At 34.2% G+C, this 52,376-nt stretch carries 45 protein-coding genes and 1 pseudogene (1 of these 46 only partly in view); 38 read left to right on the top strand and 8 right to left on the bottom strand.

The annotated features are described in order from the left end of the window. The first annotated feature begins 62 nt into the window (after positions 1-62). Entirely contained in the window at positions 63-296 is a 234-nt protein-coding gene (locus tag A9G38_RS04425) for a hypothetical protein (RefSeq protein ID WP_034913771.1), read from the top strand. Between the two features lie 168 nt (positions 297-464). Here the strand turns inward: A9G38_RS04425 and mukB are convergent, their stop codons facing one another. Genes mukB through mukF form a run of 3 tightly spaced genes read right to left on the bottom strand, consistent with a single transcriptional unit; the run spans position 465 to position 6,980 of the window. Continuing rightward, the gene (gene mukB / locus A9G38_RS04420; RefSeq protein ID WP_034913808.1) at positions 465-4,883 is read right to left on the bottom strand and encodes a chromosome partition protein MukB; all 4,419 of its coding nucleotides are present in this window, start codon (positions 4,881-4,883) and stop codon (positions 465-467) included. A gap of 2 nt (positions 4,884-4,885) precedes the next feature. Then, positions 4,886-5,614, bottom strand: coding sequence for a chromosome partition protein MukE (gene mukE / locus A9G38_RS04415; RefSeq protein ID WP_080702356.1), 729 nt, complete (start codon positions 5,612-5,614; stop codon positions 4,886-4,888). Positions 5,615-5,657: 43 nt separating this feature from the next. After that, entirely contained in the window at positions 5,658-6,980 is a 1,323-nt protein-coding gene (gene mukF / locus A9G38_RS04410) for a chromosome partition protein MukF (protein ID WP_034913776.1), read from the bottom strand. A 317-nt stretch (positions 6,981-7,297) separates the two neighbouring features. On the opposite strand from mukF, the gene pntA reads away from it, so the two are divergent. Further along, entirely contained in the window at positions 7,298-8,830 is a 1,533-nt protein-coding gene (gene pntA, locus A9G38_RS04405; RefSeq protein WP_034913778.1) for a Re/Si-specific NAD(P)(+) transhydrogenase subunit alpha, read from the top strand. A 15-nt stretch (positions 8,831-8,845) separates the two neighbouring features. After that, positions 8,846-10,237 (top strand): Re/Si-specific NAD(P)(+) transhydrogenase subunit beta, encoded by a 1,392-nt coding sequence (gene pntB / locus A9G38_RS04400; RefSeq protein WP_034913780.1) that lies wholly within the window; start codon positions 8,846-8,848, stop codon positions 10,235-10,237. 55 nt (positions 10,238-10,292) lie between these two features. Here pntB and A9G38_RS11645 read toward each other — a convergent pair whose 3' ends face one another. From A9G38_RS11645 to oxyR, 4 genes are all read right to left on the bottom strand, one after another. Beyond that, entirely contained in the window at positions 10,293-10,928 is a 636-nt protein-coding gene (locus A9G38_RS11645; protein WP_051634264.1) for an alpha/beta hydrolase family protein, read from the bottom strand. Between the two features lie 9 nt (positions 10,929-10,937). Then, positions 10,938-11,321: an alpha/beta hydrolase family protein gene (locus A9G38_RS11640; RefSeq protein ID WP_051634265.1), complete on the bottom strand. Its 384-nt coding sequence runs from the start codon at positions 11,319-11,321 to the stop codon at positions 10,938-10,940. A 198-nt stretch (positions 11,322-11,519) separates the two neighbouring features. Further along, on the bottom strand, positions 11,520-12,164 hold the full coding sequence (gene fabR, locus A9G38_RS04390) for an HTH-type transcriptional repressor FabR (protein ID WP_034913785.1): 645 nt from the start codon (positions 12,162-12,164) through the stop codon (positions 11,520-11,522). Between the two features lie 41 nt (positions 12,165-12,205). Next, entirely contained in the window at positions 12,206-13,132 is a 927-nt protein-coding gene (gene oxyR / locus A9G38_RS04385; protein WP_034913789.1) for a DNA-binding transcriptional regulator OxyR, read from the bottom strand. A 404-nt stretch (positions 13,133-13,536) separates the two neighbouring features. Here oxyR and pcnB point away from each other — a divergent pair, with 404 nt between their 5' ends. From pcnB to yciH, 16 genes and pseudogenes are all read left to right on the top strand, one after another. Then, a complete protein-coding gene (gene pcnB / locus A9G38_RS04380; RefSeq protein ID WP_051634266.1) occupies positions 13,537-14,901 on the top strand; it encodes a polynucleotide adenylyltransferase PcnB in 1,365 nt (454 codons plus the stop codon). A 76-nt stretch (positions 14,902-14,977) separates the two neighbouring features. Further along, the gene (gene lptD, locus A9G38_RS04375) at positions 14,978-17,344 is read left to right on the top strand and encodes an LPS assembly protein LptD (RefSeq protein WP_034913793.1); all 2,367 of its coding nucleotides are present in this window, start codon (positions 14,978-14,980) and stop codon (positions 17,342-17,344) included. A gap of 79 nt (positions 17,345-17,423) precedes the next feature. Then, positions 17,424-18,737 carry a peptidylprolyl isomerase SurA gene (gene surA / locus A9G38_RS04370; RefSeq protein WP_034913796.1) on the top strand — a complete coding sequence of 438 codons (1,314 nt, stop codon included), beginning with the start codon at positions 17,424-17,426 and terminating at the stop codon, positions 18,735-18,737. After that, on the top strand, positions 18,730-19,527 hold the full coding sequence (gene rsmA, locus A9G38_RS04365) for a 16S rRNA (adenine(1518)-N(6)/adenine(1519)-N(6))-dimethyltransferase RsmA (protein WP_034913799.1): 798 nt from the start codon (positions 18,730-18,732) through the stop codon (positions 19,525-19,527). The genes surA and rsmA overlap by 8 nt, the downstream gene beginning before the upstream one ends. A 4-nt stretch (positions 19,528-19,531) precedes the next feature. Further along, complete coding sequence (apaH, locus tag A9G38_RS04360; protein WP_034913803.1) at positions 19,532-20,350, top strand: bis(5'-nucleosyl)-tetraphosphatase (symmetrical) ApaH; 819 nt, start codon at positions 19,532-19,534, stop codon at positions 20,348-20,350. A gap of 11 nt (positions 20,351-20,361) precedes the next feature. Beyond that, positions 20,362-22,212, top strand: coding sequence for a signal peptide peptidase SppA (gene sppA / locus A9G38_RS04355; protein WP_034913805.1), 1,851 nt, complete (start codon positions 20,362-20,364; stop codon positions 22,210-22,212). Between the two features lie 594 nt (positions 22,213-22,806). Further along, the gene (locus tag A9G38_RS04350; protein ID WP_065574542.1) at positions 22,807-22,995 is read left to right on the top strand and encodes a hypothetical protein; all 189 of its coding nucleotides are present in this window, start codon (positions 22,807-22,809) and stop codon (positions 22,993-22,995) included. Further along, positions 22,976-23,575 (top strand): IS30 family transposase, encoded by a 600-nt coding sequence (locus A9G38_RS04345; RefSeq protein ID WP_081297948.1) that lies wholly within the window; start codon positions 22,976-22,978, stop codon positions 23,573-23,575. The genes A9G38_RS04350 and A9G38_RS04345 overlap by 20 nt, the downstream gene beginning before the upstream one ends. 10 nt (positions 23,576-23,585) lie before the next feature. Next, a pseudogene (locus A9G38_RS12775) lies at positions 23,586-23,864 on the top strand (IS30 family transposase); the annotation flags it as partial. 229 nt (positions 23,865-24,093) lie between these two features. After that, entirely contained in the window at positions 24,094-24,735 is a 642-nt protein-coding gene (gene tmk / locus A9G38_RS04340; RefSeq protein WP_034910296.1) for a dTMP kinase, read from the top strand. Then, complete coding sequence (holB, locus tag A9G38_RS04335; RefSeq protein ID WP_034910293.1) at positions 24,732-25,715, top strand: DNA polymerase III subunit delta'; 984 nt, start codon at positions 24,732-24,734, stop codon at positions 25,713-25,715. The genes tmk and holB overlap by 4 nt, the downstream gene beginning before the upstream one ends. Positions 25,716-25,791: 76 nt before the next feature. Further along, on the top strand, positions 25,792-27,192 hold the full coding sequence (locus A9G38_RS04330) for an MBOAT family O-acyltransferase (RefSeq protein ID WP_034910291.1): 1,401 nt from the start codon (positions 25,792-25,794) through the stop codon (positions 27,190-27,192). A 70-nt stretch (positions 27,193-27,262) separates the two neighbouring features. Continuing rightward, entirely contained in the window at positions 27,263-28,507 is a 1,245-nt protein-coding gene (locus tag A9G38_RS04325; RefSeq protein WP_162162638.1) for an SGNH/GDSL hydrolase family protein, read from the top strand. Beyond that, a complete protein-coding gene (locus A9G38_RS04320; protein WP_051634147.1) occupies positions 28,500-29,675 on the top strand; it encodes a GDSL-type esterase/lipase family protein in 1,176 nt (391 codons plus the stop codon). Before A9G38_RS04325 ends, A9G38_RS04320 begins: the two co-directional genes overlap by 8 nt. Before the next feature lie 29 nt (positions 29,676-29,704). Then, positions 29,705-30,409 (top strand): orotidine-5'-phosphate decarboxylase, encoded by a 705-nt coding sequence (pyrF, locus tag A9G38_RS04315; RefSeq protein ID WP_034910287.1) that lies wholly within the window; start codon positions 29,705-29,707, stop codon positions 30,407-30,409. A 10-nt stretch (positions 30,410-30,419) separates the two neighbouring features. Continuing rightward, positions 30,420-30,740 carry a stress response translation initiation inhibitor YciH gene (yciH, locus tag A9G38_RS04310; protein ID WP_034910285.1) on the top strand — a complete coding sequence of 107 codons (321 nt, stop codon included), beginning with the start codon at positions 30,420-30,422 and terminating at the stop codon, positions 30,738-30,740. Between the two features lie 60 nt (positions 30,741-30,800). Here yciH and tmaR read toward each other — a convergent pair whose 3' ends face one another. Next, positions 30,801-31,121 (bottom strand): PTS system regulator TmaR, encoded by a 321-nt coding sequence (tmaR, locus tag A9G38_RS04305; protein ID WP_034910282.1) that lies wholly within the window; start codon positions 31,119-31,121, stop codon positions 30,801-30,803. A gap of 308 nt (positions 31,122-31,429) precedes the next feature. Here tmaR and accD point away from each other — a divergent pair, with 308 nt between their 5' ends. The 19 genes from accD to lon form a co-directional block, all read left to right on the top strand. Further along, positions 31,430-32,320, top strand: a complete 891-nt coding sequence (accD, locus tag A9G38_RS04300; RefSeq protein ID WP_034910279.1) for an acetyl-CoA carboxylase, carboxyltransferase subunit beta — start codon at positions 31,430-31,432, stop codon at positions 32,318-32,320. A 6-nt stretch (positions 32,321-32,326) separates the two neighbouring features. Continuing rightward, positions 32,327-33,598, top strand: coding sequence for a bifunctional tetrahydrofolate synthase/dihydrofolate synthase (gene folC, locus A9G38_RS04295; protein ID WP_034910335.1), 1,272 nt, complete (start codon positions 32,327-32,329; stop codon positions 33,596-33,598). A gap of 12 nt (positions 33,599-33,610) precedes the next feature. Next, entirely contained in the window at positions 33,611-34,186 is a 576-nt protein-coding gene (locus A9G38_RS04290; protein ID WP_051634146.1) for an SPOR domain-containing protein, read from the top strand. 68 nt (positions 34,187-34,254) lie between these two features. Then, entirely contained in the window at positions 34,255-34,740 is a 486-nt protein-coding gene (locus tag A9G38_RS04285; protein WP_034910331.1) for a CvpA family protein, read from the top strand. Positions 34,741-34,758: 18 nt separating this feature from the next. Then, on the top strand, positions 34,759-36,273 hold the full coding sequence (gene purF / locus A9G38_RS04280; protein ID WP_034910277.1) for an amidophosphoribosyltransferase: 1,515 nt from the start codon (positions 34,759-34,761) through the stop codon (positions 36,271-36,273). A gap of 460 nt (positions 36,274-36,733) precedes the next feature. Further along, a complete protein-coding gene (locus A9G38_RS04275) occupies positions 36,734-39,415 on the top strand; it encodes an inverse autotransporter beta domain-containing protein (protein ID WP_051634145.1) in 2,682 nt (893 codons plus the stop codon). Positions 39,416-39,553: 138 nt separating this feature from the next. Next, positions 39,554-40,537, top strand: a complete 984-nt coding sequence (locus A9G38_RS04270) for a hypothetical protein (protein ID WP_034910274.1) — start codon at positions 39,554-39,556, stop codon at positions 40,535-40,537. Between the two features lie 145 nt (positions 40,538-40,682). Next, entirely contained in the window at positions 40,683-40,889 is a 207-nt protein-coding gene (locus tag A9G38_RS04265) for a YheU family protein (RefSeq protein ID WP_034910272.1), read from the top strand. Positions 40,890-40,974: 85 nt separating this feature from the next. Then, positions 40,975-41,604: a cAMP-activated global transcriptional regulator CRP gene (crp, locus tag A9G38_RS04260; RefSeq protein ID WP_034910269.1), complete on the top strand. Its 630-nt coding sequence runs from the start codon at positions 40,975-40,977 to the stop codon at positions 41,602-41,604. Between the two features lie 61 nt (positions 41,605-41,665). Further along, positions 41,666-42,397, top strand: a complete 732-nt coding sequence (locus A9G38_RS04255) for an isoprenyl transferase (RefSeq protein ID WP_218056491.1) — start codon at positions 41,666-41,668, stop codon at positions 42,395-42,397. Further along, positions 42,391-43,233 (top strand): CDP-archaeol synthase, encoded by an 843-nt coding sequence (locus A9G38_RS04250; RefSeq protein WP_034910265.1) that lies wholly within the window; start codon positions 42,391-42,393, stop codon positions 43,231-43,233. The genes A9G38_RS04255 and A9G38_RS04250 overlap by 7 nt, the downstream gene beginning before the upstream one ends. Positions 43,234-43,246: 13 nt before the next feature. Further along, complete coding sequence (gene rseP / locus A9G38_RS04245; RefSeq protein ID WP_051634144.1) at positions 43,247-44,566, top strand: RIP metalloprotease RseP; 1,320 nt, start codon at positions 43,247-43,249, stop codon at positions 44,564-44,566. Between the two features lie 25 nt (positions 44,567-44,591). Next, entirely contained in the window at positions 44,592-47,015 is a 2,424-nt protein-coding gene (gene bamA, locus A9G38_RS04240; protein WP_034910258.1) for an outer membrane protein assembly factor BamA, read from the top strand. A gap of 38 nt (positions 47,016-47,053) precedes the next feature. After that, on the top strand, positions 47,054-47,542 hold the full coding sequence (locus tag A9G38_RS04235) for an OmpH family outer membrane protein (RefSeq protein WP_034910255.1): 489 nt from the start codon (positions 47,054-47,056) through the stop codon (positions 47,540-47,542). Continuing rightward, the gene (gene lpxD / locus A9G38_RS04230; RefSeq protein WP_034910253.1) at positions 47,542-48,570 is read left to right on the top strand and encodes a UDP-3-O-(3-hydroxymyristoyl)glucosamine N-acyltransferase; all 1,029 of its coding nucleotides are present in this window, start codon (positions 47,542-47,544) and stop codon (positions 48,568-48,570) included. Before A9G38_RS04235 ends, lpxD begins: the two co-directional genes overlap by 1 nt. A 106-nt stretch (positions 48,571-48,676) precedes the next feature. Beyond that, positions 48,677-49,978, top strand: a complete 1,302-nt coding sequence (gene tig, locus A9G38_RS04225; protein ID WP_034910251.1) for a trigger factor — start codon at positions 48,677-48,679, stop codon at positions 49,976-49,978. Between the two features lie 93 nt (positions 49,979-50,071). Then, entirely contained in the window at positions 50,072-50,674 is a 603-nt protein-coding gene (clpP, locus tag A9G38_RS04220; RefSeq protein ID WP_034910250.1) for an ATP-dependent Clp endopeptidase proteolytic subunit ClpP, read from the top strand. 10 nt (positions 50,675-50,684) lie between these two features. Then, entirely contained in the window at positions 50,685-51,959 is a 1,275-nt protein-coding gene (clpX, locus tag A9G38_RS04215) for an ATP-dependent protease ATP-binding subunit ClpX (RefSeq protein WP_034910245.1), read from the top strand. Between the two features lie 188 nt (positions 51,960-52,147). Further along, positions 52,148-52,376: the beginning of an endopeptidase La gene (gene lon, locus A9G38_RS04210; RefSeq protein ID WP_051634143.1), read on the top strand. 2,186 nt of this gene lie beyond the right edge of the window; 229 of the gene's 2,415 nt are visible here — the first part of the coding sequence; its start codon is at positions 52,148-52,150; its stop codon lies beyond the right edge, outside the window.

The following is a 52,376-nucleotide window of genomic DNA, read 5'->3' as shown; positions in this document are numbered from 1 at the left end:
AATAGATATTTATTTTATATGATAATTTAAAATTATATTCAATAAAATGTAAGAAGAATAATATGGCTTTTACAGAAACAGAACGACAGCAGTTGATGGAGCTTAAATTCGTGGGTACCAAAATTATTGAAAGGCTTGAAGAGATGAAGTTCGCTTCTTTCGATAAATTGCGTAATGCTAGTTTAGATGAAATCCTTAACAAAGGTGCATTATTAACAGGTTCAACTTGTTGGAAAAACAGCCATCAAGCAAAAACGGCAATAAGTAATATTTTAAGTTTAGTCAACAATACGTAATATCCCTTTTTATGAGCAGCGAGTACATCCAACTTTTCAATTGAACAATGATAGTCAATTTTTTGATTTCGTATCTATTTTTAAGATATTTATACTGAAACGTATAGTTACCTGAAACTTTTTTACAAAAATTGTAAAGCTTTGCCGACAATGTCGACAAAGCAGAAATTAAGCAAAGCCTTTCAAACCAACTACATGCACATGTTCTTGGTTATTAATAACTTTACGTACGAGTTTATAGGTTGTTCCTTTTTCAGGACTGATGTTTTCTGGAGCAGCAATGATTAATTGCATTTCTAATCGTTCACAAAGTTCAAATAGTGTTGCAATTGATTTGGCATCTAGTCGAGCTGCTTCATCTAAGAATAGTAGACGACATGGCAAAATATCTTTATTCCGAAGTCGCTTGGATTCTTCTTCCCAACTTTGAATCACCATAAGTAAAATTGACATACCTGTACCAATTGCTTCACCCGTTGATAATGCACCGCTTTCAGCACGTAACCAACCATCTGCACCTCGATTCACCTCAACGTCCATTTCAAGATAATTTCGATAATCTAGCAGTTCTTCACCAATATTTTGGGCAGTTCGTTGTCCCATATCAATATGTGGATTTAAACGTTGATAGAGTTTAGCTAACGCTTCCGAGAAGGTAATACGATTATTACTAAATAGATCTTGATGTTCATTTTGCTCATCGGCAAGTGCAGCTAAAAGAGTTGAATGAGCTTCGCGAACATTGACATTTAAACGCACGCCATTAACTTGACCAAATGCCACTGCTTGTAATCCTTGGTTAAGCATACGAATACGATTTTGTTCGCGCTGTATGGTCTTACGAATAATATTCGATACACTCTTCGAGCTAATTGCCAGTTGCTGTTCACGCGAAGTGAGTTCTTCTGTTAAGCGTGACAATTCAATTTCCATCTGTTCAATGGCTTCAATTGGATCGTCAGTTTTAACAATATCTTGGCGAATTCGTTCACGCAAATGTGCGTAAACAGCGATATAGAATTGGATTTTACGTTCTGGGCGTTTTGGATCTTCTGATAGTCTTAATACATCCCGTAAATGTTCATTATCATTAACAGCTAAACGTAAGGAACCTAATGCTTTATCTGACATTGAGCGTAATTCATCCGCACTTAAATAAGCAAGTTCACGTCGATGTAAACGCTTTTCAACACTATTTTCTTTAACAAGCCTTAAGACTAAACACCACCCCGCTTTGGCTTGCACTACCTGTTTGCGTAGTTGCTTATAATCTCGCAGTGTTTGAGTTAGCCGTTTTTGCAATTGTGTCATTTCGCTTTCGCACATAATGAGTTGCTTTTCAAGCGATGTACAATGTTGACGATTGTTATTTAATTTTTGATGGATTTCATCACGACGTAATCGAGCACGTTCTTCAGTAATCGCATCGGCTTTTACCCCAATTTGTTCAATTTCTTTTTGTAGCTCATGCAACATATCGCGCTTAGTTTCAAATGCACTTTTAAGCGAAGCTAGTGTTTGGTTATATTGATTATATTTGTCTTGATACTGTTGCATCTGACTGCGAGCTTCAGTTCTTTGAGTTTCGACGATTTCTAAGCGAGAACGTAATTTTTCATTTAAATCACTATTTTCATTTAACATACCTGCCGAGTCTTCATAGCTAAAGTGGGCACGACGTTGCATTACTTCAGTTAAGGCAAAAACTTGTTGGCGGATAGTTTGTTGTTGTGCTTTAACCGTATTGTATTGTTCTCGTAAAGCTTCATTTAGCTCAGGATCACTTTGTAAAACAGCTAAAACTGGTTCAAGTTCTGAAATGGTATTGCGATTACGGCTAACATATTGCGCAGATTCTTGTGCTTGTGCAACTTGTTCACGTAAATCGTCAACCCTATCGACAAGATCATCATCAGCCAATAAATGCATTTGCGCAACCAAGCGATTTATGGTTGCTAATTGTTCTTTGCAATTAGTAACTTGTTGCTGATTTTGTTTATCAATACTTTCCTGAGACGATAACTGTCGTTCAATTTCAGTGCGTCTTGTCGTTAATTTTTGCGCCTCAGCTTCAGGATCGATATCAAAAGCAACCCCTAAATGTTGACCAATAAATTGCCCAACGTTTTGTTCAATTCGTTGTAATTTTTGTAAATCAAATGAGATAGTTGCATAGCGCTCATGTAATTCATCACGTTCGGCAGATAATTTTTCAAGGTGAATCTCACGAGCAGCACGACCAAATAGTGGTACTTTAGGAAAGCTTGAGAATCGCCATTGACGATCGCCCGTTTTGACAAGTACCGCTTTATTCATTTCCTCACAATCAAAAACACTATCATCAAATGATGACGGATCACCTTCGATAAAATAGATATCTTCAGGGTAATCTTCATCACTTGCGGTAAGGTTTTCTAATTGCTGTTTAACTAATGATAAATCTGGTACAACAATAGCTTGTCTTGATGGACCATATAATGCAGAAAAGTAAGGTGCATCATCAATTGTTACATCTTCATAAATTTCAGAAAGTAATACACCATTAAATCGTTCTGCTAACGAAGACAAACGGCCATCATCGACACCACTAGGTTGATTTAGTTGCTCAATTTGAACATCTAATTGGTTGCGTCTAAAACTAATTTGGTCTCGTTCAGTAACAAGTATTCGCTCTTTTTCTAGCAGTTTTTGCATATGTTGAGTGACATCTTGACTGTTATTAAACTGTTCGCTAGTTTGTTCTTGTAAAGCGATTAATGCATCTTGTGCTTTCAACCATAGTGGAGCTTTTTGACGATAATCAGCTATTTTTGATTGAATTTGTTCAAGCTCTTGCCTAAATTCGATACGTTTTTCGCTAGATTCATTAGCTCGTTCGGCTGTTTCGTCTAATTGCAATTCAAGTTCTTGTTTTAAGTCATCTAGTTCATCGTAATTAACTTGGCGTTCAATACGTTTACAAAATTGTGTTAATAACGATTCTGCTTCTTTTTGTTCAAAAAATCGTTGTTCAAGCTCATCTAGTTGTAGCTGTAAATGCTCGGCTTGTTCTGCTTGGTAACATTGTGATGGCCATTGTCTTAATGCTTCTTTAGCTGCCGCAAAAGCGTCACTTCGGGTAACATCGCCAACTAATTTAATCACTAATTGATAAGCACGGTCAAACTGATTAATTGCCGCATCAGATACACTTAATTTTTGCTCGAGTTCAAGAACTTGTTCCGTGATCTCTTTTTGCTTTTCTTCAAACAATTCATAGTGATTTTCAATATTACTAATACCTAATTTTGGTAACTGGCATAATGACTGAGCATTTTTTAACGCCTGTAAGGCCTGTTGGTATTGAATTGCACGTGTTTGTTGAACATCAAGAGCCTGTTGGTAATCAGCTAATTGAGTCTTGATTTCGTCAACTTCTTGTTCTGTTTGTTCTACTTGCTCACGATAGGTTTGGTGCTGTTCATTCGCTTCAAGTACCACTTCGTTTTGTTCTTCTAACTTTAAGTTTAAATCATCTAAATCTGCTTGATAACGGTCAATTTTTTCCTGTTGACGTAACGCAGTTTGCGCTAAATTGAGGTGATCATTAGCAGCCTGTAAATCGGTTTCCAAATCATTTTGCGCATCTTGGTATTCTTTAAGTTCTTTTGCCATTTCAACTTGGTGGTATTGATTGCTTATAAGCAGATCTTGCGTTTTAAACATATCACGACGCAGGCCAAGTACTGATTCTATATGAACTCGGCGTTCATTATTATGGCGCATATAATCAGCTGCCACATAATTAGTTGACTCAGTAATTAAGTGCTTAAATAAGTCACGATCCGATTGTGTTACTCGAATGGCTTCTAACGTCATCCGATTCTCGCGTAATGCGGCTTCCATATCTTGAAAAGCTTTTCGCACACCACTATTTTCTGGTAATAAATAATCACGTAAGGAACGAGTAATAGCACTTGAGATACCACCATAAAGTGAGGCCTCAATCAAACGGTAGTATTTGCTTCTATCGGATGGAGAGCGTAAGCGTTTTGGTAAAATACCAAAATCAAACATAACCGAATGATAATCAGTAATTGAGTTAAATTGTTTAAAGATAATGCCTTCCATTGATTCGGCTTTATCTTTTAACTCTGGTAACGATAAGATTCGCGATTGTTTATCATTTAAACGCTCCGTAACCAACTCTGTTGGGCTTACACTGATAGATAATCCTTGCAATAAAAAAGGCTTGATATCGACTTTTTTGTCCCGCCCTGCTACTTGTTGCAAACGTACACCACAAATAATCCTTTGGTTCCGTGAGTTAATTACGTCCAGCATAGAATAACAGACGCCTGGTTTTAATTTACCATGCAAGCCTTTATCTCGTGAGCCTGATGTGGCTCCAGCTTCGGTTGTATTTCTAAAGTGTAATAAAGTTAAGTCAGGTATTAATGCAGTTACAAATGCCGCCATGGTAGTTGATTTACCAGCACCATTACCACCAGATAATGTCGTAACTAATTGGTCAAGCTCAAAAGTTCGTGCAAAAAAACCATTCCAGTTAATTAGCGTTAATGAGTGAAATTTACCGTGTCCAATCATGATTATTCAGTCTCCTCATTAACATCTTCATCTTGTTCTTCATTATTATCATCTAAAATAAGTGCTGATTCGATTTTAATTGCTTCGCCATCTCGAATTAGGCGTAATTGCGCTTCTTGTGCGTCATCACTACTTCGTACATCTGCACCAAAACGGAAAATTGATTCGTTAATGCGAAAACGGCTACTGTCATTACCAACAATAAAAAAAATCATACCTAGTCGACGCAGGCGATTTAGCGCTGTTTTTACTTTATCAAATAGTTTTTGGCGATCTAAATCTGAACCTGTTGAACGTTGGTTTACTAATCTGAGTAACTTACTTTCATCTGCTAATGAAACCAGTTCATCAAACAATTCTTGTAAGGTAAAAATCCCCTCATGCGCTAATCTCTCGGGACTTAAATACAAATAACAAAGTACTTTGCCAACAAGCATATCAAGCTCCGATAATACTGAACGAGGAATCAATGTTGTTGAGCGAGGACGAAGATAGAAAAATCCTTCAGGCGCACGGATTAGCTCAACATTATAACGTTGATAAAATTGTTCAAGCTCAAGTTGGAAATCCATTAGAAAAGCATGATGATCAAGTTCATCAATACCAATATGACGGCCAGAGCGTAGTAAACTATCCAGTTCTGGAAATATCGGATTAGCAATTGCTTGGGCCAACTTAACGGGCATATATTTATCGATAGAAGCTTGAGAACTAGCGACTATGCGCCCCATAACTTCATCAAGATGATGTGCGGTTTGTTGTGTTTCGAAATCGTTAGTATCTGTTGATGACATGTGCTTGTACCTTAGCTCCATAATCGTTAATAGGTTTCCATTCGGCAGGAATTCCAAGCCAATCATCTTCAGCAATACCGAGACGAATAGCCTGATCAATAAATAATCTCGCTATATCAAAATGTTGTTCGCGTGGGAACTGGGCCAAATAGTTATGAATGGTAGTGCCCATATCAAGTGGTTTATTTTCTTGCTTAAATACCATTAAATTTTGTTCAATATGAGCAATAATATGTTCTTGAATCTCTTCAATCATTTCAAATTCAAGTTCCGAAGGTAATTCTCCTGTTACTTCAGCATCATGTAGTGCCAATTCTTCATCACGCATATCTAGTAAGCGATCGGCATTAGCAAAAGTGAGTGACCAAGGCAAATTAAAGTATCCTTGAATCGATTTTCGTAAGCGTTGCGAAAACACACGATTTTTATCTAAATCAATAGCAGTACGAATAAATTTATGAACATGGCGATCATAACCGATCCAAAGGTCAATCGCTTTTTGCCCCCAACCAATAATTCGATCTAGTTTACCTTGCAGATCCATAACTACATTGTTGATTTTATCGAGTTCTGGATTATCAAGCGTCGCATCTTGTATTAAAAGTAAACTGGCTTGTAATTTATCACCTGCAGCAGCTAAAGTATCTTGTAACTCTCGCAATGTTTGTGATGTTTCAGTCAGTAACCCTTCACAACTGCTAATTGCTGCTTGCCAATCTTGACTTAATAGGGCAGAAATATTTTGTTTAACATCAGCTTGTTGTTCATCCATCACTCGTTGTGTGATATCGATACTGTCAAAAATTTCAGCGACTGAATATTTTAATGGCGCAAAGACATTTCGATGCCAATGTAAATCATCACCACCTTCGACGGCTGCATCTGCAGCTCGTTTTAACTCTTGCGCAACAATAGATAACTGAATGGATAAACGCAGCGTTGAGAATTCACGTTGGCGAATATAATAATCAGAAATACCTATACCTAACGGAGTTAAACGATAAATCGAAAAACCGTCTGTCATTTCACTAGTAAAACGTGTGATCAAACGTTGGCGTACCAAATCATTGATAGCATTATTAGCTCGCACAGTAATAGTGTCTTCACTCTGCTCGAAAATTTGCGAAACATGCCTAAAAGCATCAATTAATTCAGATTCCGTCATTTCACCGTCAAAACGTTCGCTATTTAATACGGCAATAGCCAATAAAAAAGCTAATCTTTCCACAGGCAAAGCGATCGAAAAATCATTCTTTTTTGCCCAAGAGACCAGTTCTGGCACTGATTGGGAAAAATCAATCATAAAAAATCCTTAATTTAAGGAGAGAAAAATCGAATCATACCTCAAAGTTTTATATCTCAAGGTAGAAACAAAAATAACGCCAATTATATAACAATATAGAGTAAATTTGTAATGGAATTCAATGAAAGCATTAAAACTGTTTTATTTAAATTATAGCTATTTCGGTATAGCCTTATAATAATATTAATTAATAAATATTACTCAAATAATTTAAAAATCTTATTTCTTGAATAAAAAATAGATTCCCTACTCGCACATAACCCTATTTATGCTAAAATCAACTTATATACAATAAACTAACATAAGGACGTAACGAAATGCATATCGGTATACCTAAAGAACGGTTAGCCAATGAAGCTAGAGTTGCAGCGACTCCTTTAACTGTTGGACAACTGTTAAAACTGGGCTTTACAGTTTCCGTAGAACAAGGCGCTGGACATGCAGCTCATTATGAAGACCAAGCTTTTATTGATGCTGGAGCCACAATTCAAAACACTCAAGATATTTGGCAAAATGATTTAATTTTGAAGTTTCATGCGCCAAGCGATGATGAAATTTCTTTAATGAAAGAGGGTTCAACCCTTATTAGCTATATTTATCCAGCTCAACATACAGAATTATTAGAAAAATTAGCCGCCAAAAATATTACTGTAATGGCTATGGATTGTGTACCACGTATTTCACGTGCGCAATCTCTAGATGCATTAAGCTCAATGTCTAATATTGCTGGTTATCGTTCAGTTATTGAAGCAGCAAATCAATTTGGTCGATTCTTTACAGGTCAAGTTACTGCTGCTGGTAAAGTGCCTCCTGCTAAAATATTAGTTATTGGAGCAGGTGTTGCTGGCCTTGCCGCCATTGGCGCAGCGGTGAGTTTGGGGGCAATTGTTCGTGCTTTTGACACCCGCCCTGAAGTTGCCGAACAAATTAACAGCATGGGAGCTGACTTTTTAGAGTTAGATTTTGAAGAAGAAGCAGGCTCTGGCGACGGCTATGCTAAACAGATGTCAGCGGCCTTTATTGAAGCTGAAATGGCACTGTTTGCAGAGCAAGCTAAAGATGTTGATATCATCATAACAACAGCACTAATTCCAGGTAAACCAGCTCCAAAACTCATTTCGAAAGAAATGGTTGAGTCAATGAAACCTGGTAGTGTTATTGTTGATTTGGCTGCGTTAACTGGTGGTAACTGTGAATTAACTAAACCAGGTGAAATTTTCGAAACAGATAACAATGTTAAAATTGTTGGTTATACTGATTTAGCTAATCGTATGCCAGCACAAGCATCACAGCTTTATGGTACAAACATTGTTAACCTATTAAAACTACTTGCTAAAGAAAAAGACGGTAATATTGATATCAATTTTGAAGATGTTGTAATTCGTGGTGTAACTGTGGTTAAAGATAAAGAAATCACTTGGCCAGCACCGCCGATTCAAGTATCTGCTCAACCTCAGAAAAAAGCAGCAGAGCCAATTGTTAAACCAGAACCAAAACCAATGGATCCTCGCAAAAAATATGGTATTTTAGCTTTAGTTCTCATTGCTTTCTTCTGGCTTGCAAACTCCGTTCCTGAAAGCTTTTTAGGGCATTTTACTGTATTTGCATTATCTTGCGTTGTTGGTTACTACGTTGTATGGAATGTTACACATTCTTTGCATACACCACTAATGTCGGTAACTAATGCAATTTCTGGAATTATATTGGTCGGAGCAATTCTGCAAGTCAGTGATGATAATGGCTTAACTACGGCAATTGCTTTTGTTGCTATTTTGATTGCTAGTATCAATATTTTTGGTGGATTCTTTGTTACTCAAAGAATGCTGAAAATGTTCCAACGTGGCAAGTAAAGGAGAGCATACATTATGAGTAATGGAATCATTCAAGCAGCCTATGTTATTGCTGCATTACTTTTTATCTTTAGCTTACGAGGTCTTTCCAACCAAGAATCTGCCAAATCTGGTAATATTTACGGTATGATTGGTATGGTAATCGCACTTATTGCAGCAGTTGCAAGTATTAAAGGCGGATTACACTGGATAGTTATTGCAATGATTATTGGTGCTGTAATTGGTTTATATTTGGCTAAAAAAGTTGAAATGACTCAAATGCCAGAACTTGTTGCACTACTTCATAGCTTTGTTGGAATGGCTGCTGTTCTAGTTGGTTTAAACAGTTATTTAGATCCACACATTCAAAATTTTCAAGGTGGAGAGTTAACTGTACATTTAGTAGAGATTTTTGTTGGTGTCTTTATTGGCGCAGTAACCTTCTCTGGCTCTGTTGTCGCATTTGGTAAATTAAATGGACGCATTAGCTCAAAACCATTATCAATTCCAAATAAACATTATTGGAATTTAGCAGCAATTGTTGTTTCTATCATTTTAATGTTTACTTTTGTTGAAGTAAAAAGTGGCGCTGGTGCAACAATTAGTTTGTTGATCATGGCAATTATTGCATTCGTGTTTGGTTTCCATCTTGTTGCTTCAATTGGTGGTGCTGACATGCCTGTTGTTATTTCAATGCTAAATTCTTATTCAGGTTGGGCAGCAGCAGCAGCAGGCTTTATGTTAGGCAACGATCTACTAATTGTAACTGGTGCGTTAGTTGGTTCATCAGGCGCAATTCTTTCATATATTATGTGTAAAGCGATGAACCGCTCATTTATAAGTGTTATTGCTGGCGGTTTCGGTAGCGATGGTAGTACAGCCAGTTCATCAGATGAAGAACAAGGTGAATACCGTGAAATGCAACCAGCCGAAGTTGCACAAACTTTAAAAGAAGCTCGCTCAGTTATTATTGTTCCTGGATATGGTATGGCAGTTGCTCAAGCGCAAGGTGCTGTAAGTAATATTACAGAAAAACTACGTGCAATGGATATTGAGGTGAGATTTGGTATTCACCCTGTTGCAGGACGTTTACCTGGGCATATGAATGTATTATTAGCCGAAGCAAAAGTCCCTTATGATATTGTATTAGAAATGGATGAAATCAACGATGACTTCCCTGATACTGATGTGGTTTGGGTAATTGGAGCTAACGATACAGTCAACCCAGCGGCAGAAGAAGATCCAAATAGCCCAATAGCAGGCATGCCTGTTCTTGAAGTTTGGAAAGCAAAAACGGTTGTTATTTCTAAACGCTCAATGAATACTGGTTATGCAGGTGTACAAAACCCACTATTCTTTAAAGAAAATAGCTATATGCTATTTGGTGATGCTAAAGACAGTGTTGAAAAAGTACTACAAAACCTTTAAGTATCACTAAAAGTATTACTGCGGCTTTTGCCGCAGTTATTTCTAAAATAAGCACTTAATTTAAATTCACCTTAGCTAAAAAATCGATTATTTGATCCGTTATTTCACGGTGTATCTCTGTCCTTGTGCGATTCCCACCATCTTTACAAATGATTGCTTCTCCTTTAGCCTCTTGCTCTAAAATATCTATAGCATCTGATTTACAAATTTGCATGAAACTAAAATGCGTTGCATCAGGGATAACAATATAAGTTGATAATGATTTTGAAAGAAACTGTTGTAAATAACCAGATTCTAGCTCTACATTCATATCACCAACATCAATACCAGCGCCAATGATTAAAGAAGGAAAAGCAATATTTTTCAAACTATCTGCAGTAAATCCTCTAACTAATCCAGCATCTAAAGAAATAAATGACTTTATTCTCTGATCTGACATGTTTTTATTTAATTGTGGGTTATCCAGTCCAAGTTCATTTACTAACTGGCAAGCTTTTAAATGTGAATGTATAGTGCAATCTTGTTTAAAAAGATCTGTATCAAACCTTGCTCCAGCAAGTGCAGCTACTGTCCAACCGCCAAGAGAATGTCCAATAGATGAAATTTTATTCATATCAATATAGTTTGCCAAAAACTCATCTATTTGTAACGCATCAATAGTTTTACTTAGATCTTGAGGACGTAACCACAATTTAGTAGATTAAGTAATATCTTTATTAAAATAAGTAGTTCCCGGATGATTTGGTGCAGCAACAATATATCCCCTATCTGCCAGTTCATAAGCAAGCCAATTTAAACTTTGCCAACTTCCTCCATAACCATGCGAAATAACAATCAAAGGATGTTTACGATAATTTGAAATAGATGCTGCATTAGGAATGACTTTAGAACCGTAAAAAACGGCATTATCGCCAATAGCTACTGCTCTTTGTTGAGCATCTGTCGGATACCATATTGCAATATTTAAAGGTCTACTGTCTTCTTTGCTATAATAGATTTCCTTAAATCCCACATTTGAATAAGCATAGTTGAAAAAGGGAAAGGACAAAATAAGCGAATAAAGCAAAAAGTATAGTTTAGTCATGAAATTAATTTCTATTTAACAATGTTTCTCTTTTTTTTAATGCTACAGTATGAATAACAAAAACACAATAAATAGTAATAGTAAAAATCAGTAATTAGTAGATATTCTTATTGAAAATAATTAATTGCTAAACAGCATAAAATTTTAATATTACGACCAAATTAGAATTTTGAGATTGGATTTGGGGTAGTATAACGATTAATGACTATCTTTTTTGATTTGTTCTTTATGATATAAATAATAAGCTCCACGAGACACCATTCTTAGTTGAAAAATAAGATCTTCAATTAATTTTTGTCTTTGTACTGTGTCAAAATCAATTGCTTCAGCTCCCGCATTAAAAGCAATAGTGACCATCGCTTCTGCTTGAGCTTCATTATAATGGTGAGGCATTTGGTTAGCATTATCAAGATAATCCACAAGTTCGACAATAAAGTGTTGAATTTCACGGGCAATAGCAGATCGAAAAGCGGCTGACGTCCCCGCTTTTTCACGAAGAAGTAATAAAAAGACCTTCGGATTCTTATCAATAAATTCAATGAATGTGGTCACCGATGTCCGTAATACACTACCACCTTTTTCAATACGCTTACGTGCTTGTCGCAATAATTGACGAAGAGTTAAACCGCTTTCATCAACCATGGCTAAACCCAACTCATCCATATCACGAAAATGACGATAAAATGAAGTAGCAGCGATTCCAGCTTCACGCGCTACTTCTCGCAAACTTAAACTTGTAAAACCTTGCTCAGCATTAAGTTGATTAAATGCTGTTTCAATTAAAGTACGGCGAGTTCTTTCTTTTTGTTGAGCACGAACACCACCGGTCTTGATATTTTTCATTTGATAGCTCAGTTATAATATTTTTGATTTACTACCTACCCCTAAATTGATTTGATTAATAATCGTTCTTTCTCAGCAAATACTTTAGGCATATGCTCCCGGATTGTTTTAGCTATTGTTTCATAACGGGAACGTAATGGTGAACCAGGACGATAAATAAGAGCAATGCTGCGTACAGGTACAGGATCAGTACAAGGAATATAGCAAATATTATCACGAATTCGCTCGTTAGGTATAGCAAGTTCAGGAAATAAAGTAATACCGCGACCAGCAGAAATCATACTCCTAAGCGTTTCAAGACTAGTAGCTTTAAATTGTTTATCTTCATCAACTCCAACTTGAAAACAGTATCCCATTGCATGATCTCGTAAACAGTGACCATCTTCTAACATTAAGAATTTTTTACCTTTTAAGCTAGAAAGTTTAACTGTATTTTTGCTAGCTAATTCATCAGTAGCAGGAACAGTTAAAAACATGGGTTCATCAAATAAAGGTAGTTCAATAAATTGTGATGTTTCTTTGACTTGTGCAATGATTGCGCAATCAAGCTTGCCGCTTTCGAGTTGAGCAACAATATTGGCGGTTTGTGCTTCGTGCAAGTAAAGTTCCAACTGAGGAAAAAAGTCATGTAAAACTGTAATGACATGAGGTAAAAGATAAGGCGCTATAGTAGGGATCAGGCCTATATGCATTGGTCCAGACATTTCTTCACCTTGACGGCTAGCCATTTCTTTTAAAATTTGGATATTACGCAAAATCTCTTTGGCTTGTTCAACTAGCATCATACCAGTTTGAGTAAATAGTACTTTGCGACTTGTGCGCTCTAATAACATTACGCCTAATTCATCTTCTAATTTTCTAATTTGACCACTGAGAGTTGGTTGACTCACATTGCAAGCATCAGCAGCTTTACGGAAATGGCGAAATTCAGCTAACGAAACAAAATATTCCAAATCACGAATGTTCATAATGTCCCCAATAAGTTATCAGTTAATGGTATATACTCAAATAACTTCTATTATGTAATAGTTATAACAAATAACATCAAAAGCGCTTTATAATTTATCAAATTATAAAGCGTTATTAATTATATTTTGTGATACAAATAAGTAAAAAGAAGTTCTGAGTACAGTTTTATTCCATCTTAATTAGCTAATTAAATACACTAATCAGAGTAAAACAAAGTTTATTTTTTTATTAGATGTTGTTAATATTACTATACGAAACACTATTGTTGATAATTATGTTTAAAAAATCAAATAGAATATTTAAGTCATCTAAAAAAATACAATTTTATTGAACGAAAAAATACCAATTCCAAGAAAAATGAAAACTTATTAGCAATTACTATATAATTGCGCGCTATATTATTATGAAGCAAAAAAACTTTTTGAGGTGCACCATTTTTAAACAAGTTTCACGCTTTTATCGAAAGTTTTTTCACAATGAAGACAAACAAAAAGCTAGCTATGTGTCCATTTCCCGTAATGAACATAATATATCTCGCAAAGAGATTAGTGAAAACGCATTAAAAGTCCTTTATCGATTAAATAAACAAGGATACGAAGCCTATCTAGTTGGGGGATGTATCAGAGATCTTATCTTAGGTAAAACGCCAAAGGATTTTGATATCACAACTAATGCTACACCAGAACAAATTCAGAAAATTTTCCGTAACTGTCGTTTAGTAGGAAGGCGATTTCGTCTTGCTCATATTATGTTTGGGAAAGAAATTATTGAAGTTGCAACATTCCGTGGTGACCACGACTCTCAAAAAGGACAAACCAATATATCCAAACGTTCGCAGTCAGGTATGCTATTACGTGATAATGTCTACGGAACCATTGAGCAAGATGCTATCCGTCGGGATTTTACTATGAATGCACTTTACTATAATGTAAATGATTTTACTTTACGTGATTATTGCGGAGGATTAGAAGATTTACAAAAAGGCATTATTCGATTAATTGGCGATCCGCAAACACGTTATCGAGAAGATCCTGTTAGGATGCTAAGGACAGTCCGTTTTGCTGCAAAACTGAATATGAAAATTGAACTAGCTACTGCTAAGCCAATTAAACAGCTTGCATCATTATTAAGAAACGTACCTTCAGCACGACTTTTTGATGAGTCCCTTAAATTATTACAAACTGGGAATGGTTACAAAACTTATAAGTTACTAAGAGAGTATGGCCTTTTTGAACAACTATTTCCTGTTATTGAGCATCTATTTGCTAACAATCCAAACAGTTATTTAGAGAAAATCATCGAACAAGTTTTAAAAAATACTGATTATCGCATTGCCAACAATAAGCGAATTAATCCAGCATTTTTGTTTGCAGTTTTTTTCTGGTATCCAATAATTGAACAAACACAAGCAACGTGTATCGAAAGTGGTTTGCCATTTCATGATTCGTTTTCGATGGCAATTAACGAAGTACTAAGTGAACAATGTAAAAGTATTGCTATACCTAGACGCTTAACGAGCATCATGGGTGATATTTGGCGTTTACAGCTACGAATGAAGAAACGGAATGGTAAACGAGCGTTTGCCATTTTAGAACATCCTAAGTTTAGAGCTGCTTATGACCTTTTAGAAATGCGAGCCTCAATCGAAAAAGGAGAGCTCTTGCAGTTAGCTAGGTGGTGGGATGAGTTTCAAAATACTACAGCCGAAAAAAGAATAGCAATGGTAAAACAGCTTAATAAAATAAATAAACGCATAGGGAAACGTTAATTTTTAATTCGCACTTTTATAAATAACCGCTATAATGCTGCAATTAAAATAATCAAAAATAGCTTTAGAATCATTGATGAAAAATTTAACGCCTTCTCTTATTGCTATAGCCGTTACTCTTTTTTTGTATAATAGCTCTAGTTATGCTTTAGATTTACCTAAAACCGTTGTAAGCAATAATCCTCAATGCCTTATAGACGTTCCTAAGTTTGATCGCCTTTTAGTTAATGGAGATATAGATACTTTACCCGTAAATGCTGAAGCTAATCAACTTGAAGCAATCTACCCTAATATTGCTATATATAAAGGTGAAGTATTAATAGAACAAGGCAACCGAACGGTTCAAGCAGACAAAGTAACAATTGATACTCAAGATAGTAATAATAGAATAGTAACATTAGAAGGTGATATTACTTATCAAGATAATTTAATAAAAATGAAAGGCGATAAAGCATCAATGAATCTAAATAACAATGATGCAGATATGATCCCAAGTGAGTATCATCTTGTCAATAGGCTTGGTCGTGGTAATGCAGATAAAATGCAACTTGAAAAAAATCGTTATGTTATTTTAAAAAAAGGTAGTTTTACATCTTGTCCTATTAATGACAGCACATGGGATATTAAAGGAACGACTGTTATTCATGATAACGAGGAGCAATTTCTAGAGGTCTGGAACGCTGTATTTAGTATTGGTAAAGTGCCTGTTCTATACTCGCCTTATTTACAATTACCAACCGGTAATAAACGCCGTTCAGGATTATTAATGCCGAATTTCGGCTATGACAGTATCGATGGCATTGATTTTTCAATACCTGTTTATTGGAATATTGCACCAAATTATGATGCAACCTTTACCCCAAGAGTATTAGAAAAACGTGGTCTACAATTGCAAACAGAATTTCGTTATTTAAACGAAATAGGTTTAGGTACAATTGCATTTGACTGGCTTCAACACGATACTAAATATAATGAAGATAGAGACAATCGTTTTAATGGTAACAATTATGACGACAATCGTCACCGTTGGTTATTTCATTGGAAAAATGATGAATTAATTAACTATAATTGGCGCTTTTATGCAGATACAACTCGAGTCAGTGACAATCAGTATCTTACAAACTTAAGTTCTAAATACGCCTCCCAAACTGCAGGATATTTAACGCAGTATTATAAAATTGCTTATAATGATGAAAATTGGGATATTATGTTAGGCTATCGACACTTTCAACCATTCCATTCAGAATTAAAAAATTCACTTTATCAAACTCAACCACAATTGGATATGAGCTATTATAATAATGATTTGGGGCCATTTAAATTTAGAGTATTCTCTCAAGTATCTCACTTCTTGACGTCTGGAAAAAGTAAACCTAAAGCATGGCGAGCACATTTTGAACCAACGCTTAATTATACTTTATCCAATTCTTGGTCATCATTAACCACTGAAACTGGGATTATGGCAACTCATTATAATCAAGATAATATCAATAAAAATATTGAACAATATAAATATTTAGATAAAAAGGTTAATCGTTTTTTGCCTAAGTTTAGCATTGATGGTAAAGTTATCTTTGAGCGTGATGTTCCTTTTATTAATGGCTATACGCAAACCTTAGAGCCTCGAGTAAAATATATCTATATTCCCTATCGAAATCAATCTAATATTAGCGACTATGATTCCACTATATTACAGTCGGATTATATTGGTCTATTTAGAGATCAACCATATAGTGGTTTAGATAGGATTGCTTCAACCAATAAAATATCAACTGGTGTAACAACACGATTTTATGATAATAATAAGGTTGAAAAATTTAACTTATCTATTGGGCAAATTACTTATTTCACCAAATCAAAAACGAGTGAACATAATAATGATTTAGATGAAAACTCCGATACAGGCAGTATTACCTGGGCATCGGATAACTTTTGGCGTATAAGTAATGATATAATCTTTAGAAGTGGCGTTCAGTATGATACTCGAATTGATACAATTTCATTAGCCAATGTAATATTTGAATACCGGCCAACTGGCGATAAGTTAATCCAATTATCATACCGCTATGCAAACCGTAACTATATTGATACTGTCGATAAGAATCCATTTTATAGAGGCTATAGACAAGATATTTCACAGGCTGGAATGATGACCGCTTGGCCATTATCGCAAACATTCAATGCTGTTGGTTCATATTATTATGACGTTAAATTAGAACAAACTACAGATGGTTCTATCGGATTGAATTATAGTGATTGTTGTTGGGGAACAACAGTACAATATGGTAGAAAATTGACGGACTGGGATAATACTTCTCGCAAAAGTAAGTATGAAAATAAACTATCGATTAACTTCGAATTAAAAGGATTGGGTAGCAACCGAGATACCAAAGCTAAAATGCTTAATTTTGGTAAACTACCATATAATACAGCATTTGAATAAAATATTTTTTTAACTGTAAGATTACCAATAAATTTATTACAAGCTGTCTATGCTGAAAAACAAAATGAGTTAAGTGAATATGAAATTATTAAAACTATTTATAGCATTAAATCTAAGCATAACTTTAGGAATTATAACTCCGTTATCTGCCAATGCTGCTCCGAAAGTTGTAGAACAAGTTGCTGCGGTTGTTAATAACAATGTCATTTTAGAAAGTGATGTTAATGATATGTTAAAAACGATTAAAGCTAGCTCAGATCCTAAAAATCTACCTAATGATAAAATACTTAGACAACAAATTATTGAACGTTTAATTATCGAAAATCTAATTTTACAAAAAGCAGCTAAAGCTAAAATTACAGTTAGTGATGACGAGGTAACTGAAGCTATTAATAGAATTGCAGCAGAAAATGGTATGAGTGTCGACCAACTTAGAAGTAGACTTTCGATGATGAGAATAAGTTATGGTGCCTATCGTGAAAGAATTCACAATGATATGCTAATAGATAAGACTCGAATGCATGAAGTTAGATCAAGAGTCAAAATTTCAGAAAAAGAAATAGAAAATTTAGCAAAAAATATTGCTCGTCAACCAACCAATAATATTGATGTAAAAATAAGCCATATTTTGATTTCTGTTCCAGAAAAAGCATCAAAACAACAAATTGATAATGCAACAAATAAAGCACGAGATATCATTAATCGGGCTCAAAAAGGGGAAAGTTTTGCTAAATTAGCCACTTCATATTCAAACGATGATTTTGCATTGAAAGGTGGTAGTATGGGTTGGCATAAACTTAATGAATTACCTACTATCTTTGAAGAGCGATTAGTACGAGCTACAAAAGGTAGTATTATTGGACCTATCCGTTCTGGGGTTGGTCTACATATTCTAAAAGTTGATGATACTCGTTCAGAAGCACCAAGAACCTTCACAATTGAAGAGGTAAATGCACGCCATATACTGATTAAAACAAATGTATTAGTCACCGACCAAATTGCAAAACAAAAGCTAAGTGATATCCGTAAATCAATTACTAGTGGAGCCACAACTTTTGAAGCAGCAGCTAAAGCTAACTCTGAAGATACAGGCTCGGCAAGTAAAGGAGGAAACTTAGGTTGGAACCGTCCTGAAATTTATGATAATGGTTTTAGAACGGCTCTGATTCAGTTAAAGAAAGGAGAAATTAGCCAACCAATAAAATCGGCTTATGGCTGGCATTTAATTCAATTAATTGATAAAAGACAAGCTGATGGAACAAATGCAATGAATAAAGATCAAGCTTATCGACTTATTTTTAATCGTAAATTTTCTGAAGAAGCCCAAGTATGGATTCAAGAAATAAAAGGTGACGCTTATATTAAAATCACAGGTGAAGATAAACATGAATAACCGTGTTCACCAAGGGCATTTTGCCCGTAAAAGATTTGGGCAAAATTTTTTACATGATGATTACATTATAGAAAGTATTGTTTCAGCTATACAACCTAAAAAAGATCAAGCACTAGTCGAAATCGGTCCCGGGCTTGCGGCATTAACCATACCTATCAGTAAACATATTGATCATTTGACAGTTATAGAGATAGATAGAGATCTAGCTAATAGATTAATTGAAAATCCATTTTTAAATAATAAATTAACGGTTATTGAACAAGATGCCCTAACCTTTGACTTTAATCAGTTAGCCGATCAATTAGGTAAACCATTAAGAGTATTTGGTAACTTACCTTATAATATCTCGACACCGTTAATGTTTCATTTATTTGAACATACAAATATCATCACTGACATGCATTTTATGCTACAAAAAGAAGTGGTAACTCGATTAGTTGCATCGCCTAACAGTAAACATTACGGTAGATTGAGCGTTATGGCTCAATATTATTGTCAGATCATTCCTGTTCTTGAAGTACCACCAACATCATTTAAACCAGCCCCAAAAGTTGACTCTGCTGTAGTTAAATTAGTACCTTATAAAGAAAAACCTTATCTTGTTAATGATATAAGAATACTTTCTCGCGTAACTACAGAGGCATTTAACCAACGACGAAAAACTATCCGTAACAGCTTAAGTAATCTGTTTACGGTTGAACAATTAAATGACTTAAATATTGATCCTAATTTACGTGCCGAAAACTTAACAGTACAACAATACTGTCAACTTGCAAACTCATGGAGTTAACAGGATGGCGAACTTACTTATTGGTGATATTCATGGTTGTTATGATGAGTTTATGCGTTTACTTGAAAAAGCAAAATTCTCATCATCGGATATTTTATGGCTAACAGGAGATCTAGTTGCTAGAGGCCCAAAATCATTAGAAGTTCTAAGATTTGTTAAACATAATGCTAACCAAATTCGATTAGTGTTAGGTAATCATGATCTACATTTATTATCAATTTATGCCAATGTTACTCTTTCTAAAAAGAAGGATAATCTTGATGAGATTATTCGTGCACCAGATTTTTGTGAATTAATGGAGTGGCTACGTAGACAGCCATTGGTTCAAATTGATGATTCATTAAAGTTAATTATGACCCATGCTGGCATTTCACCACAATGGGATATCGAAACACTAAAAAAATGTGCTTATGAGCTAAATATTATGTTATCTAGTGATTCCTATATCCTATTCCTTGATAAAATGTATGGTAACTTTCCTGATGAATGGTTTCCTGAACTACAAGGTTTAGATAGGTTGCGTTATATTGCTAATGCATTAACTCGTATGCGTTTTTGTTATGAAGATGGTCGGCTAGATTTTTATTATAAAAAATCACCTGAGAAAGCACCTTCAAAACTTAAACCTTGGTTTTCATTACCAAGCAAAATTCCAAACGAGTATGGAATTGCTTTTGGTCATTGGGCAGCATTAAATGGGAAAGGTACACCAGATAATATTTATGCACTTGATACAGGATGTTGTTGGGGGGGGAAATTAACGTGCTTACGATTTGAAGATAAAAAATACTTTAAAAAGAAAAATATTGAAGTAAAAAATTAGATAAACTATCTATGAAAGGATCATTTATTATGTCTGCTTTATCTGTCATTAAATCAATATGGAAAGTAATTAACTTAATAAGAGAAATATTTCTTAATCTAATATTTCTAATTATTATTATTTTAACCTTTAGCGTCATCGCATTAGTCAAAGAAACACAAAAACAAGAAATTATTCCACAATATGGAACATTGGTATTGGATATTGAAGGAGTAGTTGTTGACAACACATTATACGGTGATGAAATTTATGCTTTACAAAGCAAAATCTACGGTAAAAAAGTAAATACCTCTCGTGAAAATAGTTTATTTGAATTAACTCAAAAAATAGCTCAAGCCACAGCAGATCCAAAGATTACAAGCATGGTTCTTAAATTAGATCATTTTGTTGGTGCTGATGTGAGTTCGCTACAGTATATTGGTAAATATTTAACCAAATTTAGTAAGGCGAATAAACCAATTTATGCTTATGGTTCTAACTTCAATCAAAGCCAATATTATTTAGCCAGCTATGCTGATAAAATATATTTAACACCACTTGGCTCAGTTAATGTATATGGTCTAGCGACCAACAATCTATACTATAAAACTTTGCTTGATAATTTAAAAATTAACACACATGTTTTTAGAGTAGGAACCTACAAATCAGCCATCGAACCATTTATTCGTGATGATATGTCAGAAGAAGCAAAAAGCAATACGACACGTTGGTTAACACTTATGTGGAACAATTATCTTCAAGACATTTCAACACAACGGAAAAAGGCCGATACCCAATTGGTTCCGACTCCAGAGACTATGTTGACCAATTTAAAAGTGGCTAATGGTAATATGGCTCAATATGCTATGTCTAATGGATTGGTCGATGAAATTGCATCTAGCTATCAATTTGAATCTGAGCTTAATCAGCAACATCAAATCAGCATTTATGACTATCAACTTAAGTCAAAAGATACAAATTTAGATAGTGATAATGGAAGCAACAAACCATTAATTGCGGTTGTATTTGTAAATGGTACTATTACCGATGGTGAAAATAGTAGTAATATCGCTGGTAGCCAAGACATTGTTGAACAATTGAGAAAAATCCGTAAAAACTTAAATAAACATAACACACAAGCAATAGTATTACGAGTAAATAGCCCAGGAGGGAGTGTGGATGCGTCAGAAGCAATTCGTAGTGAATTAGAAGCGTTACGTGATTACCAGATTCCTGTAGTTATCTCTATGGGAGGAATGGCTGCATCGGGTGGATACTGGATATCAACCGCATCAGATTACATAGTTGCAAGCCCAAATACAATTACTGGTTCTATCGGTATTTTTGGTATTATTCCAACATTCGAAAAATCTTTATCTCATATTGGTGTTTATAGCGATGGTGTAACTACATCTCCACTAGCAAGTAATAACTTTGCGCAAGATCTACCAACCGAAATGAATCAATTAATTCAATTAAATATTGATAGTGGCTATCAAACATTTATTTCGTTAGTATCAAAAGCACGAAATATGACAACTGAACAAGTCGATAAAATTGGACAAGGACAAGTTTGGCTTGGTTCAGAAGCAAGTAAAATTGGACTTGTTGATAAATTAGGTGACTTTGATGATGCCATTGAAACAGCAGCAACATTAGCTAATTTAACTGATTATGAGATCGACTGGCAAAAGCCAAAGGGAAATTGGTTTAATGCATTTTATTCAAATATGATAGCCATGTTGCCTAAATCAACGGCAGAAATATTTTTTGAACAACTTCCTGAAGCAAAACAACTTAAACAGCATGTTTCTTTATGGAATAAGTTTAATGATCCGCAAAATCGCTATATTTATTGCTTAAATTGTGCTGATGTTCGTTAATATACTTTTGCTTATTATCTGCTACTATTGTGGCAGATAATAATTTTTTTCTCACTCTAATTTATAATTTGTGGGAAAACGTGAGTTGTTTATACTACACGGTTAAAATAATCCTCTAAACTACTTATACTTATAAGTCATATTATTGAAAAGTTGCTTAAAATTTGGTTTTCTCTCTTTCAAATTACTAAATATTTGCTTATTATCTGGTATGTTGATTAAAGGATAAATACGTCTTTTGCCTTCCAATTCATTTGAAGATAAGTTAGTTTAGTATATTTTTGATTGATACGATGATTATTACAAATTTTAACAAATGAGATACTGCGAATTTTCAATTAATCATAAAACAGATATAAAATCTTGAATATTTTTTACAAAAATATAACCTAAAAAATGAATAGTTATGTAAATACCTTATAGTTAGTTCACAACTTAAGTTAAAATTTGTTGCCTGTTTTAGTGTTTTATATCCAATGAGACTCTTGTCAATTAGCCACAAAAAGCGCAAATAATTCCTACAATTAAATATATATCTTATTTATCTTTCGTGTATTTCACTAGCAGGTAGAAGTTTAACTCCTGGATTCAAACATGAAGTGCAATTTTAAACACGGTGGAGTGAAGAAAGTAGAAAGGCGATTTATACTAGCACCTTCGCACCACCACAGTTTGGAGATTGCTATGTATTATAATCACCTTTCTAGGAAGGAAAGATACCAAATTTTCGTATTATTACAAGCCGGAAAGAATATAAAAAGAGATAGCCCAGCTACTCAATAGACATCCTTCGACAATAAGTCGAGAGATAAAAAGAAACTCAAAACCTAATCAAGCCTATCAAGCACATGATGCGGTAACCCTAGCTAGGAAAAGGCGAAAAAACAGCGGTAACGGTAAGCCAATAGAGTCTTCGGTATGGCGCCAAGTTGAAAAATACCTCATGCTTTATTACAGCCCAGAGCAGATTGCTGCACGTTTAAAGAAAGTCAGCGTCCAATCAATCTATAACTATCTTTATCAAAATAAAGCGCGCTATGAACAATTCAAACCTTATCTAAGGCGAAAAGGCAAAGCCTATAGGCATTGTAAGGCACCGAGTATTAAAGAAGGAGACCGCCGTTATAAACGGTCAATTACACAACGTCCAAGTTATGTAGAAAGCCGGAAAACGCGAGGACATTGGGAGGGAGATACGATTATTAGCCGTAAAGACAAGCAAGCATTGGTGACATTAGTTGAACGCAAAACAGGGCTAGTATTAATTGGGCACCTCAATCAACGTACCGCCTCCGAAACGAGAGATATGATAATAAAATTGCTAACGCCGTTTAAAAAAATGGTTAAAAGCATCACCATTTGATAATGGAACCGAATTTAATTATCATCATGCTATTGAGCATTATTTAAACGCCGCCGTGTACTTTGCGGAGCCTTATAAAAGCTGGCAAAGAGGCACAAATGAAAACACCAATGGCTTAATACGTCAGTTTATACCAAAGTCAGCGGCCATTTCATTAGTTGACGACAAACAGATAAAGAAAATACAATATCTATTGAACACAAGCCCAAGAAAACGGCATAAGTTTAAAAGCCCTGCCGATTTTTATTCTAAGGAGTTAAGAAGAATTGCACTTCATTGTGTAATCTAGGACTGTTATTGATAAAAATTAAATAAAATCAATATTCTATATGAATATTTTTTGCTTTTCATCTTATTGCTTCATTAACATCAAAAAAATATTTAAAATTTAATAATGAAGGTATTAATTGTAAAATTGAAAAAAGTATTAATAATTCAAACTAAAATAATCAGTAAAAATAGCGTACAATAGCGCAATATTAAACACAGGCTTATTATAAATAGATTAGGAATTTAGTATGACCGGCAAATTTATTGTCGTCGAAGGGCTTGAAGGGGCAGGTAAGACCACCGCTATTGATATCGTTGCTCGTATTTTAAATCGACACAATATTGGTGATTTGCAGTTTACTCGAGAGCCAGGTGGAACAGCGATTGCTGAAGCATTACGCAATATTATTAAAAATGGTTTAGATAATGAGCTTTTGACTGATAAAGCCGAATTATTGATGTTATATGCCGCACGTATTCAGCTGATCGATAATGTAATTAAACCAGCACTTCATGCAGGTAGATGGGTTATTGGTGATCGTCATGACTTATCAACGCAAGCTTATCAAGGTGGTGGGCGCCAGTTAGATAAAGTTTTTATGATGACATTGAAAGAACAAGTGTTAGGTGATTTTAAACCTGATCTTACTTTATATTTGGATATTGATCCTCAAATAGGATTAATGCGAGCAAGATCTCGAGGTAAACTCGATCGTATCGAGCAACAGTCATTGCCGTTTTTTGAACGAACTCGTCAAAGTTATTTAGAACTTGCTAAACAAGATAAAACCATCATTACAGTTGATGCAGGAAAATCAATCGACAATGTGAATGGGCAAATTGAACAAATTTTAACTGCATGGTTAACTAAACAGGTTGATATTGAATGATCTTAAATGACTATCCTTGGCTTTCGTTGCCGTATCAGCAATTAGCTTCTGGAATTATGCACAAACGAGCTCATCATGCTTTATTAATTAATTATGTCCAAGGTAGTGGTGAAGATGAGTTTGTTTCAAAGATTGCAAGCCGTTTATTATGCCAATCTTCACAACAATTGGAGCCGTGCTTAAACTGCCATAGTTGCCAATTATTTTTGTCTCACCATCATCCTGATTATTATGTAATAACTAATGAACAATCTAAACAGTCAATAGGTATTGATCAAATCCGTAAAATATCAAACAAAGTTTACGAAAAATCTCAGCAAGGTGGAAATAAAGTCATTTGGATAAAAAATGCAGCTTTAATGACCGAAGCTGCCGCCAATGCATTGTTAAAAACGTTAGAAGAACCACCAGAAAACACATATTTTATTTTAAGTGATGAACATAACAGCAAATTGCTTCCAACAATTCATAGTCGCTGTTTTTCTTATTTTTTACCTATTCCTAAATTGGAACAATCCATTGAATGGTTAAAAAGTCAACGCGATCAGCAATACAGCGATAATGAGCTTGCCTCAGCGTTATTATTGAGCGAAAATGCACCTCTAAAAGCACTTGCACTATTGGTACCGGAAAAGTGGCAACAACGAAAAGCATTTTGTGATCATTTATTAGAAGTTGTACCACAAAACAATTATTGGCAATTGGCTAAAACCTTTGATCATGAAGAATTTATTGAAAGAGTTATTTGGTTTTGTGCTTTATTAAGTGATGCGCTTAAAGCGAAGCAAAAAGTGGGGCGTTTTATTGTTAATCGTGATCAAGTCCCATTGGTTCGACTGCTTGCCACTAAAAGCAATGAAAAAATTTCTGAGCTCTATAATTTATGGTTGCAGGCAAGAAATCAGTTATTAACTGTTACTGGATTGAATAAAGAACTGATTGTTTATAATGTACTTGCTCAATCAGAATTGATTAGCTAGCCAAAAGTAAAGTATTTTATAAAGGGTTTCGTCAAAAATTTTCAGTAAAGTATACTGTTAAGTAATAAGGATTGCAGTGAGTTATTTATCTATAGAGTTTGGTTTACTCTTTATCGCTTTCTTTGCCTTGTATTGGGGATGTCACTTATCACCCAAAATACAAAATATTCTACTTTTAGTAGCAAGTTATCTTATTGTTGGCAGTTATAGCTGGCAATTTTCGCTTATCCTTTTTATTTATACTTGTGCAATCTATTTGTTCTCAGTACTGATTGCTACATCTGAACGTCACTCAAAACGGTGGTTAATTTTAGGATTATGCTTATCAATAATTAATCTGGCGTTGTTTAAATATTTTGATTTTTTTCGTTATGAGTTGCAGGATCTGCTTAATTTATTAGATTTACCAGTTTTACTACCTGTTATAACCGTACTAATTCCAATAGGCATCTCATTTTATACTTTCCATTCGGTAAGTTATTTAGTCTCGGTAAAAAAGAAAGAGTTACCCGTTGCTAACTTTTGGGATTTTGCCTTATTTTTGTCTTTTTTTCCAAGTATTATTGCGGGTCCGATTAATCGAGCTAAAGAATTTTTACCTCAAATTAGCATCAGTCAGCCTCGTAAAATTCTAGAACCATTTCGTGCATTTATGCTGCTTATCTTGGCTGTAATCAAGGTTTACTGCTTAGGTGGTTTAATTAATGAATATTGGGTTAAACCAATATTTGCTAACCCGTTAGAATTTAGTGTAATTGATTTACTAGTAGGTCTTTATGCTTATGCAATGCAAATTTATTTAAATTTTTCAGGGTATACTGATTTAGTTACAGGTATTGCCTTATTGCTAGGATTTCGTTTACCAATTAACTTTAATCTCCCTTATTTAGCATTAAATTTGAGAGATTTTTGGTCACGTTGGCATATTAGCTTATCTCGTTGGATTCGCGATTATATTTATATTCCTTTAGGAGGAAGTCGTCGAGGTTTTATTCGGACTCAAATCAATGTTATGTTGGCAATGTTACTATCTGGATTATGGCATGGTGCTGGCATTAATTTTATTATTTGGGGGGCATGTCACGGCATTGGTATTGTGGCTCTTAACATTGGCGATCGTTATTTTGGGCAAGGTTGGATAGCTACACGTTCACCATGGATAGCACGGTTATTAACATGGCATTATGTCTGTTTCACCTGGTTATTTTTTAATAGTGACAGTTTACCTGATGCAGTAGATTATATGACAGCATTAATGCATAACTTCTTGATAGAACCGCATCATGTAGGGGCATTTTTAGTGATTTGTTTCATTTACTTTACCTACCCGATGTGTAAAACTTTTACTGATTGGTTTATTATTCAGTTAACCAAAATACCGCATTTATATTTACCATTAATTTTTATTTTAATTCTGTGGTTGGTTATTTATATTGCACCATCAGGTATGCCAAACTTTATTTACGCTAATTTTTAATTATATTAATTTAATTATGATGATATATAAAAAATCGTTCTCAAAAAATAATAAAAAACCAAAATCTAGTTTGAAACGGCAACGTCATAAATCGCTGAATAAAAATGTAATTAAAAAAAATCTTCACAAAAAAACAAACACACCTCTTGTTTTTACTGGCAGCCCTTTATCAGCTCGTTATATATTAGTTATAATGTCTGTTACCGCTATTGCATTAATTGCGATTTATTATAAATCTATATTGATTTATTGCCAGCAAGCATACCATACTAATTTATTTGATGGTAATACGATTGCTTCTCAAGAAATTTCACCACAAGATTTTGAAAAAAACTATATTGATGAGCAAAATGATCAAGAGCATACAACCACACAAACATCAACTTCACTTACTCAACCGATTGATGTTGCGTTACCCGTTACTGAAAATAAAACATCCAAGTTAGCAACGGATGAGTTTGAAGAGATAAAACAAAATAAAAAAATCGAAGAAGTAGTTACAAACAAAAATTTAAAAAGTGAAGATACTGGTGCGGATTACAATTTAAAAATACATTCTGATACTACTAATCAAAATAAGCCAGAAATAGCATCTGTACTTCAAGATAGGAATAATGAAGTTCATAAGGATATTGAATCAATCCAAGAACCGCTACCGATTGTTCTAACAAGTAATGATAAGGTATTTTTTGCAGGTGACTCTTTAATGCAAGGCGTTGCACCATATGTAAAAAAAATGTTGTTTAAGCAGTATAAAATAGAAAGTATTGATTTGAGCAAACAGAGTACAGGACTTGCTTATCCAAGTGCTTTCGATTGGCCAAAAACAATTAATGATAATCTAATTGCTGATCCTTCAATAAAATTATTGGTCGTTTTTCTTGGTGCTAATGATCCTTGGGATTTTCCTGTTAAAGGTTATGCCAAATACGCTAAATTTAAATCTGAATTATGGGAAGAGCACTACCGTTTGCGTATTGCATCTATTTTAAATAGTGCTATAGAAAATGATGTTCAAGTACTTTGGCTTGCTGCGCCTTGTATGCGTAAACACAAATTAAATAATGGAATGGTTTATCTAAATAATTTATATAAATCTGAAATAGAAAAAACTCAACAACATTTCTTAACAACAAACGAATTATTGGGTTGTACATACGAAAAGTTCAGTAATTTCATAGAAACCGATAAAGCCAAAATTAAAGTAAGAGTTGATGATGGAGTTCATTTTACACCAACTGGTCAAAAAATTTTGGCAAAAGCGATTATGGAACAAATAATTTATAAAGAATTAGAGGATACCTTTAATGATTAAATCTTTAAAGTATATTATAACCGTAATTGCAGTAACAATTGCCGTTGGTTGTAGTGTAGCTGAAAGTAAAACCACCACGGTATCTACTATTGTTGATTTTGGTGATCCTAATGCTAAACAATTTGCAATGCGTTTAAAATCGTTAGAGGATAATAAAAAAACGGATCAAGTGGTCAATATTACTCAATTTGGTGATTCACATTCAGCCGCTGATTTTTTTACTGGTGAGTTAAGAACATTAATGCAACAAAAGTATGGTAATGCTGGTATTGGCTGGATAACGCCTGTAGCTATAAAAGGACAAAGCCATGCAGCTGTTACGTGGAATTCCAAAAATTGGAATGTGCTAAGTAGCCGAACTTTAAGTAACTTGGATTTTCCTATGGGTGGTTTTATCGCTAAACCAAATAAAGATTTTGCCACTATCCGAATTACACCAAGAGGCTCTAATAATAAAGATTGGCAAGTTAAGTTAACCTTTAAAACACTTAAAAATAACACAAATTCATTAGCGCTTTATGATGCTAATAATCATAAAATTAATTTAAGCAATACTCCAAAATCAAATAGTTGGCAAACAGCTTCGGTTGTTTCTAAAATGCCATTGGTTATAAAAGGTCAAAAAGATATAGAGCTTGGTGGAATTTGGTTGACTCGCTATCAACAACCAGGTGTTATTGTTTCATCTATTGCCACTAATGGAGCTAAACAAACAATTTGGCAAAAGTGGGGGAAAGATTGGTTTAAAGAACTGTCTATATCACAAAGTGATTTAATTATTTTAGAATACGGGACAAATGAAAGTTTTGATGGAGCATTAGATGCTAATCAATATCGAAAAAATTTAGTGAATAATATTAGACTGATTCGTAAAACATTACCCAATGCTACGATCTTGATAATGACACCGCCTGATACTATGGCAAATGAAACAAATATGCCTAAGTCTTTTGCAAAGATAATGGATATTCAAAAACAAGTTGCTAAATCTGAAAAAACATTATTTTGGGATTGGCAAGTGGCAATGGGGGGAAAGTATTCTATTAAGCAGTGGCGAAAACGGGGGTTAGCACGCCCAGATTTAGTGCATCAAACTTTACGAGGTTATAAAGAAAGCGCTCGTATTTTTTATGCTGATTTGAATGAATTTGTTAGAAAGAATAGCTAAGAATTTTGATTAGAAGGAATAAATAAGTTATGGCATCACCAATTATTGTTGCAGTTGATTTTCCAGATGTTAAATCGGCATGGAATTTTATTGATCGTGTAGATCCAAAAGATTGTCGCATTAAAATTGGTAAAGAGCTTTTTACACATGCAGGACCTGACTTTATCAAGCAAATTATGAAAAAAGGTTTTGATGTTTTTTTAGATCTTAAATTCCATGATATTCCAAATACTGTCGCAAAAGCAATTGCTGCAACTGCTGACCTTGGTGTTTGGATGACCAATGTTCATGCTAGTGGTGGCTCACGCATGATGACAGCTGCTAAAGATGCGCTTTATTCATATGGTAAAGATGCCCCTATTTTGATTGCGGTAACAGTATTAACTAGCATGGAGTTAGCTGATCTACAAGAAATTGGTATTAACGTATCACCTTTAGAGCAAGCAACCAGATTAGCAATACTTGCTAAAAACTGCGGGCTTGATGGTGTAGTATGTTCAGCAAAAGAAGTACAAAGTTTTAAAACTCGTTTGGGCAGTGATTTTAAATTGGTGACACCAGGTATTAGACCAGTGGGTACTAATTCTGATGACCAAAGGCGTATTATGACGCCTCAGCGAGCTCAAGCTGCAGGTTCTGATTATTTAGTCATTGGACGCCCAATTACCCAAGCAGAAGATCCTGCTAAAGCTTTACAAACAATTTTAGCAACACTAGATACAAGTAAGAGTTAATAATATTATTATGTCTGATAATCCACTTGTTTACTCGACCGATAAAGGTCGAATTAAACCGACCCAAACACTTATCTCACGCCCTAAGGGGGATGGTATTATTCGAATTCAACGACAAACATCAGGCCGTAAAGGTAAAGGTGTTTGTGTTATTACTGGATTTGATATCGATCATACTCAATTATTACAGTTAGCGGCAGAATTAAAAAAACGTTGTGGTTGTGGGGGAGCAGTTAAAGATGGTGTTATTGAAATACAAGGTGATAAACGTGATTTATTAAAGTCATTGCTAGAAGATAAAGGATTTAAAGTAAAGCTAGCAGGTGGCTGATTTAGTTTATAAAATTAGCGCCCACAATAAAAATGGACGCTAATTACAGCACAATAAATTTTAATTAGAACGATAACTACGCATTTTTTTACTGATCTCTCGACGTTCTTTTGAAATTTCAGCATTTTTAATAATGTAATCATCAACACGATCATCGTAATCGCTTTTCATGTTCGCAATAATCGCTTGAAGTTCTTCATAAGTCATATCTGGTTTAATATATTCGCTCAAGTTTTCAAGTAGTAGTACTCTTTTTTGGTTGTCACGAATTTTCTTCTCGTTATCTGATATTTCACGTTTTAATTTATTTAAACGGCGTGATAAACGAATGTATTCTAATACATCTTGAAACGATGGTGCGGTTGATTTTTCCTTGTCCATCTATAACCCCTTATCTCAAAAAATGGAAAATAAACTTCTACCAATTATATACCAATAATTTTTTAAGATCATATTAATTATATTTTTAAACAAAATGATATTTCAGTAGATTAGTTATCTGTTGAGTGTTAGCTATTTTAAATTCGATTTTAAGCAAATTTTATTTCTAAATCTTCATCAAAATATTGTTTTATTTTATAAAGTTAGTTGTGAAATAACATAAAAATAAAAACAGCTATTAAGAATTAGTGCAAAGTATTGTACAATATCTTCAAATTTGTAAAAAGTGCCAGAATGAGAGAATCATAATGAGCTGGATTGAAAAAATTCTTAGTAAAAATAATATATCGTCAGATCATAAAAAGGCGAATATTCCTGGTGGCGTTTGGACAAAATGCACTAACTGTGAGCAAGTCATTTATCAAGCTGAACTTGATCTTAATTTAGAGGTCTGTCCAAAATGCGACCACCATATGCATATCCCTGCCCGAGTGCGTTTATACCGTTTTTTAGACGAAGGTTCGGATATTGAAATTGGTGCAGATCTTATGCCTAAAGATATCTTAAAATTTAAAGATACAAAAAAATATAAAGATCGATTAACAGCAGCTCAAAAAGAAACTCACGAAAAAGAAGCAATGGTTGTCATGAAGGGAACATTGCTTGGTGTACCAGTAGTTGTTGCCTGTTTTGAATTTGCGTTCATTGGTGGTTCAATGTCTTCTGTTGTTGGTGCATTATTCACTCGCGCAGCAGAGCAAGCCATTGAGGATAAATGTCCTTTAATTTGCTTTTCAACAAGTGGTGGTGCTCGAATGCAAGAGGCGCTATTTTCATTAATGCAAATGGCAAAAACGAGCGCTATTCTTGCTAAAATGCAAGATGAAGGTTTACCATATATTTCAGTAATGACCGACCCTACCATGGGAGGTGTATCGGCAAGTCTGGCAATGTTGGGTGACATTAATATTGCTGAACCTAAAGCATTAATTGGTTTTGCCGGTCCAAGAGTGATTCAACAAACTGTTCGTGAAACATTACCAGAAGGGTTTCAACGTAGTGAATTTTTACTTGAAAAAGGGGCAATTGATATGATCATTCATCGCAAAGATATGCGTTCTAAAATTGCCAGTTTAATAACAAAATTAATGAAACTACCAGATCCGTTTAATGAAGTTATTCTTAACGAGACAGTTTAATTGAGTATGACAAATAACCAACTGAATGCCATGTCAGATCTAAAGACATGGCTTTATTATTTAGAACAACTACATCCTATAACCATTGATTTAGGTTTAGAACGAGTAAAAGCTGTAGCTCAGCGCCTAGATTTATTACAACCAGCGCCTTATATTTTTACCGTTGCTGGCACTAATGGCAAAGGAACAACTTGTCGAACGCTTGAAATGATATTACTTGAAGCGAATTTAAAAGTTGGTGTTTATAGCTCTCCCCATTTATTACGTTTTACTGAACGGGTACGTATCAATAATCAAGAATCAAGTGAACAACAAACAGTAAAAGCCTTTGTAGAAATAGAACAAGCCAGAGGTGATATATCGCTTACCTATTTTGAATATGCAACACTTGCTGCACTTTATCAATTTAAACAAGCAAAATTAGATGTAGTTATATTAGAAGTTGGTCTTGGTGGAAGGCTTGATGCAACCAATATTGTTGATGCTGACGTGGCAATTATTACCACTATTGGTATTGATCATGTTGATTATTTAGGTGATACCCGTGAAAGTATCGGACGTGAAAAAGCAGGTATTTTTAAACCTAAAAGTATAGCTATTGTTGGTGAGCCAGATGTGCCAGAATCTATCTTAAATGTGGCAAAAGCTGTGAATTGCTCTATCTATAGAGTGAATAGTGATTGGTATTATCAACAACTTAACAAAGATTCATGGACTTTTGAGTCAAAATTTAAACAGTATAAAAATTTACCTATTGCCAATGTTCCTTTAGCTAATGCAGCAACTGCAATTGCAGCTATAAGTTATTCATCACTTAAAATAACACAAAATGAAATAACTAAAGGATTGGCAAAATCGAACTTAATTGGACGTTTTCAAATTATTCAAACATCACCACTGGTTATCCTTGATGTAGCACATAACCCACATGCAGCAGCTTATTTAACACAACAATTAGAAAAACTAAAAGCAGAATATTTGCAAGTAGGCAAAGTTAGATTTGTTGTTGGTATGCTCAAGGATAAAGATATTAAAAGTACCTTATCCATCTTAAAAGGTGATAGATGGTATTGTGCTTCGCTTTATGGTGAACGAGGTTGTAGTGCTGAAGTATTAAAACAGCACTTATTTAATGAAGGTGAGTTTAATGTATCAGCATTTGATACTGTATCTAAGGCCTATCAAAAAGCAATGCAAGATGCTAAAGAAGATGATATCATCGTGGTATGTGGCTCATTTCATACTGTATCGGATGTGTTAACTGAAATTGAGCATTAAGTGGAATTAGTCATGGCAGACAATCAAGAAAATAATCCCAATAGAGTAAGAAATTGCCTTGTAGGTTTTGCTACATTATTACTTATTATTGCAGCAATAACCCCGTGGATTATAACGGATAAATCTAACTTACGAACGACAACAACCCCAATTTTGCAACCTGAAGTGGTTACGCAGCAAAATCAAGTGGTTGTACCATCTGATGATACTGATGACAATTTTACCCATAATATATCAGATGTTCCTTACCTATCTGGCTCAGATCAAGATCTAAATTCATCGGCTTCATCTGATATTGTTGATGATACTGACGATTCAACAAATATAATTAAACCTTCAATGTCACAGCAAGAATCTAAACCTTATATGATCCAACTTATTGCGTTAAAAAATAAACAAAAAATAGAAGAGTTAATTGCATTATTACGATTAAATAATTACAGCGTTAGAACAATACCTGATAACCCAGAACCTAATCAGTTAATTAAGTTACAGGTTGGCCCTTATGCTAAAAAAGAGCAAGCTGAACAAGTCATTATTAATTTAAATAACCTAACAAAATTAGAAGGTATTATTATTACTAATTGACCGTTGTGCTACTTGTTTTTAAGTTGTAAAGAATAATTATTATTAATAAAAAGTTGTGAGTTATTATGATGAACTGGGCTGATTTTACGATTATTGGTGTAATTGCTTTTTCTGCATTAATTAGCGTTGTTCGAGGTTTTGTTCGAGAAGCGTTATCATTAGTTAGCTGGATATTAGCTTTTTTTATTTCCAGCCAATTTTATATTTATATTACTGATTATTTAACTTATTTTGATAGTGATGTTATACGTATTGCTGTAGCAATTGTTATTTTATTTATTGCTACCTTATTGGTTTGTTCGATTGTGACTTATGTTATTGGACAATTATTAAAAAAAACGGGATTATCTGGTACTGATCGTTTATTAGGTATCTGTTTTGGTGTATTACGAGGCGTTTTAGTTGTTGCAGCTATTCTTTTTTTAGTTGATACTTTTACGCCGTTATCACAATCACCTTACTGGATTCAATCTCAGCTAATTCCGCATTTTAGTTTTATTATTCGCTGGTTTTTTGATTTTATACAACAGTCTTCTTCGTTTTTAGTACAATAAATTTGGGGTAACCATAGTATGTGTGGTGTTGTTGGTATTGTTGGGAATAGTTCTGTTAATCAATCTATTTATGATGCATTGACTGTTTTGCAACATCGAGGGCAAGATGCAGCAGGTATTGTGACTATCGATAATCAAAATCGATTTCGTTTGCGCAAAGCGAATGGTTTAGTCAAAGATGTGTTTCAAGAGCATCATATGCAACGGTTGCAAGGTAATTTGGGCATAGGGCATATTCGTTATCCTACCGCAGGTAGCTCAAGCCCATCCGAAGCGCAACCATTTTATGTCAATTCACCATATGGTATTGCACTAGCTCATAATGGAAATTTAACCAATACTGATCAGTTGCGTGACAAAGTATTTGAACTAGCAAAGCGTCATATTAATACCAATTCCGACTCAGAGGTGCTACTCAATATTCTTGCTAATGAACTTGACAAGTTTCCCACCTATCCACTAACTGCCGACAATATTTTTACAGCAATACATAATGTTCATAACATAATTAAAGGCGCATATGCCTGTGTTGCAATGATTATTGGGCATGGTCTTGTTGCTTTTCGTGATCCTTATGGAATACGGCCATTAGTTATTGGTAAACGGGTACTTGAGAATCAGAAAATTGAGTACATGGTTGCCTCTGAAAGTGTAGCATTAGATATTCTCGATTTTGAGTTTATACGTGATGTCGAACCAGGTGAGGCAATTTATATTACTCAAGATGGACAATTATATTCTCAGCAATGTTCGGATAACCCTCAATATTATCCATGTATTTTTGAATATGTTTATTTTGCAAGACCTGATTCTTTAATGAATGGTGTCTCAGTTTATCAATCACGTATTCAAATGGGGCTAAAATTGGGGGCTAAAATAGCAAGAGAATGGAAAGATGTTGATATTGATGTAGTCATCCCTATTCCCGAAACATCTTGTGATGCCGCTCTTGAAATTGCACGTATTTTAAATAAACCTTACCGGCAAGGGTTTGTTAAAAATCGCTATGTTGGACGCACCTTTATTATGCCAGGGCAAAGCGCACGTAAATTGTCTGTAAGACGAAAACTCAATGCTAATCGTATTGAATTTGAAGGTAAAAATGTCTTATTAGTTGATGATTCGATTGTGCGAGGAACAACCTCAAAAGAAATTCTCGAAATGGTGCGTTCTGTTGGAGCTAAAAAAGTCTATTTGGCGTCTGCTGCGCCAGAAATCAGGCATCCAAATGTTTATGGGATAGATATGCCAGTTGCCCGTGAACTTATTGCTTATAACCGAACAGTTGATGAAATAGCAAAAAATATTGGTGCTGATAAGGTTATATTTCAGGATTTATCCGATTTAATTAATTCAATTATAGAACAAAACTCCAACATTCATCATTTAGAGTGTTCTGTTTTTGATGGAAAATATGTTACTGAAGGAATTGATGATAGCTATTTGTCATTATTAGAACAGAAAAGAAATGAAACTAAAAAATCTTCAGACATTAAAGAATCAGAAAACCTAGAGATTTATAATGAAGGTTAATAAATTGTGAAAATATAAAATACAATATAAAGGCCTAAATTATCAATTAGGTCTTTTTTTTATTTAGAGAATAATTTTATAATTTATTTAGCTAGTTACCTACAATAAATTCTTTAATATCAAAAGAAATAGCAATTCCTCACTACTAAACTAGATCTACATCCACTATTAAATTTACAAAACTTTACAAATCTTAATAAATCTTTACTTAATAAATTGAATAATAATGATAAATAAAAAATATATAAAAAACTCAACAAAAAACATAACAAAAAAGTAATAAATTATTTTGATAAATGACATTTTTGTAATAGAATTGCAACTATTAAAAAATAGTTGTAAAAATCTAAATAGTAAAAGTTAATAAGAAATAATTATATTGCTATTTAAAATTAGAAATTGATATTGGCAATAGATTTCATATTATGCGCTTTATCGGTGAAATATAAGGAATATTAAGATGAGAAAGAATCTTAATTTAACGGTTATCTCTGCATTTGTAATAGCTACATTAGGATGGCAATCTGCTTTTGCTTCTGAAGCTCAAGTATCGCAAGGTCCTATAGATAGTAATAAAATAATTGAGTTAAAAGATGGTACGAAAGCTCGTGAGATGCTTAACAATCAGCAACGTAGTCTTTATCAAATTGCACTTTTAAGTAGTATCTCTATTTCAGAATTACGTGCAATGAATGCGGGGCGTTTTGATAAAAAAGATGTTGTTGAGATTGGTGAGCGTATCGTTCTGCCTGAGAATTCACCATTGTTACCTGCAATTAAATTAAACGATGATAAAAAAGATGAACACGCCAATTTGCCTCAATTAGGATCAGATGATAATTACGATGTAAAAAAGGATAAAGACGCACTATCAACTCAAATAGCTTCAACATTACAAACTTTAGCTAGCCAAGACTGGAAACAAATAACTTCGCCAGACAATGGTGGTCTATCCCAACATTTAAAAAACAAGGGTAAAGATTACGCAGAAAGTTATGTACGAAATGGGGTTAAAAACCAAGTTGTTGATCCAGTACGTAATGCTGTACAGGATTTTTTAGGTCGTTTTGGTACTGCTCAATTACAATTTGATTTAAGTGATAAAGGCGAATTTAACAATGTCAATTTGAAGTTATTTAGCCCATGGTATGACACAGAAGATACATTAATATTTAGCCAAATATCATTTCAGGAATATGAACACAACCGTCGAATAGGTAACTTTGGTATTGGTCAGCGTTGGGATGTTGCTGATAAAAAATGGTTACTTGGTTATAACGTATTTTTTGACCATGATTTCCAGCGTGCACACAATCGTTTAGGTATTGGTGCCGAAGCTTGGACTGATTATATGAAATTTGCTGCTAACTATTATCATCCATTATCAGACTGGAAAGATTCTAAAGATTTTGATGATTATTTAGAACGAGCAGCAAGAGGCTTTGATGTTCGATTCCAAGGATATTTACCACAATATCCACATTTGGGCGGATCACTCATGTATGAACAATACTATGGTGATAAAGTTGCTTTATTTGGTAAAGATAATTTACAAAAAGACCCGCGAGCAATTACTGTCGGTCTTGATTATACACCAGTTCCACTTTTCACTATTAAGGCTGAGCATAAACGAGGTCAAGACAATAAAAAGGCAACTAAAGCTGAACTTACAATGAACTATCGTATAGGTACACCGTTAAAAGATCAGTTAGATCCAGATATGGTTCAATCTGCTCGTTCCTTAAAAGGTAGTCGTTATGATTTAGTTGATCGTAATAACTATATCGTTCTTGAATATAAAGAAAAGAAAATATCGGTCGATTTAGGGCTTGAGCAAACTCAGTTAATTGAAGGACAAGCCTATCCGCTAACTATCAGTGTTCACAATGCTAAGAACTTATCAAGTTTAGTATGGTCTGGTGATATGCTTGAAATTGACGCTGGAGGTGGTTTTCTATGTATTGCTACAGGTGAATGTACCGCTTCTTCATGGCTCAATCCACCAGCCGATGTAAATAATTGGCAAATTGTTGCTCCTAGTTATATTGATCAAAATGGTCAGCGTCGCCCAGTTAGTACAAATGGCAAATATTCTTTATCAGTATCAGTCACTGATAGCCGAGGAAAATCTGCAACATCTAATGCTGTAAGTTTTGAAGTATTACCCGACCCAGCAATGCGTAAAATTGGTGTATGGGCAATTGATAAAGGTGGAAATAAAACAGCAATGGCGATGAATCCAGCCGATGGTGTAAGTACAGTCACAGTGTTGGCGACGTTGGTTAAACCTAAGGTTCCGAATGGTTCAATTGCATCAGGGCAAGATGTAGATGGTTTTAGTGACGAAGAACTTATGGAACGTATACCAAATACTTTTGAATCAGTACTAAAAGGTTGGACAGCAACAAGTAATGGTAAAAAATTAACACTGATTAATGGTACATCCGGAAATGTTACGGCTTGTCCTGCTCAAGAAGCATGCGTTATTGTAAAGTCTTTTGAAAAAGTCAAAAAAGGACAAAAAGTATCAGCTAAGGCCTCGACTGCTGCTGGTGTTGAAGTGATTGGCGATAGTTATACTTTAGATGTTGCCTCAAATGTTGAGGGTATTGTTGATTTTTCTATCGAGATTGAGCAGTTTGGCTCCTCATTTAACAAAGCGTCTGTAGATTTTTCTGGCGGTAAAGCTGGATTATTAGAAGTTTATCGTGAGGATGGTACATTAGTTGCTCAACAAAACGGTCATTTACTTGTATTTGATCCTCAAGGACCAAAAGAGTGGAAAGTCAATAACGAATATTATGTTAAAGCTTATGCTTCTGATGGCATAACGGAAATTGTGGAGCCTTTCGTTATCTGGTCATTGGTTGGTTCGAATGAGAAGGCATGTCCAGGTCAAGCTGCAACAGCTGAGTTGCCGGACTCATTATCAAATGCCAATGGTCCATGGTTTAATGTTGCCATGGGAAAAAATGTACACTATAAAATAAAGAGTTTAAAAACAAATAGTTATGCTTCATTGGGCAAAAGTATTGATAAGGTTGCTGGAGCACCAACGCATTTAAATTTAGAACCAATGAATGTATCGCAGCTAGCATGCGCAGGAGATCAAGGATTTAAACTACAAGTAGTTGTTAACTAATAGTGATTAAAAGGCTAGTAGAGTAATAGATTTTAGGCTAGCGAATGAATTCGGTAGCCTATAATAGGGAACACCAACAAATGGTGTATTTATATAAATACAACATGTTAATTTATAGAGAAAAATAGGAAGTTAAACATGAAAAATTTTACAATTAAAAAAGTTGCATTAGGCTTATTTTTAGCTGGTTATGCAGCAAGCAGTGCATTTGCTTTAGATGCTGCTTATACTAAACATGCTATTGAAGGTAATGCTCCAGTACTTTATTCTAGACCTGATAGTATAACACCTCAATCTCTTAATGTAAAATTTGCCTCTGACGACAAAGGTCAAAACCTACTTGGCAAAGATGATAAAATCAACGTTGGTAACTATATGGTTATTTCATATGATCTAAGAGATGAAGATGGTGATGAAGATACTGGACAGATTTTAGATTCACTTACGCTTAGCGTCAACGTAGGAGACAACTTGAAAGATTATAGTAAAGATGACCTTGAAACTAGCCGAGAAAAAGGTAAAATTGTAATCAAACTTGATGACAAATTTGCTGGTGCAACTCGAATCGGTTTCACTTTACAAGAAAAAACCGAGTTTGGTCTACCGAATGTAGGTAAATGGATAAGGGTTGGTAATATCTGGAACGCTCAGAAACCAGAATCTAATGAAGAAAAAGATAAGCTTACACCACCTGGAAAAAATAATCCAACTGGTCCTAGCCCTGATGATGAAGATCTTCCAGTAGTTCCTGGTCCAATTATTTCTCCAGACTTCAAACTTGCTATTTATAAAGTAGGTGATAATGGTGTTCCAGGTAATATTGACTATTCTATTGTTGAGAGTGATGATACTATTCCTCGATATGGCGAAAAATTTGTAGTTAAGGTTTTAAATAATAATGGTGATGATTTCACATCTTCATTCAAATTTGAATGGAAGCTTAAAGGTAAGTATGGGGGTGTGGATGCACAAGATGATGAAGTGCTTACTGAAGGTACTACAATTGTACTGGGTGCTGAGAAAGACAATGATGGTAAGTGGAAGCAAACTCATAACTCAATGTACGATTCTGTGTACAAAGCTGGTGCTCAAGGTTATAACCTACAAGTTAACACAAAATAACTTGAAATTTGATCATATGCAGTGTGCAAAACAAAACCACTCTTCGGAGTGGTTTTTTATTGACTATATGCATAACTTGGTGATGCTTTATATTATTTAAATGTTGTTATAAAATAACTAGAAATCTAATTTACTATCATAAAATATGATTATTCCTTGGCAAAATCTTGAACCACAAACATTAAATAACCTAATTGAATATTTTGTATTACGTGAAGGCACCGACTACGGTTTACAAGAAAAATCACTCCAAGAAAAAGTTAATGATGTTAAACTTCAATTAGAGAATGGTTCGGTAGCACTTTTTTGGTCTCAATTACATGAAACAATTGATATTAAACTAATTAAATAGTAGTTAAAATGATTGTTTGTATATGATTTAGTGCGTAACTTTGTTATAGTGTTAGTGTTGTAAATAAAATGGAGAGGTAGGATTAATGATTGGTAAACAACAGTCGGATACAACGTTAGAATGGTTTTTATCTCATTGCCATATTCATAAATATCCAGCTAAGAGTACCCTTATACATCAAGGCGAAAAAGCAGAAACCCTCTATTATATTTTGAAAGGCTCTGTTGCGGTATTGATTAAAGATGATGAAGGCAACGAGATGATTTTGTCTTATTTAAATCAAAATCAGTTTTTAGGTGAATTAGGTCTTTTTGAAGAAGACACAGAGCGAAGTGCTTGGGTTAAAGCTAAAACAAGTTGTGAAGTAGCCGAAATTTCATACAAAAAATTTAAGCAACTTGTTCAAGTTAATCCTGATATTTTAATGCGTCTTGCCAGTCAAATGGCTAGCCGATTACAAGTAACATCTGAAAAAGTTAGTAATTTAGCATTTTTAGATGTTGCAGGGCGTATAGCACAAACACTTCTAAATCTTGCTAAACAACCCGATGCAATGACACACCCAGATGGTATGCAAATCAAAATTACGCGTCAAGAAATAGGTCAAATTGTAGGTTGTTCGCGTGAAACAGTTGGTCGAATTTTAAAAATGCTTGAAGATCAACATTTGATTTCTGCACATGGTAAAACAATTGTAGTTTATGGTACGCGTTAATTGGACAAAATAATATAATTAATATAATTAATATAATGATTGCGACAATATGAGATATTGCATGACACAAGAAAGATCTATTCCTAGTCATGTGGCTATAATTATGGATGGTAATGGTCGCTGGGCACAGCAACATAACCAGTTACGAGCTATTGGTCATCGAGCAGGCTTGAAAGCAGTTCGAAAAATTGTAGCTTATGCGGCAAAAATAAAGATAAAAGTCCTTACTTTATATGCTTTTAGTAGTGAAAATTGGAAACGTCCACACAATGAAGTTTCTGCCCTAATTTCCCTTTTTATTTATGCATTAAATCGTGAGATAAAAAGTTTAAATAAAAATAATGTTCGTTTGAATATTATTGGTGATATTTCTCGCTTTAGTGAACATTTACAAAATATGATTATTCATGCGCAAAATTTAACGAAAAACAATTCTGGACTAGTACTAAATATTGCTGCTAACTATGGCGGACGTTGGGATATTTTGCAGTCAGCAAAAAAAATTGCTATGCAAGTTACTAACGGAGAAATCAGTTTAGATGATATTACTGAGGATCGTTTTGGCTCAACAATGTGTATGAGCGAATTTCCTGAAGTGGATTTAGTTATTCGTACTGGCGGAGAATATCGAATTAGTAATTTTTTGTTATGGCAAATTGCTTATTCTGAACTCTATTTTACCAATACTTTATGGCCTGATTTTAATCAATCTTTATTCGATGAAGCAATCAATGCATTTAATGCCAGAGAACGACGCTTTGGTGGTATTCATAATAAGGAGCATTCATGTTAATCCATCGCATACTTGCTGCAATTGTGCTTATTCCGCTTGTGGTAGCAGTTCTTTTTTTTGTTCCATTACCCGTGTTTTCTTTCACTATTATTCTGGTTTGTGGATTAGCCGCATGGGAGTGGACTCAGTTTCTTCATATTAGAAACAAATATTTAAAATTAATTTTTTCTTTTTCAACAGTTATTTTATTGAGCATACTTTATTTGGTTCCGGATTCTATTGAATTTAAAATGAATTTATATAGTATAATTTTATTTTTATCAATCATATGGTGGTTAACTGCTTTGTTTTTAGTAAGTAGCTATCCAACCACGACAAAGTATTGGTGTAATTCAATCTTTATAAAGTTACTATTTGCTTTTTTTACGCTAGCACCGTTCTTTATTAGTATGGTCGAATTAAGAGCAATTAACTACAATTCTAATTCTTATATGGGTGCAATTTGGTTGCTTTACGTCTTTGTGCTAGTATGGGCGACAGATACTGGAGCTTATTTTGTTGGGCGATCATTTGGTAAACGAAAATTAGCGGCAAAAGTATCCCCGGGTAAAACTATAGAAGGATTCATAGGCGGTATTAGTGTAGCAATTGCAATTAGTTTAATTGCTTACATACTTAACATGTTTGACATGACTTTCAGTACATTTTTTATTAGCTCTTTGTTAGCGATTTTCGTTTCGGTTTTAGGTGATTTAACTGAAAGTATGTTTAAGCGTGAAGCAAATATTAAAGATAGTGGTCACTTAATTCCTGGTCATGGTGGAATTTTAGATCGCATTGATAGCTTAACTGCTGCCGTTCCTGTTTTTGCTACATTAGCTTTTTACTTATTATAAAAGGTAATAGATTTTGTTGTGGTCGCTGTTATTGTTTGTTATTACCATGAGTATATTAGTTACTATTCATGAGTTTGGACATTTTTGTGTTGCTCGTTTGTGCAAGGTTCAAGTTGAATGTTTCTCAATTGGTTTTGGTAAAAAAATATGGTCTCATAAATTTTTAAGCGGAACCGAATTGGTAATTGCTATGATTCCGCTTGGTGGTTATGTTAGAATGCTCGACGGTAGAGCAACAACATTATCAAGCAATAACGAAAACTTTGCATTTGATAGAAAAAAAATTTGGCAAAGAACTGCAATTATTTTTGCTGGTCCATTTGCTAATTTTATATTAGCCTTAATTATCTATTGGATCATTTTTTTGATGGGTGTAGTTGTTTATCCTGTTAAAATAAAAGAAGTTATACCTAATACACCAGCTTCTACAGTAATAATACCAGCTGGTGCAGAATTGAAAACTATTGATAATATAAAAGTAGAAACATGGAATGACGTAAATTTAGCCTTAATTGCGGCAATGGGAAAAGCTAATGTGTCTTTTTCTTATATCGATAGCTTTGGTGATGATAACCAGAAAGAAGTTAAAAAAAATGTAGATATCAGTAATTGGCATTTTGATATAGAAAAGGATTCGACAATTACCGCATTTGGTTTTGTTCCTGAAAAGGTGAAAGTTTATCCAATTGTGAGTAAAATTGTATCGGGTTCGGCTGCTGAGAAAGCAGGTCTGCGTGTTGGGGATAAAATTATTGGTTATAATGATCACTCATACGTTGATTGGAATGATTTTTCCAATACAATTAAAACAGCTCAAGCAATGATGTTAAAGGTTAATCGAGGAAATATAGATATTTATCTTAAACTCGTGCCAACTATTGGAATAGATGGAAAAGGTGTCGCTGGTTTGTATCCCAAGTCTGATGCAAGAATTATGCAGTATGGTTTTTTAGAAAGTTTTAATAAAGGTATGGCGCAAACAGTGTTAACCACGAAGTTAACGATTCGTTCGCTTTATCAATTAGTAACAGGTGTTATTGGTCTAAAACATTTGTCTGGACCAATAACAATAGCAAAAAGCGCAGGGCAAACAGCAAGTTATGGTTTTACCTCTTACTTATATTTTCTAGCTTTTATTAGTATAAGTTTGGGCGTTATCAATCTTGTTCCATTACCTATGTTAGATGGCGGGCACCTTGTTTTTTTATTATTTGAAAAGATAAAAGGTAAAGCCTTATCAAATGAAGTACAAGAACGATTTTCTCGTATTGGCTTTTTTTTATTGATGGTAATAATGGGAATTGCACTATTTAATGATATTTTACGATTGTGATGGGATGAGGTTATAAACATTTACGATGAAAATAAATAAATTACTTATAGCATCTTTGTTGTTTAGTACTACAGCAGTATATAGTTCCAATGCATTTTGTGTTGATGATTTTGTAGTAAAAGACATCAAATTTGAAGGTTTGCAACGTGTTACTGTTGGAGCAGCATTACTTGAAATGCCTATTCAAGTCGGTGATTATGTTAATGAAGCTGATTTAGGCCGTATCATCAAATCACTATATTCCAGTGGAAACTTTGATAATATTACCGTTTCTCGTGATGGTGATAGGTTAATTGTTCATGTTCAAGAACGCCCTACTATTGCTAGCATAACTTTTTCTGGTAATAAGTCTGTTAAAGATGAGATGCTGAAAAAAAACCTAGATAGTTCGGGTATTCGTGAAGGTGAAGCATTAGATCGTACTATGCTTTCTGGTATAGAAAAAGGCTTAGAAGATTTTTACTATAGTGTTGGTAAATATAATGCTCAAATCAAAGCTGTTGTAACTCCGTTGTCACGTAATCGTGTTGATTTAAAATTAGTTGTAGCTGAAGGTAAATCGGCACTAATTGATCAGATTAATATTGTTGGTGCTAAAGCTTTTTCATCTGAAGAACTTATTTCGCGTTTTACTTTGCGTGATGAAGTACCTTGGTGGAATATGCTTGGAGATCGCAAATATCAAAAACAAAAATTGGCAGCAGATTTAGATGAATTACAAAGTTTTTATTTAAATCGTGGTTATGCTCGTTTTAACATTGAGTCAACGCAAGTTAGTTTAACGCCAGACAAAAAAGGCATATACGTTACAGTTAATATTCATGAAGGTGAACAGTATAAGTTATCTCAACTTGAATTTATGGGTAATTTTGCTGGCCATAAAGGCGAGATTTCCAAAATTGCTAATGAAAAAGTAAAAGTTGGTGAACTTTATAATGGTAAAAAAATTACTGAAATTGAAGATGGCGTTAAGCGTCTACTTGCTAATTTCGGTTATGCGTACCCTAGAGTATCAATTCAGCCTGAAATGGATGATGTCGCACATACGGTTAAATTAGTTGTTCTTGTTGATGTAGGTGAACGTTTTTATGTTCGTAAAATTAAAATAGTTGGCAATACTGTAACCAGCGAAAGTGTAATTCGCCGTGAGCTTCGACAAATGGAGGGGGCTTGGTTAAGTAATGGATTAGTTGAATTGGGTAAAGAACGTTTAAACCGACTTGGATTTTTTGATACTGTTGAAGCAAATACTGAACGTGTGCCTGGTATTGATGATCAAGTCGATATTATTTATAAAGTTGCTGAACGTAATACTGGTAGTATCAAATTTGGTATTGGTGTTGGTTCTGATAGTGGTGTTAGTTTCAATGCCGGTATTTCTCAAGATAACTGGTTGGGAACAGGTAACAGTGTCTCATTTGATGTTAACACAACTGATACAGATAAAACTGCATCTATTTCTGTCGTTGATCCTTATTTTACCGTTGATGGTGTAAGTTTAGGGGGTAGTATTTATTATAATACCTATAAAAATGACGATAAAGATGATGAATCAGAATATTCGAGTAAAACTTGGGGCGCATCAGCTAATTTAGGATTCCCAATTAGTGAAAATAATTTTGTTCGTTTTGGTTCTGAATTTGCTAACCATAAGTTATCTGGTATGCAAGCGCAATATGGAATGTGGCGTTATTTCAACTCTATGGGTGAAAAAGTGAATAATAAAAGTTCTATTTCATTTGATACTAATGATTTATTATTAAATGCTTATTGGACATATAACTCTTTAGATCGTGGATTTTTCCCTACTGATGGACTTAAAATAACAGCTAATGCTAAAGTCACAGCACCATTATTTGAAAATAGGTTCTATAAACTAGTTTCAGATGCGTCTTACTATTATCCCATTGACAATGACCATAACTGGATCTTTTTAACTCGTGCTCGATTAGGCTACGGTGGCGGTTTAGGTGGAAAAGAGTTACCTTTTTATGAAAACTTCTATGCTGGTGGTGCCTCAGTACTACGTGGGTTTAAATCAAATACTGTAGGTCCTAAAGCGGTATATCTTAATAAAAGTGGAGTTTGCGATAGCTTAGATAATACATCTGGATGTACAAAATCAAAAGATGCTGTAGGTGGTAATGCTATAGCTTTTGCAAGTACAGAGCTAATTCTTCCAACGCCATTTGCTAGCGAAAAATATGCTGATAATATTAGAACATCACTATTTTTCGATGCAGGTACTGTATGGGATACTGAATGGAATTTAAAAGGAAAAAATATCCCTGATTATAGTTCTCCATCGGATATTAGGATGTCTGCTGGGCTTGCCGTGCAATGGATGTCTCCATTAGGTCCTTTAGTCTTTTCTTATGCTCAACCGTTTAAGAAATATGATGGCGATTCAACTCAACAGTTTCAATTTAATATAGGTTCTACATGGTAATTCCATGTTATAAAATAGAAAACAAATAGGTGATTAAAGTGAAAAAAATTATATATTTTCTTAGTGTTAGTACGGCGTTACTTTTTGCAGGCTTTGTAAATGCTGAAGTAAAAATTGGTGTAGTCGATGTTATGTCAGTATTACAACGCATGCCTCAACGCGAATCGGTTGGTAAAGCATTGGATAGTGAATTTGAAGCAAGAGCTAAATCATTACAAGCTGAAGAAAAGAAAGCAAATGAAGCTGCTGCACGATTAAAAAAAGATGGTTTAACATTATCTTCATCTGAAAAAACGAAATTAAATAAAACAATTTCTGATTTTGAAAATAAAGCTAAGGCTTTTTCTGCAGATTATCGTAAGCGTGAAACAGAAGAAGCAGAGAAATTATTAATTAAAATCCAAGAAGCTATTAAAGATATAGTCGCAAAAGAAAAATACGATATTATTTTAAAAGCAGAAGCCACCTTATCAGCTTCAGATGCGGTTGACATTTCAGACAAAGTGTTGGAAAAGGTTAAAAAATAATGTTTTCCTTTCGTTTAGAGCAATTAGCTAAGCAACTTGATGCTAGGTTACATGGTGATGGTGATTTAGCCATCACTGGTATAGCATCAATGAATAGTGCTATATCAGGTCAAATTACATTTTTATCTGATAAGAAATTACAAAAGAATTTATTAGAATGCAAAGCTTCTGCTGTGGTAATGACAGAAGAGAGTCTTGAGCATTGGAATGGTGCAGCCCTTATTGTAAAAGATCCATACCTTGCATATGCAAAATTAGCACAATACCTAGATACTACTCCAGCTCCAGCTAAGGATATAGCTACATCAGCAGTGATTGATTCGACAGCTCAATTAGGTAGTAATGTTTCTATTGGCGCTAATGCTGTTATCGAAAGCGGTGTGATATTAGGAGATGATTGTATCATTGGAGCAGGGTGTTTTGTTGGAAAAAATACAACAATAGGTGCAGGTACAAAATTATGGGCTAATGTTTCTATTTATCATAATTGTATTATTGGAGAAAATTGCCTGATTCAATCTGGGACTGTAATTGGTGCAGATGGATTTGGTTATGCTAATGATAAAGGGAACTGGGTTAAAATTCCTCAATTAGGGCGTGTTGTCATTGGCAATAACGTTGAAATTGGTGCCTCAACGACAATTGATCGCGGTGCTCTTGATGATACTATTATTGGTAATGGTGTTATTATTGACAATCAATGTCAGATTGCTCATAACGATGTAATTGGAGATCATACGGCTGTTGCTGGCGGTGTTATTATGGCTGGAAGTTTAACTATTGGTCGACACTGTTTAATCGGTGGTGCAAGTGTTATTAATGGACATATGGAAATATGTGATCAAGTTACAGTAACAGGTATGGGTATGGTAATGCGTCCAATTACACAGCCTGGTGTTTATTCATCAGGTATTCCATTGCAAGAAAACAAAGTATGGCGAAAAACGGCATCATTAGTTTTACATATTGACGAAATGAATAAACGCCTGAAAGCGCTTGAGAAGAAACTATTAAATGTCTCGACGTAGACGATTACGGTCGGTATAATGCATGCCTATTTTTTAATTTTTTAGCTCAATTATCGTTTTTATATAATTATGAGCAAATAATATTCAATAATTTCGAGGTATAAACATGCAAGTTTCGGTAGAAACAACACAAGGATTAGGTCAACGTTTATCTATTACAATTAAAGCTGAAGATATTAAAAAAGCAGTTGATAAAGAGCTTATTAATACAGCAAAAAAAGTACGTATTGATGGTTTTCGTAAAGGAAAAGTCCCTTTAAAAATTGTTGAACAACGTTATGGTGCTTCTATTTTACAAGATGCTTTAGGCGATTTGATGCAACGGAATTTTGTTGACGCTATTATTCAAGAAAAATTAAATCCAGCCGGAGCTCCGACTTATACTCCACAAGAATATAAAAATGGTGAAGACTATACATTTACTGTTGAATTTGAAGTTTACCCAGAAATAAAAGTTGAAAATTTAGATAAAATTGAAGTTGAAAAACCAGTTGCACAAGTTGCTGATGCAGATGTTGAAACAATGATTGAAACATTACGCAAACAACAAGGTACTTGGAAAGAAGTTGAAAAAGCGGCTGAAGAGCAATACCGTGTTACTTTGGATTTTGTCGGTCAAGTCGATGGCGCAGAGTTTGAAGGTGGTAAGGCTAATGATTTTGCATTAGTATTAGGGCAAGGCCGTATGATTCCAGGTTTTGAAGATGCAATTATTGGTCATAAAGTAGGTGATAAGTTTGATATTAATGTGACTTTCCCTGAGGACTATCATGCTGAAAACCTAAAAGGTAAACCTGCCGTATTCGCATCTACACTTAAGAAGGTTGAAGAACTTGAATTACCTGAACTAACCGAAGATGTTGTTAAACGTTTTGGTATTGTAGATGGTACCGTTGAAAGTTTGCGAGCTGAAGTTCGTAAAAATATGACAAGAGAACTCAACGCAACAATTCGTAACAAAGTTAAAACACAAGCTATTGATGGTTTAGTTAAAAATAATGAGATTGATGTACCAGTGGCATTAATCGATCGTGAAATTAATGTGTTACGTCAACAAGCCTTATCTCGCTTTGGTGGTAATGTCAAACAAAGTATGGAATTACCGAAAGAACTATTTGAAGCTGAGGCTAAAAAACGTGTTGCTACAGGCTTATTATTTAGTGAAATAATTGAAAGTAATAAATTAACTGCAGACGAATCGCGTGTTCAAGCATTAATTGATGAAATTGCGACTGCATATGAAGATCCAAAAGAAGTTTCAGAATATTATCATAAAGATAAAAAAGCAATGGAGAATATTCGAGCTGTTGCATTAGAAGATCAAGTTGTAGATCTGTTGTTAGCTAGTGCGAAAGTAACAGAAAAAAATTATTCATTTTCTGAATTAATGAATCAGCAGATGGCTTAATCTATTAGCCTTTTCATTTAATTTAAAAACGCTCACTTTTAAGCCCAAATATGTATTATCTGTTTGGGCTATTTTGTTAATTAGGAGATAAAAATGCCTTTAGAATCATATATGGGTGTTATTCCAATGGTAGTTGAACAAAGCTCTCGGGGTGAACGAGCTTATGATATTTACTCACGGCTATTAAAAGAGCGAGTTATATTTTTGACGGGACAAGTTGAAGATAATATGGCAAACCTTATTATTGCTCAAATGTTGTTTCTAGAAGCAGAGAATCCTGATAAAGATATCCATTTGTATATCAATTCACCTGGTGGAGTTGTTACAGCTGGTATGGCTATTTATGATACAATGCAATTTATAAAACCAGATGTTAGTACAATTTGTTTGGGACAGGCTTGTTCAATGGGGTCATTGCTTTTAACAGCTGGAGCTAAAGGTAAACGTTATTGCTTACCAAATGCACGTGTCATGATTCACCAACCATTAGGTGGTTTTCAAGGACAGGCTTCTGATATCCAAATACATGCACAAGAGATTTTACAGGTAAAAAACCGATTAAATAATATTTTAGCAATGCACACAGGTCAAGATATTAGTGTGATTGAAAAAGATACCGACCGTGATAATTTTATGTCTGCGGATAAAGCAGTTGAATATGGTTTAGTTGATGCCATATATAGTAAACGATCTTAATGTTGGGTAGGTGGTAAACGTGAATAAAGAAAGTTCAAAAAAATTACTCTATTGTACTTTTTGTGGTAAAAGTGAGCATGAAGTCCGTAAACTTATTGCTGGTCCATCATCTATTTATATTTGTAATGAATGTATAGGATTATGTAATGATATTTTAAAAGAAGAGAAAAAAAGTTTTCTTTCTCATGAAGAGTTTATTAGTAAACCATTACCAACACCACACGAAATTAGAGAGCATCTTGATGAATATGTAATAGGTCAAGAAAGAGCTAAAAAAGTTTTGTCTGTCGCTGTTTATAATCATTACAAGCGCTTACGTAACCATGCTAGTCGTAGTGATGTTGAATTAGGCAAAAGTAATATTTTGCTTATAGGACCTACTGGTAGTGGTAAAACGTTATTAGCTGAAACTTTAGCTCGTTTTTTAGACGTTCCTTTTGCTATGGCCGATGCAACAACATTAACTGAAGCAGGTTATGTTGGTGAAGATGTAGAGAATATTATTCAAAAATTATTACAGAATTGTGATTATGATGTTGAAAAAGCTCAGAGGGGTATTATTTACGTTGATGAAATCGATAAAATTTCACGAAAATCGGATAACCCATCTATTACTAGAGATGTTTCTGGTGAGGGAGTTCAACAGGCTTTATTGAAAATTATTGAAGGCACTATTGCTTCAGTTCCGCCAAAAGGTGGACGTAAACATCCTCAGCAGGAGTTTTTGCAAGTAGATACTTCAAAAATTCTATTTATTTGCGGTGGTGCATTTAGTGGTTTGGATAAAGTCATTGAAAATCGTGTATCAATTAACACAGGAATAGGTTTTGGTGCTGAGGTAACAAGTACTAAAAATAAACTTTCTGAGTCGGAGCTATTAGCTAAAATTGAGGCTGAAGACTTAGTTAAGTTTGGTTTAATTCCTGAGTTTATCGGAAGATTACCTGTTATAGGAACATTATCCGAATTAGATAAAAATGCTTTAATTAATATTCTGACGGAACCTAAAAACGCCTTGACTAAACAATTTCAAACTTTGTTTGAGTTAGATGGTGTTGAACTTGAGTTTACGAGAGAAGCCTTGGATGCTATCGCTATAAAAGCGATGCAAAGAAAAACAGGAGCGAGAGGTTTGCGTTCAATTGTTGAAAATATATTATTAGATACAATGTATGACTTACCATCAATGGATACTATTAACAAAGTAATTGTTGAAAAAGAAACCGTTGAACAATCTCTAGCACCGAAATTAATCCATCGTGAAGATGCTGAAATCTCGGCTTGAAATATATATTTGCCATCATAGATATGATGGCAAGAGCTATACCTCAAATTAATATTAAAGCAAAATTTCAGTAAATACTGTCAAGATGTTCTAGAATTAGTGTATGTTAAAACAAAAAAGATAGGCTTGAATATCTAAAAATGACCCCAATATTTATCTAATAGATTTGTACTACTAGAGAGAATAAAATGAAAATAAAACGAACTAAACAAATGATTATGCCTATTTTACCATTGCGTGATGTTGTTGTATTTCCACATATGGTAATTCCTCTCTTTGTTGGTAGAAGTAAATCAATACGTTGCTTAGAAGCTGCAATGGAAATGGATAAGCAAGTCTTTCTTGTAACCCAAAAAAATCCTTCTCAAGATGATCCTGATATAGATGATTTATATGATGTCGGAACTGTGGCCAATG

It is taken from the genome of Gilliamella sp. Imp1-1, from assembly GCF_001690415.1.
Taxonomy (GTDB): domain Bacteria; phylum Pseudomonadota; class Gammaproteobacteria; order Enterobacterales; family Orbaceae; genus Gilliamella; species Gilliamella bombi.
Note: the sequence above shows the minus strand (reverse complement) of the source record. Positions and strands in the feature narration are given on the sequence as shown.

Excerpts from the sequence above, each read along its gene's own strand:
- mukF (WP_034913776.1), bottom strand. The coding sequence starts at position 6,980 with ATGATTGATTTTTCCCAATCAGTGCCAGAACTGGTCTCTTGGGCAAAA.
- A9G38_RS04290 (WP_051634146.1), top strand. The coding sequence starts at position 33,611 with ATGGCAGACAATCAAGAAAATAATCCCAATAGAGTAAGAAATTGCCTT.
- fabR (WP_034913785.1), bottom strand. The coding sequence starts at position 12,164 with ATGAAAAATATCAAGACCGGTGGTGTTCGTGCTCAACAAAAAGAAAGA.
- A9G38_RS04250 (WP_034910265.1), top strand. The coding sequence starts at position 42,391 with ATGTTAATCCATCGCATACTTGCTGCAATTGTGCTTATTCCGCTTGTG.
- rsmA (WP_034913799.1), top strand. The coding sequence starts at position 18,730 with ATGAATAACCGTGTTCACCAAGGGCATTTTGCCCGTAAAAGATTTGGG.
- folC (WP_034910335.1), top strand. The coding sequence starts at position 32,327 with ATGACAAATAACCAACTGAATGCCATGTCAGATCTAAAGACATGGCTT.
- pntB (WP_034913780.1), top strand. The coding sequence starts at position 8,846 with ATGAGTAATGGAATCATTCAAGCAGCCTATGTTATTGCTGCATTACTT.
- A9G38_RS11640 (WP_051634265.1), bottom strand. The coding sequence starts at position 11,321 with ATGACTAAACTATACTTTTTGCTTTATTCGCTTATTTTGTCCTTTCCC.
- crp (WP_034910269.1), top strand. The coding sequence starts at position 40,975 with ATGATTGGTAAACAACAGTCGGATACAACGTTAGAATGGTTTTTATCT.
- A9G38_RS04320 (WP_051634147.1), top strand. The coding sequence starts at position 28,500 with ATGATTAAATCTTTAAAGTATATTATAACCGTAATTGCAGTAACAATT.
- A9G38_RS04265 (WP_034910272.1), top strand. The coding sequence starts at position 40,683 with ATGATTATTCCTTGGCAAAATCTTGAACCACAAACATTAAATAACCTA.
- mukE (WP_080702356.1), bottom strand. The coding sequence starts at position 5,614 with ATGGGGCGCATAGTCGCTAGTTCTCAAGCTTCTATCGATAAATATATG.
- mukB (WP_034913808.1), bottom strand. The coding sequence starts at position 4,883 with ATGATTGGACACGGTAAATTTCACTCATTAACGCTAATTAACTGGAAT.
- lptD (WP_034913793.1), top strand. The coding sequence starts at position 14,978 with ATGAAAAATTTAACGCCTTCTCTTATTGCTATAGCCGTTACTCTTTTT.
- oxyR (WP_034913789.1), bottom strand. The coding sequence starts at position 13,132 with ATGAACATTCGTGATTTGGAATATTTTGTTTCGTTAGCTGAATTTCGC.
- clpP (WP_034910250.1), top strand. The coding sequence starts at position 50,072 with ATGCCTTTAGAATCATATATGGGTGTTATTCCAATGGTAGTTGAACAA.
- surA (WP_034913796.1), top strand. The coding sequence starts at position 17,424 with ATGAAATTATTAAAACTATTTATAGCATTAAATCTAAGCATAACTTTA.
- tmk (WP_034910296.1), top strand. The coding sequence starts at position 24,094 with ATGACCGGCAAATTTATTGTCGTCGAAGGGCTTGAAGGGGCAGGTAAG.
- bamA (WP_034910258.1), top strand. The coding sequence starts at position 44,592 with ATGAAAATAAATAAATTACTTATAGCATCTTTGTTGTTTAGTACTACA.
- accD (WP_034910279.1), top strand. The coding sequence starts at position 31,430 with ATGAGCTGGATTGAAAAAATTCTTAGTAAAAATAATATATCGTCAGAT.
- pntA (WP_034913778.1), top strand. The coding sequence starts at position 7,298 with ATGCATATCGGTATACCTAAAGAACGGTTAGCCAATGAAGCTAGAGTT.
- pyrF (WP_034910287.1), top strand. The coding sequence starts at position 29,705 with ATGGCATCACCAATTATTGTTGCAGTTGATTTTCCAGATGTTAAATCG.
- lpxD (WP_034910253.1), top strand. The coding sequence starts at position 47,542 with ATGTTTTCCTTTCGTTTAGAGCAATTAGCTAAGCAACTTGATGCTAGG.
- tig (WP_034910251.1), top strand. The coding sequence starts at position 48,677 with ATGCAAGTTTCGGTAGAAACAACACAAGGATTAGGTCAACGTTTATCT.
- yciH (WP_034910285.1), top strand. The coding sequence starts at position 30,420 with ATGTCTGATAATCCACTTGTTTACTCGACCGATAAAGGTCGAATTAAA.
- purF (WP_034910277.1), top strand. The coding sequence starts at position 34,759 with ATGTGTGGTGTTGTTGGTATTGTTGGGAATAGTTCTGTTAATCAATCT.
- apaH (WP_034913803.1), top strand. The coding sequence starts at position 19,532 with ATGGCGAACTTACTTATTGGTGATATTCATGGTTGTTATGATGAGTTT.
- pcnB (WP_051634266.1), top strand. The coding sequence starts at position 13,537 with ATGAAGCAAAAAAACTTTTTGAGGTGCACCATTTTTAAACAAGTTTCA.
- holB (WP_034910293.1), top strand. The coding sequence starts at position 24,732 with ATGATCTTAAATGACTATCCTTGGCTTTCGTTGCCGTATCAGCAATTA.
- A9G38_RS04350 (WP_065574542.1), top strand. The coding sequence starts at position 22,807 with ATGAAGTGCAATTTTAAACACGGTGGAGTGAAGAAAGTAGAAAGGCGA.
- sppA (WP_034913805.1), top strand. The coding sequence starts at position 20,362 with ATGAAAGGATCATTTATTATGTCTGCTTTATCTGTCATTAAATCAATA.
- A9G38_RS04255 (WP_218056491.1), top strand. The coding sequence starts at position 41,666 with ATGACACAAGAAAGATCTATTCCTAGTCATGTGGCTATAATTATGGAT.
- tmaR (WP_034910282.1), bottom strand. The coding sequence starts at position 31,121 with ATGGACAAGGAAAAATCAACCGCACCATCGTTTCAAGATGTATTAGAA.
- A9G38_RS04425 (WP_034913771.1), top strand. The coding sequence starts at position 63 with ATGGCTTTTACAGAAACAGAACGACAGCAGTTGATGGAGCTTAAATTC.
- A9G38_RS04270 (WP_034910274.1), top strand. The coding sequence starts at position 39,554 with ATGAAAAATTTTACAATTAAAAAAGTTGCATTAGGCTTATTTTTAGCT.
- A9G38_RS04275 (WP_051634145.1), top strand. The coding sequence starts at position 36,734 with ATGAGAAAGAATCTTAATTTAACGGTTATCTCTGCATTTGTAATAGCT.
- A9G38_RS04285 (WP_034910331.1), top strand. The coding sequence starts at position 34,255 with ATGAACTGGGCTGATTTTACGATTATTGGTGTAATTGCTTTTTCTGCA.